Genomic DNA, 55,633 nt, shown 5'->3' with positions numbered 1-55,633 from the left:
GAAGGAATTGGTGAAGATCGGCATGCGGCGGCCGGTCAGGAAATGCACCATCTGGAAGGTGGTGGTGCCGCCATTGATGATGATCGGCTCGCCGTCCTTGCACAGATCCACGGCTTCCCGCGCGATTGCCCGCTTCTGCGAAGCGTTGATGGTCTCGTTGACGGAAAAGGGCCGGCCGGCAAGGCCGATGAACTGCGGCGGCGAAAGCGCCTCGGCGCCGCCGCGCACCCGGCGCAGCCGTTTTTGCACATGCAATGCCGCGATGTCGCGCCGGATCGTCGCCTCCGACGACTCCGTCAGGTCGACCATCTCCTGCACCGTCACCACAGGCTTTTCCTGGACGGCGGACAGAATGATCCTGTGGCGCTCTTTCTCGTGCATGGTTCCTCCCTGCCGGAGCATCTAGGCACCCAAAGCGCGCAGTGTCAATCATTTCCGATCAGATAATTTCATTGTGCAATGCAATATGATTGATGTTGATCGTTTGTGATTGACAAGACCGCCGCTTGCGTAGAAATTCGCACAAAAGGGACCCGCGCCGTTTGCGTGTCCCAAAGGGAGGATACCTATGCTCGACAAGCGCTCCGGCACGCGCCTCGCCAATCTTTGGGATGACGCAAAAGCGCAAGCAATGAGCGAGCCCGAACGTCTGGTCTATCGCTCGAATGTTCTTGGCTCCGACAAGCGCGTCACCAACTATGGCGGCGGCAACACCTCCTCCAAGATCTGGCAAAACGATCCGCTCACCGGCGAGAGCGTGGAAGTGCTGTGGGTCAAGGGCTCGGGCGGCGACAGCGCCTCGATCAAGCTCGACGGCTTCGCCACGCTCTACATGGACAAATTGCGCGCGCTGAAAGGTCTCTATCGCGGCCTCGAACATGAAGACGAGATGGTCGGCTATCTGCCCCATTGCACCTTCAACCTCAACCCGCGCGCGGCTTCCATCGACACGCCGCTGCATGCCTTCGTGCCGAAGCCCTATGTCGACCATATGCATCCCGATGCCATCATCGCCATTGCCGCCGCCAAGGATTCGCAGGCGCTGACCAAGGAAATCTTCGGCGACACGATCGGCTGGCTGCCATGGAAACGTCCGGGCTTCGAGCTCGGCCTATGGCTGGAGAAATTCTGCCGCGAAAACCCCGAAGCCAAGGGTGTCGTACTGGCCAGTCATGGCCTGTTCAGCTGGGGCGACACGCCGAAGGAATGCTACGAGACGACGATCTCGGTGATCAACCAGGCGATCGACTGGTTCGAGCGCAAGAGCCATGGCAAGCCGATTTTCGGCGGCGAAGTCGTCAAATCCCTCGATGCGCCTGCGCGTCGCGCCGTGGCCGCAAAACTGATGCCGAGGATCCGTGGCCTGATCTCGGAGAACAGCCACAAGCTCGGCCATTTCGACGATTCCCCTGCCGTGCTCGAATTCGTCAATTCCAGGGATTTGCGGCCGCTGGCGGCACTCGGCACGTCCTGCCCGGACCACTTCCTGCGCACCAAGATCCGGCCGCTGGTCATCGAGTTCGACCCCCAAAATCCCGACGTCGATGCCGTCATTGCCCGTCTTGCCGATGATGTGGCGGAGTATCGCGTCGGCTATCAGGCCTATTATGACCGCTGCAAGCACGCTGACTCGCCTCCGGTGCGCGACCCTAACGCGGTGGTCTATCTGATGCCGGGCGTCGGCATGTTCACCTTCGCCGGCGACAAGGCGACGGCGCGCATTTCGGGCGAATTCTACGTCAACGCCATCAACGTCATGCGCGGCGCCTCGACGGTCTCGACCTATGTCGGCCTGCCCGACCAGGAAGCCTTCGACATCGAATACTGGCTGCTCGAAGAGGCAAAGCTGCAGCGCCTGCCGAAACCAAAGGCTCTTGCCGGCCAGATTGCGCTGGTCACCGGCGGCGCCGGCGGCATCGGCCGGGCCACCGCCAACCGGCTGCTGCGCGAGGGCGCGTGCGTCGTGCTGGCCGATATCGACGAAGCAGCCCTTGCCAGCGCCAATGACGAGCTTGCCAAGGCCTATGGCAAGGATTTCGTGCGGCCCGTAGTCATCAACGTCACGTCCGAGGATCAGGTGATCTCCGGCTTTGCCGAAACGGCGGTCGAATTCGGCGGCATCGATATTCTGGTCTCCAATGCCGGCCTGGCCTCCTCGGCGCCGATCGAGGACACCACGCTGACGCTGTGGAACAAGAACATGGACATCCTGTCGACCGGCTATTTCCTGGTTTCGCGGGAGGCGTTCCGGCTGTTTCGGGCGCAGAAGATCGGCGGCAACGTCGTCTTCGTCGCCTCCAAGAATGGGCTTGCCGCATCGCCAAACGCCGCCGCCTATTGCACTGCCAAGGCCGCCGAAATCCATCTGGCACGCTGCCTGGCGCTGGAAGGCGCGGAAGCGCAGATCAGGGTCAATGTCGTCAACCCCGACGCTGTGCTGCGCGGCTCGAAGATCTGGACCGGCGAATGGAAGGAACAGCGCGCCGCCGCCTACAAGATGTCGACCGACGATCTCGAGGAGCACTACCGCTCGCGTTCGATGCTGAAGCGGTCGGTGTTCCCCGAAGACATCGCCGAGGCGATCTATTTCTTCGCCTCCGATATGTCGGCCAAATCGACCGGCAACATCATCAACGTCGACGCCGGCAACGCACAGAGCTTTACGCGATAAGCAGTCGTTTGAGGGTTGGCGCCGACGCCGGAGCTTTACCCTTCTCCCCGTCACCATACGGGGAGAAGGTGCCGGCAGGCGGATGAGGGGCAGCGCCAACCGAACGCATTTGGGAGGAAACTTTAGTGTCCGAAACCATCATCTCCGCCGATGTTGTCGAGAAAGACAATGCCGCGCGCAACGCCAATCTCAAGCGCGACTACGAGTCTCTCGGCGAGCGCCTCGACCGCCGCGGCATCGCCATCGACGCCATCCGCGACAAGGTCGAGAAATTCGCCGTCGCCATCCCGTCCTGGGGCGTCGGCACCGGCGGCACCCGCTTTGCCCGCTTTCCCGGCGCCGGAGAGCCGCGTGACATTTTCGACAAGATCGAGGACTGCGCCGTCATCCGGCAATTGACGCAGGCGACGCCGACCGTCTCGCTGCATATTCCCTGGGACAAGGCCGATCCGAACCGGCTGAAGCAGGCGGCATCCCGCTTCGGCCTCGGCTTCGACGCCATCAACTCCAACACCTTCTCCGACGCCAGGGACCAAAAACTTTCCTATAAATTCGGCTCGCTGTCGCATGCCGATGCAGCAACACGCCGGCAGGCGGTCGAGCACAATCTCGAATGCATCGAGATCGGCAGGACGCTGGGCTCCAAAGCGCTGACGGTATGGATCGGTGACGGCTCGAACTTTCCCGGCCAGGTCAATTTCGCCAAGGCATTCGAGCGCTATCTCGACGCGATGAAGGAGATCTATGCCGGACTGCCGGACGGCTGGAAACTGTTCACCGAGCACAAGATGTACGAGCCGGCCTTCTATTCGACCGTCGTGCAGGATTGGGGCACCAACTACATCATCGCCAAAGAGCTTGGCGACAAGGCGTTCTGTCTGGTCGACCTTGGCCATCACGCCCCCAACGTCAACATCGAGATGATCGTGTCGCGACTGATCCAGTTCAAGAAACTTGGCGGCTTCCATTTCAACGATTCGAAATACGGCGACGACGATCTCGACGCCGGCTCGATCGATCCCTACCGGCTGTTCCTCGTCTTCAATGAACTGGTCGATGCCGAGCTTTCAGGTGCAGAAGGGTTCGATCCGGCTCACATGCTCGACCAGAGCCACAACGTCACCGACCCGATCGAAAGCCTGATGCTGTCGGCAATTGAGGTGCAGCGCGCCTATGCTCAGGCGCTGCTGGTCGACCGCAAGGCGCTCGAAGGTTTCCAGGACGCCAATGACGCGCTGATGGCGACGCAGACGCTGAAGATAGCCTATCGCACCGACGTCGAACCGATCCTTGCCATGGCGCGGCTGAAGACCGGCGGCGCCATCGATCCGGTCGCCGCCTACCGCGCCGCCGGCTACCGAGCGAAGGTCGCAGCCGAACGGCCGGCGGTGGCGAGCGTCGGCGGCGGGATTGTTTGATGTTGGGGGTGAAAATGAAAAACCCGCCACGAAGGGGAAGGGCGGGTCGTGGGAGCCAATTAGCACCACACTCAAATTAGTAGCATAGCTGCCGGCACAAAGCAAGAACAAAATTGCTGTAACGTGAAAATTCTGGGAGCCGCGATGAAGCGTGGCCTTGTTTCCAACGCTGCGGCGCTCAGAAGTAACGGCATGGATCCTAGGGTCTCCGCGACGTCGCTTCGCTCCTGCTCCGCCCTAGGATGACGAAGGCGTGAGGGCCTACAGCTAATCGCAGATGTTGGGGATTGGCGGCTGATGGCAATGGCAAACGTTGCAGGCTGGCGGCTGCTGGCAAATCGCAAACTTTCGGGATTAGCCGATCCCTCCCTCCCTTCGTCATCCTAGGGCGGAGCAGGAGCGAAGCGACGTAGCGGAGACCCTAGGATCCATGCCGTTGCAGTCGCCGAAGATTGCAACGGCGGTTGCGAGGCGAACCGGCACAGGCGTGCGAACCCTCCCGATTCTTTCGATCTTCGCAGTAGACTCAACCGCTCCAAGCGCGTTTCCTAGGCCTACCCCACGCCTCGGAGGACGGCCATGCACAACACCCGCCGAACCCTAATCGCCGTAAGCCTTTCCCTCACCCTGACCTTCGTACCCTTCCTCGCCTATGCCGCCTCGCCGCAGCCGGCGAAGGGCGAGCACGGCATGGTGGTGACCGCCCAGCACCTTGCGTCTGAGGTCGGCGTCGAGGTGCTGAAGCAGGGCGGCAACGCGGTCGATGCCGCCGTCGCCGTCGGCTATGCGCTGGCCGTGGTCTATCCGACCGCCGGCAATATCGGCGGTGGCGGCTTCATGACCATCCGCTTCAAGGACGGCCGCTCGACCTTCCTCGATTTTCGCGAGCGCGCGCCGCTGGCCGCGACCAAAACCATGTATCTCGACAAGGACGGCAAGCCGGTAAAAGGCGCCAGTCTCGACGGCTATCTGGCGGTCGGCGTGCCGGGCTCGGTCGCTGGTTTCGAAATGGCGCGGGAGAAATACGGCACGCTGTCGCGGCAGGACTTGCTGGCGCCGGCCATCCGCTTTGCCAAAGAAGGCTTCGTGCTGGAGCAGGGCGATGCGGCCTCGCTCCAGGGCGGCGCGGAGCGGTTGGCCAGGGACCCAGCGGCGGCGGCCATTTTCCTCAAGCCGGACGGCAAGCCTTATGCTGTCGGCGAGCGCCTTGTTCAGCCCGATCTCGCGGCTTCGCTTGCCGCCATTTCCGAACGCGGGGCGGATGCCTTCTACAAAGGCGCGACCGCCGACGCCATCGTCAAGGCGAGTGGCGAGAAGGGCGGCATTCTGGCCAGGGCTGATTTCGAAAACTATGCGGTGCGCGAGCTCAAGCCGGCGACCTGCAATTACCGCGGCTACGAGATCATTTCCTCGCCGCCGCCGAGCTCCGGCGGCGTCATCATCTGCGAGATCCTCAACGTGCTTGAGTTCTATCCGTTGTCCTATCTCGGCGCCGGTTCGGCCGAGACGGTTCACGTCATGGTCGAGGCGATGCGCCACGCCTATGTCGACCGCAATTCGGCGCTCGGCGATCCCGGCTTCATCGACAATCCGGTCGCAAAACTGCTCGACAAGAATTACGCCAGGGAAATTCGCGAAAAGATCGATCCGTTCCGGGCCGGCGTCTCGCAGGAATTGATGCCGAAGGGCTTTGGCGAGAGCAACGAGACGACGCATTTTTCGATCATCGACAATGACGGCAATGCCGTCGCGGTAACCTACACGCTGAACGGCTCTTTCGGCGCCGGCGTTGTCGCCGCCGGCACCGGCATCCTGCTCAACAACGAGATGGACGATTTCACCCAGAAACCCGGCGTGCCCAATCTCTATGGCCTCGTCCAGGGCGAGGCGAATGCGATTGCGCCGAAAAAGACGCCGCTGTCGTCGATGAGCCCCACCATCCTCGCCAAAGACGGCAAGCCGTTCATGGTCATCGGCAGCCCCGGCGGTTCACGCATCATCACCATCACGCTGGAGGCGATCGTCAACGTCGTCGATCACGGCATGAACATCCAGGAGGCCATCGACGCACCGCGCATCCATCACCAGTGGCTGCCTGACACGGTCTATATCGAACCCTTCGGCCTGTCGCCCGATACCGAAAAGCTGCTTACCGGCATGGGCTACCGCCTCGATCTTGCCGACACGACCTGGGGCCAGGCGGCCGGCATCCTGGTCGGCGGCAAGAGCCTGGCGGAAATCGAGAAGGGTGGCGGCGCCCGCTACAATGGCGCCATCGACAGCCGCGCCGCAGCCGGCAAGGCTATCGGGTATTAAACCCCAAAAAGTGGGAACCGGTTTTCGGATAAGATCATGGTCAACAAGAAGATTGCGCCTTGCTTCAGGTGACCAGCGCGATTGTCGACGCAATCAGCATCAGCGCCGCGATGCCGACGAACAGCGCGTAGATGCGCGGCCGGTCGAGCAGAAGCGCATTGCCGGATATCCATGCTGCAGTGGCGCCACCAAGCGCGAAAAAGAAGGTGCTGCGGCGCCCGAAGCTCAAGCCGGCAGCCATCAGGCCACCGATGATCAGGGCGCCGAACACGATGATCACGGCGACTGCGTATTTTTCGAAATCGTTGCTGCCGGCGCTCGGGCCGATTGCGTTCAACCTCGACAGATCGTCCGGATCGAACGGGCTGGTCGACCCATATTCGTCTTGACCGACAGGCTCATGCATTATTCGTTCTCCGCAAACCGACAGCAAATCATCAAGCCTCGCCGAGCGCAACCGCTCGCCGAATGTGATCGGCACGGTGTTCAACACTTTCTGGCGGCGGCTTGCCAGAGATTTTTGAATTCGCGCTTGGATCGCCGCCCCGCTGCGCGGCCTGGTCAAGCGCTTTGCCCGAGCTGAATCTTCATGCCGCCCTGGCCAAAGACCGCGTTGCCTGAACGGAAGCCCCAAGCACCGCCTGTGCGGAGTCGGCCTGCCTTTCATCGACATGCGCCAGCACCAGGATCACACCTTGTGCGGCATTCGTCTGGCCTGGCTGCTTGCCGGGACCGGACGATGTCCCGAAAAGCCTGCCGGCAACGCAGCCGAAGGCTGCACCGACGAGGGCCGATGCCAGCCATCCCGCGCCGAGGGGATCAATACCGGGGATATCGAAGGCGCCGAGGCCGGCCAACAAACCGGCCGCCGCGCCAAGGGCGGCACCGGTGCCTGGACCGCGCAAGACGGCGCCGATTTCGTCATCATAGGGTCCGATGACACTGATTTCGTGGTGGGCGATCCCTGCCGCCTGAAGTGCTTCGACGGCTCGCGCCGCCTGGTCATGGGAATCAAAAAGTCTGCTGATTGTTCGCATTGAAACTGCCTGTGAGGCCCCCCGGCCCTCGACGGTACGGCGGGTTCCTGCTGAGCGACGACGCCGAGGAACCGCCTAACGCATACGTCGCCCCCCGCTGATTTCCGAGCGGCGGGCGACGACAGCCCGAGCTTTCACGTCACTCGATGATCTTGACGATCTTGCGCGTGCCTGGGTCGACGACGACGGTGCGGTTGTCGACGATGACATAGCGGTATTTGACGCTGGGGACTTCATGAAGCTCGACGGTATCGGGAAGCGTTGAGCCGATATTGAGCTCCACCCCAGGGATTTTCACCGAGGCCAGCGGCTGCTTCTTCACATACTCCTTGATGACCGTTTCCTGCTGCGGTTCGATGACAACGTCTTGCGCCGCAGCGGCGCCGATGCCTGCCAGCAGCAAAAATCCCGCCACCGCGGTGGAAAGATGCATTCTCATGGTCGTCTCCTTTGCGAACTCGGTCCGCTCTTCGCGCCAAGGCTCACTCGAACGGAAGGCAGCTGAAAACGTTCCGTCGACGGGGCTTCGGTCCCGCCCGGCAGGGACCAACCGACGTGTTGCCGCAGGACCTAAGTCTGATCCTTGCGCGCAAAGGGTGGGTTTGCCGCGTGATCCGGAACCGCCGCGGCACCTAGCCGTTGCTGGCTGCACGTTCCGGGAGGATTCCATGGAAAAGGTCGACGGTTGCTCGCACCGATCCTGGCTGTTTCCATTCCGATCGAACCCGGCATCTGCGCAGCCCTGTCCCTTCCTGCGCCGATAAGGGTTCGCGCGTCACTTTGTGGCGGGCGAACCCTCAAATTGCTGCGTGCACCAAAGTTGACCCCCTGAAGCGAAGAGAAGGGGCGAGGAGAGCGGAAATGCCCGACGACAAGAGCAAGCGAGACTTCAGCGACCGCAATCGCGTTTCGGCGGATGAATATTATGAGGTCGAACATTTCGCGCGGCAAAATGGTGTTTCGCCCAGCCAGGTGAGCAAGCTGATCAAAAGGACCGGCGGCGACCGGATGATCCTCTCGCAGGCGGTGAAGGCATTGCGCGAGCGCAAGTGAGCTGGCGGCGAAGCCAACGGTGGAGAGGCACTGATCGCGATCGGCCGAGATCAGGCCAGCTATCGACAACGTGCCCGGATGCCGCCGCTTCGGCCAAGCGCAATGCCCCGCTACTTCTTCGATTCCGATGAAGACGGAATCGTCTATTCCGACGATCAGGGAACGTTATATGACGATCTCCCGCTGGTCAGGAAAGAAGCCCTTCGCACATTGGCCGAGATGGCCAGGGATGGCCTTCCTCATCGCAGGATTGCAGTCAAGGTCCGGGACGACCGTGGCGGTCTGGTCCTTGAAGTGGCTTTGACCTTTGCCGTTGAAACGCGGCACTTCGACGAGCGGATTTTCCAGATCGACTTGCGCACGAACTGACGGCTCGATCATCATCGCGCCGACCATCATCAGATTTCTGGTGCAGCGGCATCTTCCCCTGGCGCGGAACATTAGAAGTCTCTAATTGTTATCTTAAGCAGCGGGAACCTCCCAGGATTCTGCTGCAGATCGGGTGCAGCCCGATCGGCCCGCGCCCTCCGCCAGAGGCGCGGGCTTCGTTTGTTTAGCCGATGCCCAACGCCGTTCGGCAGCAGCATATTGGAGACCTGCGGGAGCAGTAGTAGCATCTGTCGCTACCGCGGCGCCCTGGCGCCCAGGCAACGGAGCCCGTCGTCCGACAGGGCGGCGGGCTTTTTTGACGCGGGTCGGTCATCACGCAATCGATGGAATTCTGGCCGGCGCCGCTTCGTGTGGCATGGGGTAAGGTGCCCTGACGCAGCGCCGGCCAAGCGGAAATCAGGTCCGCCGCAGCCAGATTGTAGCCGCGCTGGCGCAGCAGGTAATTGCGTGATCGCGGAAGCTACACCATGCAGAGCCCTCCCCAGCAGTTCGGCCTGCCAGCGGCTGACCCGAGGCATTCATTCATTCTGACGATGCACCGGACGCCCCGACGGCGGAAATTGGACGCAGCGCTCGCTCTCGATTCAGCGGCCGGTGTTCGCTGCAGATTTCGGACGAAAGGCCATTCTATCCTTGTTGCGCCTGGATTCTTATCAGATCGTGGCAAGGATTGCCTTTCCGGCGGCGTTTGCCGGCGTTCTGCTGTTCGCCCTTCTGCCGGAGCAACTCCTGCAGGGTCTTGGCCTGGCTTTCACGTTTGATCACGACAAGCTCAATCACGCCGCCGCCTTCGTCGTCCTGGCGGCTCTCGGAAGTCTCGGCTGGCCGGAACGCAAGGCGAAGCTGATCGTACTCCTCGTTCTCACGGGTGCGGCGATCGAGGGGCTTCAGGCCGTGCAACTGATAGGGCGCGACCCGGATTTATTCGACTGGGTGGCCGACTGCGCGGGAATCGCGTGCGGACTGATGGTTGCAGGCTGGACAAAGCGGCTCGCCGGCGGATTGCCATAGCTCGAAAGCGCATAACGGAATCGGCGCGCCCGTGCCCCAACAAGGGGAAAATGGCCGGCGCCACTTGGGGGGCGCGTTGGGGTAAGTTGCCTGATGGGGCGCCGGCCAGGCGGAAAAATTACGTCCGCCGCAAAGTAACATAGCAGGAACGGCAATGCGCGGCAGTAGCGTGATCGCGGAAGGTCCGCGTTGGCGCCTCCGGTGCGGTGACCCGTTTGGGTCAACAATTCTGGCACCTGAATTGCACTGCAGGTAATGCCGGGGAATCCCGGCAATCGTCCCCGAATATGGGGCCTCGCCGCTTCGCAAATGGAGCGGCGGGCCTTTTTGCCGGACGTTGAAAAGCAGGCCGATCAGCGGCTTAGCTGATGACGGTGCGCTTAGCCCGATTTCCCCTACCAAGTGCGTATTCTCACAAGAGAAATTCTAAAGCGCCCAAGCATCGGTGCTTGACACAGGTTTCGACAACTGGATAAGTGGATACACAGATACGCTCTGATCGGACCAGGGACATGGCAGCTGACGCAATCGAGCCGTTGGGCATCACGACCGCCGAGGAGGAAGCTTATCGCCACATTCAGCGGGCCCTGAGGATGGGGCGTTATCGGGCCGGGGACCGGCTGATCCCGGAAGAGATCGCGACGGAAATCGGCATGAGCCGCATGCCGGTTCGCGAAGCATTCCGCCAACTGGCCGCGGAAGGTCTTGTGGTCATTCGCCCGAACCGTGGCTGCATCGTCGCCGGGCTTACCCTCGATGAGATTTACGAAACATTTGAAATACGCTCGGTGCTCGAAGGGCTGGCGGTGAGGCTTGCCATGCCGCACATCGATGTCGAAGTGCTTGAAGAACTGGAACGCCAGCTTGACCGCATGGAGCGCGCCAGCCAGACCGGCAGCAGCGACTGGGTCGTGCGCCATCAGGCCTTCCATTTGCAGATTTGCCAATTGAGCAACAGACCCAAGCTGGTCCGGCAGATCGCCAGCCTGCACGTCGTGATCGAGCCCTACCTGCGCATCTGGTTCGACTATGTCGACAAGCCCGCCAGCGCGCGTGCCGAGCACGAGATCCTGATCGACGTGCTGCGGTCAGGTGATGCCGGCAAGGCTGAGATCGTCATGCGCGATCATATCGTCGAGACAGCGCCGCTGTTGGCCAACTTCGCAAGTCCCGGCCGCCGCTAGGGGAATACCGTCTAACTCGTTGAAGCTGGAAGATAATCCGGCACGACGAAAGGGAACTGCCATACCGGCAAAAAGAGGAGAATGATATGAAAATTAGCCGCATCGCAGCCATTGTTTCGGTCCTGTTCGGCCTGGTCCAGGCCGCCGTTGCACAAGAAACACCAAAGGCAATTACCATTGCCACCGAAGGAGCCTACGCGCCCTGGAATTTCACAACAGCCGACGGCAAGCTGGACGGCTTCGAAGTCGATCTCGCCAATGATCTGTGCGGGCGAATGAAGATCGAGTGCAAGATCGTCGCACAGGACTGGGACGGCATGATCCCCGCGCTGACCGTCGGCAAGTTCGACGTGATCATGGCGAGCATGTTCATCACTGAAAAACGTCTGAAGATCATTGACTTTACCCAGCCATATGCCGTGGATCCCTCAGGTTTCGCGGTCGCCAAGGATAGCGAACTGGGCAAGCTCGGCATTTCCAACGAGCGGTTCAAGCTGGAGAATGAAGCCTCTGCGCAGGCGGCAATCGACAAGCTCAAGCCATTGCTGAAGGGAAAGATCATTGGAGTTCAGGCTGCAACGGCGAACCTGGAATTTGTGAAAAAATACTTCTCGGACGTCGCCGAGATTCGCGAATACAAGACCACCGAGCAACACGATCTCGATCTTGCCGCGGGTCGCATCGACGCGCTCTTCGCGCAACAGACAGCGCTGGCCGCCACGCTGGGCAAGCCGGAGTTCAGCGACTATACGCTTGCAGGACCAGGATTTGTCGGGGGTCTCTTCGGTCTTGGCTCCGGGGCCGGTATCCGCAAAGAGGACACCAAGCTGAAAGACATGCTCAACGGCGCCATCGACGCCGCGACCGCCGACGGCACGATCAAAACCCTGTCGCTTAAATGGCTCAAGAGCGACGTCACTCCAGTCAAGTAAGCGCTTGCCGGCGAACGGCCATTCCTGACCACGTTCCGGAGCTGAGCCGTTCGTCCTGCCGGGGGTATCAATGCCGGGGGTATCAATGGTTGACGCATTCCGGCTGCTTGGTTTCCAGCACGGAGGTTGGGGGGCTGCTCTTCTCATGGCGGCCTCGGTCACAGTGCTCCTGTCCGTGCTGGGCTTTGCGCTTGGCGCTGTATTTGGCGGGCTGGCAGCGGCCGGGCGTCTCCGCAACTCCAAAATATTGAGGTTCTTGGCCCTTGGCTATTGCACGGTTTTCAGGGGCGTGCCCGACCTTCTGACCATTTATCTGCTTTACTATGGAGGAAGCGTCGCCCTGACCTCGCTTGGTCATAGCCTGGGTGGGTCCGGATTCGTCGGCGTTCCGGCCTTTGCCACTGGAACCTTGGCTATCGCGATCATCTCGGGCGCCTATCAAGCCGAGGTCTATCGAGGGGCTTACCTCGCCATCGACCAGGGACAGCACGATGCCGCTTGCGCGCTTGGTCTCAACCGGCTGCAGCGGCTGCGACAGGTTATTTTTCCCCAGCTCCTGAGATACGCGCTGCCAGGTCTCGGCAATGTGTGGCAGTTGGTTCTGAAGGACTCGTCGCTGATATCGGTAATCGGCCTCGTTGAACTGATGCGCCAGGCGCAGATCGCTGCAGGTTCGACCCGTGAACCGTTCATCTTCTACATTGCTGCAGCCTTGCTCTATCTGGCTATCGCTTCCGTCACGGGCCACGCCTTCTACCGTCTGGAACGGAAGGCGCCGTGGCGCGTCCGGTCGGCATGATAGATTTCAGTTTTTTCCTCGAAATCCTGCCGAAGCTACTCGTCGGCCTGCCGCTCACGATGGAACTGGCCCTGACTTCCATCGTTGCCGGCTTCGTTCTTGCCGTCACATTGGCGCTTGCCCAGCAATCGGAATCGCCCTTCGTCGTCTTGCCGATCCGTGGCTTCGTTGCCGTGTTCAGGGGCACGCCTCTGCTGGTGCAGATTTTTCTGACCTATTATGGCCTTGGTCAGTTCCGGCACCAACTGTCGGCAATTGGATTATGGGCCGTTTTCCGCGAACCCTACTGGTGCGCAATCATCGCGCTGACACTCAACACCACCGCCTATGGCAGCGAAATCCTCCGCGGCGCGATTCAATCGGTGCCACGCGGCCTTGTCGAGGCGGCCCGGTCTGTCGGCCTGTCCACCTATTTGACCTATCGGCACGTTATCCTGCCGCTGGCCTTTCGCCAGGCGCTGCCGAGTTACGGCAATGAAATCATCCTGATGATCAAGGGCACGTCTCTGGCTTCCATCGTGACCTTGATGGAGGTGACTGGAATTGCCCAGGGATTGATCTCCCAGACCTACCGCGCCTTTGAAGTCTTCATCTGCGCGGGCGCCATTTATCTCACTTTGAACTTCGCGATCATCCGTGCCTTGGCGGCACTCGAATACTGGATGTCGCGGCATCTGCGGCACCGCCCCTCGACGATGAGCGACGCCGCCTCTTGAGCACGATCAGAAGGGCATAGCATGCGAAATTTTGAGAAACCAACGCGCTCGGTTGTCGTTTCACGCGAGGCCATGGCCGCCACCTCTCATCCGTCGGCGACCCTGACGGCGGTGGAGATCATGGCGGCCGGCGGCAACGCCATGGATGCCGCCATCGCAGCCTGCGCGGTGCAATGTGTCGTCGAGCCAGCCTCGACCGGCATTGGAGGCGACTGCTTCGCTCTTCTGTCGCGAAACGGATACGGCGAGGTCATCGCCTACAACGGATCGGGCAGGACACCCGCCGCCCTCACAATTGACTGGTTCCTCGAACGTGGCATGGCGGAGGTGGCCCGCAATTCTCCTGGCTCCGTCACCATCCCGGGAGCAATCGATGCCTGGACCAGATTGCACGCTGATCATGGGCATATGCCCTTCGATCAAATCCTGGCCCCCGCTATACGTTTCGCCGAGGAAGGCTACGCCATTTCACCGCGGGTCCATCGTGACTGGGCGTTGGAAGAAGAACTTCTGGCCTCCGATGTAGCCGCGAAACGGATTTTCCTGCCAAACGGCCGTGCGCCAGGCGTTGGCGAAGTGCATCGCCAGCCTGAGTTGGCTGCAACGCTGCGGCTGATCGCCAAGAAGGGACGAGAGGCCTTCTACACTGGCCCTGTGGCCGGTGACATGGTCGCCTATCTTCGTGGGCTCGGCGGATTGCACACACTCGAAGATTTCGCCTCGGCAACAGGCGAATACGTGACCCCGATCAGCACGGCGTTTCGAGGCTGCGATGTGTTCGAATGTCCGCCGAATGGCCAGGGTGTGATCGCGCTGCTCATTCTAAACATCCTCTCGCGCTTCGAAGCGCACGGCGACCCGCAATCCGCGGACCGGCTTCACCTGGAAATCGAAGCAACACGCCTCGCTTACGCCGCGCGTGACCTGCTCGTCGCCGATCCTGATGCGTCCGAGGTCCCGGTGGCCGACATGTTGTCGAATGCCTGGGCCGATCGTCTGGCCGGCATGATTGACCTAAAGCGCGCCCGCGCGGACCTGCCGGCGTTCGATATGCCGCTGCACAGCGACACGGCCTATATTTCCGTTGTCGACAAGGATCGCAATGCGGTCAGTTTCATCAACTCGGTCTTCGACAGCTTTGGCTCGGGCCTGGTCTCGCCACGCTCCGGTGTCGTCTTGCACAATCGCGGGCAAAGCTTTTCGCTTGACCCCAAGCACCCCAATGCAGTGGCGCCGAACAAGCGACCTTTGCATACCATCATACCCGGGATGCTTGCGAGAGACGGCCGGGCAGAAATGCCTTTCGGCGTTATGGGTGGCTACTACCAGGCAATGGGCCATGCGCACCTGCTGACGAAGGTGCTCGACTTCGGGATGGATCTGCAGGAGGCGATTGATCTGCCGCGGGTCGCCCCCGTCAGCGGCACCATGAACGTCCAGGCCGAACACGGGCTCGCTGGCGAAACCGTAGCTGAACTTAGCCGACGCGGTTTCGAAATCATTCCCGCCACGGACCCGATCGGCGGTGCGCAGGCCATTCGCATCGATTGGGCAAACGGGACCCTGCTGGGCGGTTCTGAACCGCGCAAGGACGGCTGCGCCCTCGGTCTGTAGAGCGGTTATGGCCAGAGCGGGATCCAAGATGCCGAAGATGCTCTTCATCGACATTTGGCCGGCGAGCAGGAGCCGCTGGCGCCATGGTCCAGATAATTCTTGCACGCCATCGACAATCCGATCGGCGCGAGGTTGTCACCCGTGTCTTAGGTACAACTGTCAACCATGTCTCCGGGCCGTACAGGGAAAAATGGTGCCCAGAGGCGGTTCGAACCACCGACACGCGGATTTTCAGTCCGCTTTCGGTGATTGATATTGTTCAGATTTTAGGCCGAATGTCGCGTTTGTGTCGCGTCAGGCCCGCTCGGCCTGAACTCGTTGCCCTGTTCAGCGCCCAAACACGCGTGCCGTGGTGCCGACAGTCATTCAGATGGATGATGGTATGGTTCGGCACTCCTAGTAAGCTCCGATCACCAGGCAATTTAGAGACTTTCTGAGGTCCATGTTCCTATGGGCGCAAGCGGCGCGACGACGGAGGTGTTGGCGCAGGCGGCGGGGGTCGGCGTCGTCGAGGCTCGCACGCCTGGAAGCCACGACGACCGACGTCGACCAACGGGCAACCGTGGGGCGCTCGATCGATCAGAAGATGGCACGGGCGACGAGCCAGTTCGACAGCGACAGGCGTGTCAACCAGCCGCAAGCGCAGGCGATCGAGAAGCAATTGCAAGTTCTCAATTCAACCGGCAACGCTGTCGCGGCTCAACAGGCGGGACTGCACGCCATGGAAAGGCAGTTCCCGCCGCATCGCATCTCCTCCAAAGCTTTTTGCGGCGTCAGCAGGATGCCAGCGAGCGGGGTCAACTCGGCCAGGCGGATGCCAGGGTGTTTACGCTCGCCACACCGCCGGAGCGGGCGAGCTCGCTTCATCCGATCTTTCTGTTTCCTGTTCGGGAGGTCCCTACATGATTATCGAGTTGTTCGGTCCGCCTGGTGCAGGCAAGACGACCCTTCTCCGCGCCCTTTGCCGTGAGCTGGCGAAACGCGACATCCGTGTGAAGACGGTCAATGGCTATCGCCGGATTGATTTTGTGTCTTTCGGCAGCGAAGTCGATTCGGTCGAGGATGAAGGCCCGGAGACACGCCATGGCATCCAGCGTCTGGTGCACAAGCTCGCCACCGCGAGTCCGGTCTTGTTCTCGACCCCGCCGAGCGAGGGGGCCGCTGCGCGGCTTTTGGCATCGATCCCTCCAAAAAGTCGAATATGGGCGTTGCGTCTGAAGATCGACGTCGTTTTGCTCTTCGAAGCCTGGAATACGGCGCAGGCCTCAGAAGGGTACTTCATTTTCGAAGAGGGTATCGTTCAGGCGTTGTGTGCGCTCGTCCTGTTGGCACGAAATCCAAGTATCGACATGGTTCGTAATTGCCTGACGTTCCTGCCGCGACCGGATCTCCTCATTCAAGTCGACGCGCCCGGGGAAACGCTGCGCCACCGCCTCATTGAGCGGTATGCGCGGCAGCCGTATCTCGAGCGCCTTCTCGAAGTCGGAGTGGTCAGGGGCCTGAAGCAAGCGGATATCGCGAGGGAGATCGGCCAATGCCTGCAAGACAAATGGCCGCTGATGCGTGTCGACGGCCTCGACCCACGCAATTTCGAACAGGTCGTCGCGCGTATCGTGGGGCACGGATTGCCCGCGACGGCATGCGTCGGGCCAAACTAGAGGCGCGAGTTGCATGGTGCTCACGGTGAGATCGTTGGTTGGCATTCGCAGATTTCTGCGGGCGCAGTGGCGACCGTTAGGCAGCGTCCATGAGAACCGTGCACCCGCTCGTCGGGATTACCGAGCAAGCCACCAGACGGATGGGTACGGTGCCCATTACTCCGACACGTTCCGGTCCGGCTACTATGCAGCTCTGTGGTCGGGTATCGAAAAGCCTTTGGTCGAACGTATTCTCCTGCCTGTCGGCGGGCCGAACCGGAAATGCCTGGACTTCGCATGCGGCACAGGCCGCATAGCAAATATCGCAGCTCAATTTTTTGGTGAAGTCGTCGGCGTTGACATCTCCCAATCTATGCTGGCTAGCGCACGGGTTCCGAAGAACGTGAAATTGGTCCGCGCTGATATTACGCTCTCTCCGCTTGCCGAAAGGTTCGACGTGGTCACGGCATTCAGATTCTTCCTCAATGCTGAAGATGAGCTCAGGAAGGATGCACTGTCGGCCATCAGCGCGCATTTGAACGAAGGTGGATTGCTAATCTCGAATATCCACATGAATGCGACCTCGCCAATAGGGCTGGTCTGCCGCATTCTGAACCGTTATGCAGGAGGGACAGTCCGCCACACTTTGAGCATTAAAGGATACGAGCAGACGCTCATTGCAAATGGCTTTATTGTCGAGCGGATAGTTGGGTACGGTTTTTTGCCGCGACCCGGGAAATTGCTGCCAAGACTCTGCGAAATATTGATCGTGCCGTTTGAAAGGATCTGCGCAAGTGCCAGGATTCCGGCGGAGCTTGCGCAGAATTTCCTGGTGGTTGCCAGAAAGCGGTAAAGCCGGCGGGCACATGAAATTTGAAACCGAGCATTTGCCATGAGGCTGGTCTTTGTTGAAGCTATGGCAGGAAAGTATCGAGTGTCGGTTTTGGCTGCGCTTCGCTTGGCTCAATCGGACAAAGCGCTGCTCGCCTCTGCTCATCAGTGCCTTTGGCGACGGCGCTCGCCGGTGACCAACGATGCACTTGCCCTTTTGAGGCAGGACGATCGCAAGCATCCAGACGTCGCGAGGTACTTTCGTAGATTGGGGGATTCCGGCAACGCAACGCGGGTTCGCGCTGTAATTTCCAGACGTCTTGAGGTTCAAGTATCTCCCTGCCGATTGCGGGACGCGAATTCCTCGTAATGCCTGCGTATGAACTCCGGTTTGGCCCGATGCCGCACCTGCCGGCCTGTAAGCCTCTCGTAACCAGTGCCCACGCATCTCGAACCATAGAAACGCATGAGAGAACGTCTGAAAGCGGCTTGCTCGGGCCTTAGCTCAGCGCTGGCGAACCGCCTCTCGAAGCCATCGGCAATATCCTGCTGATCCGCCTCAAGCGCCTCTTCCTCAGCGGATTTCGGCATGGATTGCGTGTATGCAGCGATGAGGATCTGCCTTTTGCGGTCGGCGACACCTATCGCATCCCAGAATTGAGAGACGTCTTCGTCGCTGACCTCTATCGTTCGCCCTGTTGAGGCGGCCTGACCGAATCCTCTGGTATGGCCTTTGCCCCGCGTACAAAAGTCATACCAGACCTCATTCGCTTCGCTTCCTACAGTCCGTGCTCGCTCATCGAGCAGCCGATTGATCGGACGGCAACATCGGCGCGCTTTACGCGTGCTCATGTCGCGTTCATGTCGCGTGGAGTTGCCGACAGTCGCAGGAAACCCTTGAAAATCAACGGTAACAGTTCGCAACACGGCGCGACATGAAATGCCGTAAGTCGCCAAGTTGGCGACACCGCAAGCCGTTGATTTTATATGAGGAAGTAGTGGTGCCCAGAGGCGGATTCGAACCACCGACACGCGGATTTTCAGTCCGCTGCTCTACCAACTGAGCTATCTGGGCCTGCTCCGGCGGGCGGCAATCTGCACACCGGGTTCATGAAAGCGCCGTCGGCACCCCTTGAAAGCGCGTGGGTTATAGCACGGGAATTCGGCCTGTCCAGCGCTTAGAGCATGATCCCGAAAAGTGGAATCCGGTTTTCGGAAAAGATTATGCTCAGACAAAAAGCATGATCCCGAAAAGTGGAATCCGGTTTTCGGAAAAGATCATGCTCAAACAAAAAGCATGATCCCGAAAAGTGGAATCCGGTTTTCGGAAAAGATTATGCTCAAACAAAACGCCAGAACCTGTTCCGTCCGACAGTGCCCGGATGGAACAAGTTCTGGACATTGATTTCAGGCGCGAAACGACAGGCAGTCCGCAAGGCCGATCATCGGTCACGATCGCGGCTGCGAAACCGTCCCAAGCCTGTGGAAAACCGCAGGTGGACGGCGCTATTTCTGGTCGTCGTTCTCGTCCTCGTCGTCGCGTCCCGGGATGACGTAGACCCCCTTCAGCCAGCGGTTGAGGTCGATGTCCTTGCAGCGCGTCGAGCAGAACGGGTAGGTTTCGCGCGCCGATGGCTTGCCGCATTCGGGGCAGGGCCGCTTGGGCCGCAATGGCGTGACCTTGTCGTCCGGGCTCATATCCGCGCACCCGACAGCCAGTTGGCGTGCACCTTAAACCCTTCGCCGCTCAAAAGCGCTACCGTCTCGTAGAGCGGCAGGCCGACGACGTTGGTGTAGGAGCCGACAAGCTTGACGACGAAGGCGCCGGCAAGCCCCTGGACGCCATAGCCGCCGGCCTTGCCGCGCCATTCTCCGGATGCGATGTAGGCCTCGATCTCCTCGCGCGGCAGCCGCTTGAAACGCACCCTGGTCTCGACCAGCCGCAAGCGCTGCTTGCCGCCCGGCGTGATCAGGCAGATGCCGGAATAGACCCGGTGCGAACGGCCGGACAAAAGCCCGAGGCAGTTGGCGGCGTCGTCGAGCGTCTCGGCCTTGGGCAGGATGCGCCGCCCGACGGCAACCACCGTGTCGGCGGCCAGCACGAAGCTCGGCAGGTAGTCGGCTTCGGTCTTCAGCGAAGCCAGCGCCTTCTCGGCCTTTTGTGTTGCCAGGCGCTTGGCCAGCGAGCGCGGGTGCTCGGCGCGCAGCGGCGTCTCGTCGACATCGGCCGGCAGCACACGGTCCGGCTCGATGCCGGCCTGCTGCAGCAGCTCGATCCGGCGCGGCGAACCCGAGGCAAGCACGAGCTTCTGCAAAATGCCCATCGCGATCCCGGCCGGGTCCTTGAACTTACTTGAAGCGGTAGGTGATGCGGCCCTTGGTCAGGTCGTAGGGCGTCATCTCGACCAGGACCTTGTCGCCGGTCAAAACGCGGATGCGGTTCTTGCGCATGCGGCCGGCCGTATGGGCGATGATTTCATGTTCGTTTTCGAGCTTGACCCTGAACATCGCGTTGGGCAGCAGTTCCGTCACGACACCCGGAAACTCGAGGACTTCTTCCTTCGGCATTCGATACCTTTGCTTGGATGGGTACTTCCAGCGCCCCGGCCGGAAAGTTGCGCGGAACCTATATGATAAACGTCCGCTTGTGAACATGCTTAATCCGCGGCGTTTTTAGCCCCGTTGCCGAGAAAACGGCGGCCGATCCGCGCCTTCAGCCGCTCGCGCACGTCGCGGTAGGCGGCCATGATCTGCTCGCGCGTGCCGCTGACGCCGGTCGGGTCGGGCATCGGCCAATACTCGACCTCGACGGCCAGCGAGCGGGTGAGCTCGAGCGCGGTGTGGTGGGCTTCCGGCGCCAGCGTGACGATCAGGTCGAAATAGTCGTCCTCGAGGTCGTCCATCGTTCTCGGGTGCCGTTCGCCCAGCGACAGCCCTTCTTCGGCCAGCACGGCATCGACGAACGGATCGCGTTCGCCGCCGCGCACTCCCGCCGAGGCGACGAAGGTGGTGGGCGGAAGCACCTTGCGCGCCAGCAATTCGGCCATCGGCGAGCGCACGGCGTTCATACCGCAGACAAACAGGATCGAGCGGGGCAGGATCGCGCGGGGCAGCGGGGCGGCCAGTTCAGCCTCGCCAGTGCAGCACGCAAACCAGCGTGAACAGCCGGCGCGCCGTGTCGAAGTCAATCTCGATCTTGCCGGCAAGGCGGTCCATCAGCGTCTGCGAGCCTTCATTGTGCAGGCCGCGCCGGCCCATGTCGATCGCCTCGATGTGGCTGGGTGTCGCGGTGCGGATGGCATCGTAATAGCTTTCGCAGATCATGTAATAATCCTTGACGATGCGCCGAAGCGGCGTCAGCGACAGGATGTGGGTGACCACGGCTGCGCCGTCCTCGCGCGCCACCGCAAACACCAGCCGGGACTCGGCCAGCGACAGTTTTAGTCGGTACGGTCCGGCGCCGTCGTCATTGACCGGCTGGAAGCGGTTCTCCTCTATCAGGTCGAAGATCGCCACCGCCCGCTCATGCTCGACATCGGGCGTCGAGCGGCCGATCGTCTCGTCGAGCTCGACATCGATCAGCCTGGCGCGGGTTTGGTCGTAGTCGGACATTCTACATGTTCAGCCGGATGCCGACGGAGCGTCCATGTGCATCGAGCCCTTCCGCCTTGGCGAGCGTGATCGCCGCCGGCGCCAGTGCCCGCAACTGCTCCGGCCCGAGCTTCAGGACCGAGGTGCGCTTGACGAAATCGAGCACCGAAAGCCCGGACGAAAAGCGCGCCGAGCGCGCCGTCGGCAGCACGTGGTTGGAGCCGGCGACATAGTCACCGATGGCTTCCGGCGTATGACGGCCGAGAAACACCGCACCGGCATTGCGCATCCGCGCCAGGAAGGCCTCTGGGTCATCGATGGCAAGCTCGACATGTTCGGCCGCGATGCGGTCGACCAGCGGCAGTGCTGCCTCGATCGTTGGCACCAGGATCACGGCGCCGAAATCGCGCCAGCTCGCCGCCGCCGTTTCTCCGCGCGGCAGGTTCTGCAACTGCCGCTCCACCGCCTGTTCGACCGCTGCGCCAAAGGCACGGTCGTCGGTGATCAGGATCGACTGCGCCGACACATCGTGTTCGGCCTGGGCGAGGAGGTCGGCGGCGATCCAGTCCGGATCGTTGCTGCCGTCGGCGACGACCAGCACTTCCGACGGCCCGGCGATCATGTCGATGCCGACCGTGCCGAACACCTGGCGCTTGGCCGCCGCGACATAGGCATTGCCGGGGCCGACGATCTTGGCGACGGGCTTTATCGTTTCGGTACCATAGGCAAGGGCCGCGATCGCCTGGGCGCCACCAACGCGGTAGATTTCGGAGACACCGGCAAGGTCGGCTGCCACCAGCACCAGCGGCGGCACCTCGCCGCCGGAGGCCGGCACCACCATGGCGATGCGCTCGACGCCGGCGACCTTGGCCGGTATCGCGTTCATCAGCACCGAGCTCGGATAGCTCGCCGTGCCGCCCGGCACGTAGAGCCCGACGGCCTCGATCGCCGTCCAGCGCGAGCCGAGCTCGACGCCGGCGGCATCGGTGTAGCGGTCGTCCTGCGGCAGCTGCCGCTGGTGGTGGGAGCGGATGCGCTCGCGCGCGAATTTCAGCGCCTCGACCGTCTGCGGATCGGCGGCCTCGTAAGCCTTGGCAATGTCGTCCCTGGAGACGGCGATGCCGAGCCTGGCCAGGTCACCGCCGCCGAATTTCTGCGTGTACCCGACCAGCGCCGCGTCGCCCTCGGCACGCACCTTGGCGATGATCTCGCGCACCACGGCGTCGACATCGGCCGAGACTTCCCGCTTGGTCAGCAGGAACGCGGCAAAGCGCTGCTCGAAATCGGCGTCGGACTGGCGAAGCGTGATGGCCATCGGCTCAGACCCTGTGGACCGGGCGCGACGTCGCTTCCCAGGCGCCGCCGACATCGGCAAGCCGTGCCTCGATGCATTCGACATCGAGCATGATCGCGCCGCCGCCCGAAAAGATCAGCTCGACGATGCCGGCCGGCTTGTCGAGCGCGAGAAAGCTGATCGCCAGCAGCGACAGCACTTCGTCCGGCTTGTCGCGGGCAATGCCGCTGGTCTTGGCGCCGAGCACCCGGTCGAAATGCAGCACGGCCTGCCGCCGCTCATTGTGCTGGCGCAAGAAGCCGGATTTCGCCTCCCAGACGAAGCGGTTCATGGTCAGCACGAAGCGCTTTACCGAAGGCAGGTATTCGAGATCGCTGACCTTCATGACAGCATCCTGGACATGCGCCGAGATGATGCCCAGATCCTGATCGTCGAGCGCGACAAGCTTGAGGCCATTCATGCGGAATTCGCACCTGCGAAGGTTTACAATTGGCCTTCTGTTAGGCGGTCTTGGCGATCGGTGCAACCGCGCCACAAGCCTGCGGAAAGGCTCTAGCCCGAAATGCGCTCGATCTCCGCGCCGCAGCCGGACAGCTTTTCCTCCAGCCGCTCGAAGCCGCGGTCGAGATGGTAGACGCGGTTGACCGTGGTTTCGCCTTCGGCGGCCAGGCCGGCGATGACCAGCGACACCGAGGCGCGAAGATCGGTCGCCATGACCGGCGCGCCCTTCAGCTTCGCCACGCCGTCAACGATCGCCGTCTGGCCGGACAGCGTGATGTGGGCGCCGAGCCGGGCGAGTTCCTGGACGTGCATGAAGCGGTTTTCGAAGATCGTCTCGGTGATGCGCGACTTGCCCTTGGCCATCGTCATCAGGCCCATGAACTGCGCCTGCAGATCGGTCGGGAAAGCCGGGAAGGGCGCCGTCGTCACGTCGACCGGCGAAATGCCGGCGCCGTTGCGCCTGACGCGGATGCCGGAATTGGTCTGCGTGATCTCGGCGCCGGTCTGCGAAATGATGTCGAGCGCCGTCTGCAACAGGTCGGGCCGCGCGCCTTCCAGCACGACGTCGCCGCCGGTCATCGCCACCGCCATCGCATAGGTGCCGGTCTCGATACGGTCGGGGATCACCCTGACGCGGGCGCCCGACAGCGCCTCGACGCCGTCGATGGTGATGGTCGCCGTGCCGGCGCCGGAGATCTTCGCGCCCATGGCGTTGAGGCATTCGGCGAGGTTGACGATCTCCGGCTCCCGGGCGGCATTTTCGAGCACCGTCTCGCCCTTGGCCAGCGAGGCCGCCATCATCAGCACATGGGTGGCGCCGACCGAAACTTTCGGGAACATGTAGCGGTTGCCGACAAGCCGGCCGTTCCTGGTCTTGGCGATGACATAGCCGGTGTCGACATCGATATCGGCGCCCAGCGCCTGCAGGCCTTCCAGGAACAGGTCGACAGGCCGTGTGCCGATGGCGCAGCCGCCGGGCAGCGACACCTTGGCTTCGCCCATGCGGGCCAGCAGCGGGCCGATCACCCAGAACGAGGCCCGCATCTTCGACACCAACTCGTAAGGCGCCGTCGTGTCGACGATGTTGCGGGCGGAGAAAGTGATGGTGCGCGAATAGCCTTCCTGCTGCTTTTCGCGGCGGCCATTGACCGAGTAGTCGACGCCGTGATTGCCGAGGATGCGGATGAGCTGCTCGACATCGGCCAGATGCGGCACGTTTTCCAGCGTCAGCGTGTCGTCGGTCAAAAGCGCGGCGATCATCAGCGGCAGCGCAGCGTTTTTCGCGCCCGAGATCGGAATGCTTCCGGCAAGCTTGTTGCCGCCGACAATTCTGATGCGATCCATGAAGAGCGTCCCCTCGGCGCCAAGGCCGGTTTAAATCGGTTGAGTCTGTTGCGGCCATCTAGACCATTGGCCGGCTTGGTTCAAGAAACAGGCTACTCCCCACTTTGGCCCACGCCGACTTGGCCAAAGTACCGGCGACCAACATAGCCGATTCGCGTTAATCTTTTTTCATCGCCGCCTGCAGCCCCTCCGGCCGCTCGTCGGCCTCGCCAGCGCGCCGCTTGTCGGCGTCGCCGGTCCTTCGTGAGCGCGATTGCGCCTTGCGCTTCTGCAGGTTGGCGCGCAACTGCTCGGCCAGCCGGTCCTTGCGGCCCGTTCCGGCCTTTTTCGCTGAATCATCCTTCTTCGGTGATCCATCCTTGTTCGGAGAAACTGTCTTGCCGTTCATCGTTCGGTCCCCGGCCGGCGACCCGCCGGTGCGTATCAAGGGATAGCCAACATTGTGGCACGGCCATGTCCGCAACGATCGCCCGGTGCGGCCTTTCAACCCGTCTTTGTCTTGGCCTTGCGCTTGCCGGTTCGATATGGCAGAAGCCCCGCCATCGGCGGCTGCGGTAGCTCAGTGGTAGAGCACTCCCTTGGTAAGGGAGAGGTCGAGAGTTCAATCCTCTCTCGCAGCACCAGATTGTTTTCGCTGGCGCATCTTCCACGGCTCCCTTACCTGCTCGATGATGATTGTGCGCGGTTGGCGAGGTTGCCGAAAAATATGGCGCCCCGCGATCTGTCGAGTGCCACGCGCACAAGCTCGTCGAAACAGTGGTCTTGCACGCGCACCTCCCGGCGCTCGCACGCGCCATGATGCGCGCGGGGAAAGCGTTCTAGTCTGCCCTGCTGCAAGCGGCTTAACAAAGCTTGCAGCCGGGAACAATCGCTCAATGACTCGCGTTTCTCGCGAAGACCCGCTTCTTTTGCACGGGCAGCGGCCTCGAAGGCTCGCAAATGTCGCGCCGGCGTTTCAATCGCACTCGCCTCAGCCCTCACGATTTGGCTATTTGTGAACGCGTGTTTGATCAGGTTTGCGCAGATGAGCACATTGACCCTCTAAGCCTGGATGCCGAAGCCTTGGCGGTGATGATTGTCGCAATCTTCCGAAACGTGACTACCAATGAGCGCGAACTGCTGGAGGAAGTTAGGTCTCTTCGTCGCTCAAAAGGTGCAGAGAAGGCGCACTAGCTAGGCGGCGTTCCGAGGCGAATTGTTCTAGTCCCGCATTGGCACAATCGGATTGGCATCTGAATTGCCCATTGATGATCGCCAGAGTGTAGCCACCGAGCTTGCGAAGGGGATAGAAATGGGTTTGGCCGAAGACTTATCTGATGTCGCGCTCACATTCGAATGTCCGGATTGCTCACACCCGGCGGTAAGAAAGGGCTCCGCACTAAGAACAATCGCGCACTTCAGATGCGACGGGTGCAACGCCAAGGTGCGGATGACCTATCCGCAGAAGCTCGCGATCTTCGAAAAGCACAAGCTATTGGCCGCAAGCAGCCGGCAAAGCCGCGGGAAGCGATTGTACGCCCCCTACCGGGGCTGATTGCCGCCGACAACACGACACAGAAGGAAAATGCCCAAGGTCAGGGGCACAGATGCGGCCGAAGTGGCTTCGCGACCTCTGCCGCGTGCAGCGACGCCTGCTAAGCCTTCCTCATCCGCGCGACCTTCGCCCCTTTTGACGCATGTTGACCATGACAATGCGCCCAATCGGAATAATTCGGGCGAACGGCTCGTTAGTTCGTTAGGCGGTGCTAAAATACGGCAAAGTGTCCGAATGTCATTTCATGAAGCCCGCCAGACAGGCTGCGGCTCGCTCTGGCCTAACCGCGAAGGGAACCAGGAATGAAAACGGCTGTTTCGACCTCTTTGACAAGACGAAGTGTTGTCGCCGCGCTGGCGCTGACCGCGGCATCGACGGCGGTATTGCCTGCCGACAACGCGCTCGCCCAGGCCAAGAAGACCACAGCTGAGAAAAGTCTGTATGAGCGGCTGGGCGGCGTGTTTGCCATCGCAGCGGTGATCGATCACTTCAGCGACGCCGTCGTGAAGAACCCGATCGTTGGCAAGAAATCCAAGAATCCGCAGCTGCGCAAATGGCACACCAAGAACCTGGAAAGGTTGCCCGGCCTCAAGTTCATGCGCACGCTGTGGGTCTGCGACGTTTCTGGCGGGCCCTTCAAGTTCGTCGCCACCAAGCCCGGTACGACGCCGCTCGGTCTCGAGGAGGCGCATCGCGACCTGCGGATTTCCCCCGCGGAATTCGATGAGGTCGCAGCCGAACTCGGGCGGACCTTGGATCATTTCAAAATTCCGAAGCCTGAGAAAACTGAAGTCCTGGAAGCTTTCGCCGCCCACAAAGACGAGGTCACCGCCGGCTACGTCAAGCCGGGCTGAAGCGCTTATATCGCGCGGGCATTCGTTCTGAGCATGGCGCGCATCGCCGTGACGATGCGGCGCGGCCGTAGCTCAGCGCGCGCAGTCTTCCGATGGATCCTACTCGGAACCTGCGCGAACTGTTTCCGCGCTGAGCGACCCTTCCGGCAGTGGCAGCATGAGTTCAGCCTCGGACTTCGTCAGATGGATCCATGCCGCCCAGTCCGATGGCCGCAGCACAACCACTTGCCGATTGTGATATGGCGCGACATCCGGCCCCGGATCGGTCGTCAGCATCGTGAACGTCGGCGGCTTGTTGCCGACACCCTCGCGCCACAGCCCGGCAATCGCCATGAACGAATGGCCATTCAGCGTGAACCTGTGCTTGGTCTTTGGATATTTCGTTCCCGTGAATTCGAAGAATGCCGACGCCGGAACGAGACAGCGCTTGCTGTTGCTGAACTGCCGGCCCTCCGAGCGAAAGTTGAATACAGGTCCGCCTTTTGGCCCGGCCGGGGGAAAGCCGAACGTCATCGACGCCAGTTCGATTGCGTCGCCGGCGGCGCGCATTACAGGCGCGGGGTCGTTGATGTGGATGTCATCCGCCTGCGGCAGATCCAATTCGGTTTGATGGCTGGGGATTTTGAGCGCCAGCGATTCCATCATCCGGCAGTATTCGGCCCAGGCGATGTGCTGCTGGTAGTCATTGCACATGGAAAGGCTCCGTACGCTCGACCGAGATCAGTTCAACATAGCGTTTATCGGTTGGCGCCGATTGCTGGCGGATTTGATATAAGCCTATTTGGGCCGGCGTGCGGCAGCGATGGCCTGCAACAGATTGATGCTGTTCACGTCGGGTTCGCTGGATGCGGCAACGGCAAGTGCGGCGGCTTCGGCTATTTTCGCGACGTCGTCGCTGCTGATCGTTCCACGCTTTTCCAGCAGATTTACGAGTTCGACAACGAGAAGAAAGGCGTTCACACCATATCGTTCGGCTCTGAGCTCGAACTCGCCTCGAGCCAATTTCTCCGCGTCTCCTTCAGCCCGTTTGTCCACGTTGGCGTCCTCTCCTATGGCTACAAGCTATTAACGCTTAGCACGAATGGTTTAATCCTTCGAACTGGCCACAACCTTCGCCAATTGCCGGGCATAGTGTCGCCGGTGGCAAGGGGCATGGGTTCAGCCAAGGATGAGACCAACCAATAGAACGGTAAGAACAAAGGACAACACGACGGCAAGTAGCCCGCATGCTTCCAAAGTGTTGGTTTGCCAAGCTTTCGTCGGGCGCCTCCGGTTTGAATTCCCGTTTCGCGAAACAAACTTCATCGGGCACCAGATCGGACGCGGAGCCGGCTTGAATTTGGCAAAGCGCTCCTCTTCATCGGCCCGGAAGGCATCTCCGCGAAACTCCGGAGCACCGTATGCGCGGCGCCGGCCTGCCTTTCATCGACGCGGGCCATCACCAGTACGACACCTTCTGCGATCTTCGGCTTGCGCGGCTTCTGGGCGAAATTGGCGAAAGTTCCGAGAAGCACGCCGGCAAAGCCGCCCCAAGCCGCACCGACCAGGGCCATGCCGGTCATCCCCGCAGGATCAACGTCTTGAGCTCCAAAAGCGCTGAAGCCGGCCAACAGACCAGCCGTCGCGCCAAGTGCGGCACCAGCGACGGCACCCCGCCAGAGAGCACTCATCTCATCGTCGTAATATCCAGCAACGCTGATCGGTTCATCATTGTCATTGTAAGATCCGACGACGCTGATTTGCCGGCGACGAATCCCGGCAGCCTGAAGCCTGGCCACGGCACGTGCTGCCTGGGCATGGGAATTGAACAGCCTGCTGATCGTTTGCATTTACGCCCAGACCCGCCGCCCGTTCGGAGCGTCGGGCCTCTCCTCCCTGGCTTGAACTCTTCCGCCCGGACGCATCTTCGTCGCGCCAAAGCTCACCACAACGTGAGCCAGCCGGCTACGTTCCCAGCCGGGGCTTCGGTCCAATCCTGGAGTATCTTGCTTGGGACCTAAGTCTGACCTGCTTGAATGCAACGGGCAGTGAGGCCACGCCGAGAGGGAGCCGTTGCTGAATCGAAGAGGTCGAGGAGAGGGCTAAGGCCTATCGCAGACCCAAAAAGCTCAAAATGGCGATTACGATCACGATGGCGCCGACCAGCCAGATAATGTTGTTCATGATTACGCTCCTTCGCCTACGGGCTGGGCACGCCGAGGCGAAGCCCGCCACGCAAGTGGAACATTAGATGCGGCTAAAGGTTCCTCGCGGGCCTCGCTGTCGAAAGAGCCCACCGCACCAGTCGGCACGGCGGGCGACGCAGAGCTTCACCCCGGTGGTGGGCAGCAAACGGCATTGCATCCAAAGGCTCAGCTGATGCTTCTGGACCAGTTATCAACCTGGCGCTCCGCCTCTTCCTTGGCGATGCCATATCGCTCCTGGATGCGTCCCAAGAGCTGGTCCCTATTGCCCTCGATACGATCAAGATCGTCGTCGGTGAGGTCACCCCACTGCTCCTTCGCCTTGCCTTTGAACTGCGTCCATTTTCCCTTGATTTGATCCCAGTTCATATGTTCCTCCTTGCTTCCTGGGCCCGCACTGAAGCGGAGCGCGGACCGATCGGCATTTCAATGTTGGTGACGAATGAAGATTAGCAGCCGCTAAAAGTTCCGGTGCCGACGCAAAAAGCCCGTCGTGCCGTGCCGGACTGCGAGCTGATGTTGATGATGCCCGGAGCTTGATGCTCTTTCGCGGCACTATCTTATGCCGTTGAAGGCGCTGAGCTTCTTGCTGGTTGGCCTTGGCTGGCAAGCCTCGAAAGGCTGCCCGGCAGCATTGTTCTGTCCTTGCCGATCATGAGCACGCCGCTGTCGGGCGCCAACAGTGCCGAGAACGGCAGCATCGCCGCGCCGATCGGCGAGGCCTCGGGGCCGAATTGTCCCGAGACGATTTCCGGCGCCACGATGCCGATGGCGCTGATCCTGTTGAACTGGGTCTGCACCTTTGCCAGCAGCTCGAGATGGATCGGCCGCGGCAGGATGCTGTCGAGAACGATCGCTTCGATGTCGATGACGGAGGTGATGGCGATGATCGCCTCGACCAGCGCATTGGCGCAATCGTCGATCCATTCGGATAGCGGTTCGCGCGCCCCTGGCGGCAAGGGGTCGAGTTCGCGCACGCGGTTGATCTCGATGCCGCGCGATTTGAGATGATTGACCAGCACATAGATCGAAGCGCGATGCAGCAGGCTCTGGTAGCGCGCCGGCTTGGCCGCCACCGAATCGAGGCTTGAAGGCGAGACCGGCAAAGGACCGAGCGCGGCGCTGTTGCCGTGCGGCCCGGTATGGACCTTGCCGCCTTGCACCAGTCCACCGCCGACAAAGGTGTCGATCGAGATATGCATGAAGTCGCGGAACCGCGCGCCGGTCCCCTGGATGAGTTCGGCGAGTGCGGCCGATGATGCGTCGTTTTCCACGAAGACCGGGGTCTTCGGCTTTGTGGCGAAGAACGTCGTCAGATCGATTGCTTCCCAGCGGCTGCCGAGATCGTCGGGAAAGCCGAGCTCTTCGCTCCAGCCGCCGAGAAAATATGGCGAGGCGATGCCGATGCCGACGATGCTGGCATCGCCAAGCCCCTCGACCAGCTTGTCGAAATTGGCCAGCGACATGTTGCCGGCCTTGAGCACCATGTCGGGATCCGGAAAGCGATATTCGTGCGACTCGCGCGAGCGGACCTCGCCGGCAAAGTCGACGAGCACGGCTTCCAGCGCGCGCCGGCCGATCTTGATGCCGACGCTGTAGATACGCTCAGGTGCAAGTCGGTAGAGAGTGGATGGGGATCCGCGTTGCCCGAACCTTTTCCCCACTTGCTTTACGAATCCGGACGATTCCAGCCCGTCGACAATGGTGGCGACCGCGGCCGGCGTCAGATTTGCGGCGCGCGCCAGATCGGACTTGGATGCCTCCTTCAGGCGGCGAATGGCATCAAGCACGAAGCGCTCGTTATAATGCCGAACCTTGACCGAATTGCTGCCTTTTCCGGACAAAACCGGCGCCTCCCCATTCATTCCCGCAGAGCCACTCCAGCCGCTTGCGGCTTTGAGGCTGCCGCGGGGTCGAGCACTCCAATCGCACCCGTGCGCGACGCGACAGTGCCCTTCGCGGCCATGGAAGTCAATTTTCCAGTTGCGGCATTCGACCATTTAATATAGCAAATTGAAAAAACAGGGACCAGGGAGGAAAGGTGCTGCACTTGGGCGCATTAGGCGAAGCCGACGCCATGGTGAAGAGCGACGCGGCTGTCCCCGTTGCCCTGGTTCAGGCGACAAAAGCCTTCGGCGGCACGATTGCCCTCAAGGACGCGTCCTTCGAATTGCGCTCAGGCGAGGTGCTGGCTCTGCTTGGCGAAAACGGCGCCGGCAAGAGCACCTGCGTAAAGCTGCTGGCCGGCGTGTATCTCCCGACCGGCGGCCATGTCGAAGTCGATGGCAAGCCTGTGGTCTTCCATTCGCCGCACGACGCCCAGGCTGCCGGCATCTCGGTCATGCACCAGCACCCCGGTCTTTTCCCTGATCTTTCGGTGGCGGAGAACATCTATCTCGGCCATATGCCGCGCGACCGCTTCGGCGGCATCGACAACGCCGCCATGCTTGCCGGCGCGCGCAGGGTGCTGGCGACAGTCGGCCTCGACGTGCCGGCCGAAACCCGGCTCGGAACGTTGCGCACCTCCGAACAGCAACTGGTCGAGATCGCCCGCGCCCTGTCGCTCGACGCGCGGGTGCTGATCATGGACGAGCCGACGGCCGCCCTGTCGCAGCGCGAGGTCGAGCGGCTGTTCACTGTCGTCGCCGACCTGCGGCTGCACGGCGTGGCGATGATGTTCGTCGGCCACCGCATGGACGAGATCTTCCGCATCGCCGACCGCATCGCGGTGCTGCGCGACGGGCGCCTCATTGGCGTCAAGCCGAAGGCCGAGCTTGGCCGCGCCGCTGCCATCGGCATGATGGTCGGCCGCGAGGTCACCGACCTCTATCCGCAACGAAGCCATGCCACCGGCGCACTGGTGCTGGAGGCGAGGGGGCTTTCGCACGCCGGTGGCTTTTCCAATATCGACCTCAAGCTCCATGCCGGCGAGGTGCTCGGGCTCGGCGGCCTGGTCGGCAGCGGGCGGACCGAGATCGCGCGCGTGCTGTTCGGAATCGACCAGCCCGATGCCGGCGAAATCCTGATCGACGGCGAAGCTGTGCGCTTCGCGTCGGCACGCGACGCCATGGATGCGCGTATCGCCTATGTCTCTGAAGACCGCATGGGCCAGAGCCTAGTGATGGATTTTTCCATCCTCGACAACGCGGTGCTGCCAGTCCTCGACAAGGCAGCCCGCTCCGGCTTCTACGGCACGAACCGCGCGATCAATCTGGTTTCGGACTGGCTGAAGCGCATGAAGCTTCGCTTTTCCGGCTACGCGCAGCCGGTAAAGGAACTGTCCGGCGGCAACCAGCAGAAGGTGGTGTTGGCCAAATGGCTGCGCACCGAACCGCGCGTCCTCATCCTCGACGAGCCGACGCAAGGCATCGACGTCGGCACCAAGGCGGAAGTGCATGCGATGATCGCCGACCTTGCCGCCCAGGGCATGGCAATCATCCTGATCTCCTCCGAAATGCCCGAGCTCATCGGCATGTGCGACCGCATCATCGTCCTGCGCGAAGGCCATCGGACGGCCGAATTTGCCAGGGGCGAAGCGACTCAGGAAAAGGTGCTGGAAGCAGCGACCAAGGTCGGCGAAAGCGCCGATGCGGCGGCACAGGCCGCCGGCGAGGAGAAGAGAAAAGGACCGCTCGACATACTGAAGCGGCGGGAGTTCGGTCTGCTCGCCGCGATGCTGGCGGTCGCCATCCCGGTCACCATCATCAACCCGCGCATGGTGAGCGCTGCAAACCTGACCGCCGTGTCGATGGATGCCGCCTTGCTCGTCGTTGCAGCACTCGCGCAGATGCTGGTGCTGATCACCCGCAACATCGACCTTTCGATCGCCGCGGTGATCGGCCTGTCGGCTTACATGGCGGCCAGCATGGTCCAGGCCTATCCAGGGCTCGACATCGGCATTGGCCTGATAACCGCATGCGCCGTCGGTGGCGTCGCCGGCCTGATCAACGGCCTCGTCGTCACCAGGGGAAAGATCCCGGCGATCGTCGTCACGCTGGCCTCGATGTCGATCTTCCGCGGCTTCAACTCGATCTGGGCAGCCGGCGACCAGATCAGCGCCGACGAAGTCACGCAAGCCTGGCTCGACATGACCGGCCTGAAGATCGCCGGCGTGCCGCTGATCGTCGTCATCGCGATCGTCATCCTGTGCCTGGGTTATGTGCTGCTCTATCGCACGGCCATCGGGCGCGAACTGTTCGCCGCCGGCTCCAATCCCGACGGCGCGCGTCTTATCGGCATCCCCGTCGACCGGCGCATCCTGCTGGCCTTTGGCATGGCCGGCCTGCTCGGCGGCCTGTGCGGTGCGCTGTGGGCATCGCGCTATGCGACCATCGATGCCCGCGTCGCGCTCGGCTTCGAACTCACCGTGATCGCGTCGGCGGTGGTCGGCGGCGTCGCCATCCGCGGTGGTTCGGGCACGCTGCTCGGTATCATCCTCGGCGCGCTCACGCTGCTCGTCATCAAGAACGGGCTGACGCTGGTGCGCGTCGACCCGCTGTGGCTGCAGGGCGTCTACGGCCTCGTGATCCTGGTCGCCATCGGCATCGACACCTTCATCGTGCGGCGGGCCGAGCAGGCAAGACAGGCGAGGGCGCGGTGAAAAAGTTCCTCCGTTCGATCGACTTCTGGGATCTGCTGCTGGCGACCTCTTGCGTGGCCATCTTCCTCTATGCCGCGATCTTCGTGCCGAATTTCGTTTCCGGCTTCAATCTCTCGCAACTGGCCGCCAGCGCCTCGGAAAAGGCATTGCTGATCCTGCCGATGACGCTGCTCATCATCACCCGCGAGATCGACCTGTCGATCGCCTCGGTGCTGGCGCTGACGTCCGTCGTCTTTGGCTTGCTGGTCCAGGCCGGTGTGCCGACACTTGCCGCAATCCCGCTGACGCTCGTCATCGGCGGCCTGCTCGGCGCCTTCAACGGCTATCTGGTCTCGGGCCTTGGACTGCAGTCGTTGGTTGTGACGCTCGGCACCATGGCGCTCTATCGAGGCATTGGCTACATCCTGCTCGGCACTGGCTCGGTCAACATCCTGCCGCCCGCGGTCGTCGATTTCGGCATCAACAACCTGCCTGGCACCGAGATACCGTGGACCATCGTGCCCTTCCTGGTGCTGGCGCCGGTGTTTGCGGTCGTGCTGCAGAAGACGCCGACCGGCAAGCGCATCTACGCGCTCGGCGGCAGCCCCGAAGTGGCGCGCTATTCCGGCATAAACACGCGCCGGATGGTGCTGAACCTGTTCGTCGTCTCGGGCGTCGTCGCGGCGATAGCCGGCATCGTCTATACCGCACGCCTTTCCAACGCCCGCGCCAACAATGCGCTCGGCATGGAGCTTGACGTCATCACCATCGTGCTGCTCGGCGGCGTCAGCGTCTTTGGCGGCAAGGGCCGCCTGACCGGCGTCATGCTGGCACTGGTCCTGATCGCCATCATCCGCAACGTGCTGGCGCTGAACCAGATCGGTGGCGACGCGCAGGGCATGATCATCGGCCTGCTTCTAATCGGCTCGCTGCTGATCGGCAATTACTGGCGCTCCACACAGGAGATGCTCAGCAGATCCCGCGCAATGCGCGAGACAAAGGGGTGATCTCGGGCCCCTTCCTTCAAGCCCGAATTTTGACGGAGGAGTCACAATGAAAGCGTTTAGATTAGCCCTGCTCGCATCCGCGGTTCTGCTTGCGCCAAGCTCGCTGGCCTTCAGCCAGGAGTGCGCCAAGGAACCCGTAACGGTCGGTTTCCTGCCCAAGCTCGACACGGATCCCTACTTCAAAGTGGCCTTTGGCGGCGCACAAGAGGCAGCCAAGGAAATTGGCGGCACCGCTACCCAGGTCGCCCCATCGCAGGCGACCGCCGAGGCGCAGATCGATTTCATCAACAGCCTCGTGTCGCAGAAGGTCGGAGTCATCGCAATTGCCGGCAACGACGCCAATGCCGTCGCGCCTGCGCTGAAGCGCGCCGTTCAGCAGGGCGTCAGGGTGATTTCGTATGACTCCGATGTGGCCGCCGATGCGCGTGCGGTATTCGTCAATCAGGTGAAGGGCGACAGCCTCGCCGAGATGATGCTGGAAAGTGCATTCGCCCTCAGCGGCGGTGAAGGCGAATTCGCGATCCTGTCGTCGACGCCGACGGCAACCAACCAGAACGCCTGGATCGACTTCATGAAGGCGAAGATGGCGGCCGAGCCGAAGTTCTCCAAAATGAAGCTGGTGCAGGTGGCCTATGGCGAAGAAAGCGAACAAATCAACCAGCAACAGGCGTTGGCGCTGGTCCAGGCGTTTCCCGATCTCAAGGTGATCATCGTCCCGGCTGGCATCGGCCTTCCGGCGGCCGCGCGTGCACTCGAGGAGGCGGGCATGATCGGCAAGGTCAAGCTGACCGGTCTCGCGCCGGCCACTCTGATCTCGAAATACATCAAGGACGAAGCGGCTCAGGATATCTGGTGGAACGTCACCGATCTTGGCTATCTTACTTATCAGACGGCCCAGGCGTTTGCGCAATGCAAGATCACCGGCAAGGAGGGTGAGAAGTTCACGGCAGGCAGGCTCGGCGAATACACGATTGGCGCCGGCGGCGAACTGATCCTTGGCCCGGCTAAGATCGTGACTCCCAAAAATCTGGCCGAGTTCAAATTCTGATCCTATAGAGCTTGAGTTCTAGGGGGCGCCGGTCCATCCGGCGCCCTTCCCAAAAACCTCTCGAAATGAAAACAGTGCGGGGCGGCAATGAAGATATTGCTTGCAGGCGAAACCTTTGCGGCGACGACGTCGGTCGCCATCGGCAGCGACGTGCTTACAAGTGCGGCCTCGACAAATGGCGCGACGGCCTTCAATGCCGCACTGGCTACTGAAGGCATCGCGGTCACGCAGATCGGCGGCGAGCATTGCAGCGCGGAGTTTCCCTATGACCTCGATGGGCTCGCCCAATATCAGGCGGTGGTGATCTCCGACGTCGGCGCCCTGACATTGCTGGTGACGCCGGATGCCCGCGCCGGGCGTGTCGGCGTCAACCGCCTCGATGTGCTCAAGGCCTATGTCGAAGGTGGCGGCGGGCTGATGCTGGCCGGCGGTTACATGGGCTTTCAGGGCATGTTCGGGACGGCGCGTTTCCACGACACCCCGGTCGAGGACGTTCTGCCGGTCCGTTGCCTACCCTACTGCGACGGCATGGAGGTGCCGCAAGGCTTGCAGGCCTCCATCCTGCAGTCGTCACATCCGATTTTTTCCGGGGTGGAGGGGCCTTTGCCGCCGATTCTCGGCATGAACAAGCTGGAATTCAGGCGCGACGGTTCGTCCCGGCTTCTGGCGACCTGCCACCATCGCGGCACCGACTGGCCGCTCCTTGCCGTCGGTAGCCATGGCCGCGGCCGCACGATTGCCTGGGCAACCGATATCGGCCCGCATTGGCTCTCGCAGGATTTCCTCGGATGGCCGTTCTACGGAAGACTGATGGCGAACATGGTCCGTTGGCTCGCCGGCGATGAATGAGAAAGCTGGTTTGACCAGTGCGGCTGCCCAATCCTCCAACGAAAGACCAGGCTATCAAGCACGCGTTGAATCAGGACGGCAGTGGCTCATAAACCGAAACCCCGATGTATCGATCGTATGAGCCACGATTTTTCTCAGGAAGCTTGTCTCGGGTTACACGCAATGTGAATCCCCCCTGCAAGTGCCCCGCGTCGAGAACCATCCAATCGAAAATATCATCGCCTTCAAACGAAAGTCGCTGTCCGACTTGATGCCATTTCTGAAGCTCGGGTGGCACCTCGAAAAACGTACCTGAAAATAGCCGCTCCTCAGCATGATAATGCACAGCGGCAAGCCAAAGGAAAACAAAGTGGTCCTCCCGAAGACGTACGGACTCGTCGGGATCGCGAAACCGAAGCTTCGCAGAACAGAAGGCATCTGCATTTCCCTCGATATGTTCGACAAATGTCGGCACACTCGCAAGCGCGCGATCGTAAGCTGCTAGGAAGGCGGGGTCTGTCTGCGAGATAGCCGTGAAGAGTGGCTCATTCCGCGGTTCGTCGAATTCACCGTTCGATTGAGATTTTTCGCTCATAAAAGACCTCTTGGACTAACCTTGCGAAGTCCGCGCGCTTCTTCCTGGTGTGGGGAGACGGCGCTCGCGAAGCGGTGTCGCACTACCAGCCAAAGAGTCCTATCACGCTACCGACCAACCGCCATCCACCAATTATTTTCGCGCCAGTGATCAGTGACGCCGCCGGCGAGGCGAGGAACACCACGGTGCCCGCGACGTCGATCGGGTCGCCGATGCGGCCGAGCGGAATGTGGCCAGCACATGCAGGCGAGTGCGCAGGCGCGGCCGCTGCCGCGCGAGGCCCCGGTGACCAGCACCACCTTGCCGGCGAGGTCGAATTTCGGCGTGAACTCATTTGTCATGCGATTCCACCTTGTTCTTCAAATCGGACCGGCTGCCGTGTCGAACCGAATAGGCTCGCGTGAATTCGGCGCCCAGCAGAAATATCTCGGCCGAATAATAGACCCATAACAGCACGACGAGCAGGGCGCCGGCCGCGCCGTATGACGATGAGATGGCGCTGGTTCCGATATACCAGCCAATCAGCGACTTGCCGATGGTGAACAGAAACCCGGTGACCACGGCGCCAATGCCGACATCGCGCCATTGCAGGCTGCGGTCCGGCAGCACCTTGTAGATTGCGGCAAACAGCAGCGTGATCAGGGCAAACGAGACGGTCCCGTTGATGGCGCTCAGGATGATGGTGCCGAACGGCAGGTAGGCGTTGATGACTTCTCCGAGCGCCGAAATTGCAGCGCTTACGACCAGCGACACCAGGAGCAGAAAACCGAGGGCGGCGACCAGGCCCAGGCTTGCAATGCGTGCCCGAACCATTCGTGAAATCGTTGCCCCGCTCGGTTTGACTTTCCAGATTTCGTTCAACCCCAGCTGCATCTCGCCGAACACGCCGGATGCGGCGACGAACAGCGTGACCAGCCCCAGAATGCTGGCGAGGGTTCCGGCTTCCTTCTGCGAGGCGTTTTCGATCGTAGCTCGCAGCAGCTCGGCACTTTGCGGCCCCATCAGGCCAGCGATCTGTGCCGAAAGGGCGAGTTGCGCCGCCTCGTGCCCGAAGGCCATGCCGGCGATAGCGACAACGATGAGCAGGATCGGCGCAAGCGAGGTCGTGGCATAAAACGCTATCGCCGCCCCATGGCTCAGCGCATTGTCATCGATGAAGCCGATGACGCTCTGCTTGAGGAGCCTCCAGCCCTCTGCTGCCAAATTCCACATGTAGGCCTCGCATGCCTGTCAACAAACAAGTAGCGGCGCCGCAGCGCTGGGCGAGGGGTGGGCGGCTCGGCCGGAACAAAGCCGGCAACGGCGCGCTGTACAAGGCGATCGCCTATAAAGGCGGCGTGCAGCGAACATCCTGCGAAAGGTGCCGCTCGACTGGCCGGGGACGTGCTCACGATGCAATCAGGGGAACTGTGACAGTTGTCTGATAATTTATCGGATATCGGTTGAAATACGGGAACTCGATCACGAACGCATATTGGGCGGTCAGATGTGCCATGCGAAAGCCGCCGCTGGGGGCGTCGATTGCTATTGTTACATCGACGTCTTTCAATCCCAAATCCAGTAATTTTTCCGTGGCAATGGCTTGGATCTGGGCCTGCGTCAGCGAGTTCTTCATTTGCAGCGCACGTGACGACGTTTCCAGCGTGTACCGAACACTCGACATAGCATTCAGAGCCCAGCCGAATGCAAAGATGCCGATCAAAAGCATTATCAGAAAAGGCGCGATCAGCGCGAACTCTAATGCAGCTCCGCCTGATGCATCCCCCGTGAAAGCTCTCGACTTAGCGGACACGAATCACCTGTTGATGACTGAGTTCGCGCGAGAGGGAAAACGCACCAAAACTGAAGGGCGGTGACCAGGTGGCTGTCGCCTGTATTACGAGGAAGACCGAGGGGGCTTTCAAAGTGTCGCACAGGACCGATGGATCGGCCACGATGTTCCCGCACATGTATTTCCGGCTCACTGCCACCTGCGCGCCATCAGGATGGTTTTCCCAGCTCGAAAGAGCGACAGCTTGGATGGTCGTATCCTCGACTGCTCCTTGCATCACGAGGTTCGCCGCGGTTTTGACGCCTGCACGCATCGACAATGCGCTCGAGACAAAAGACCAGCCGTCGATGATGCCAAGAAGTACCAGGCAAAGGGCGGGCAGAACCAGCGCAAACTCTACCGCGGCAACACCCGAATCACTCCGGAACATCCGGACTTGTAGCCGATCCACGAAAACTACTCGACAAGCTGAACGGTTTGCGTGGCCGGAATGTCTCGCATTCCAAGGCTCGTGCAATCCTGAATGATGTTTGCGTTGCCGGACCATTGCACGGTACTTGCGACGACCTGCGTGCAACCACCTTTGCCCGAGAAATTGCCGAGATAATTGACGCCCTGTGTTGGAAAATACAGAGCGCCGGTCAATAGCGAATCCGCCGTGCCATTAAACGTGTTGGATCCCGCCAGGTTGGCTCTGTCGCCATAGAACAGCACACCTGAATAGGTGCCCGACGTCGGTGCGCTGAGCTTGACGGTCGCCGTGCCGTTCATGCTAACGCCGGAGGTATCGGCCAGATAAATGACGACACCCTCGCCGGAAATATTTGCATTCGAGCTCGCTTTGAAATCGCCTCCCTCAATGACGTATATCCCGGGCGAGAGGGTTACATTGCCGCTCAAGCTGAGCCCCTTGCAGTATGTTCCAGGTTGCAAGGTTGACTGATTGCCGTTTTGACAAGGGTTCGTGGCCGGCGGCGCCGGCAGGTCGGCAAAAGGATCAGCAGCGGGCAGCGCCTGAGTTATCAGGCTGGCGCAAACGGTCTTCACGACGTTGCTCAACGAAACACCGCCTGCCGATATCAGGCAATCGACATCAAGGCTTGCCGATCCCTGAAGTTTGATGGCGTCCGGAGCTATCGAATTCGACATGACGGAGCAGCCTGTCAGTTTTGTGGTCGAACTGCCGGAAAAGAGCGCCGCTTTCGAAGCGGAAGGATCGACCGTCAAAATGCAGGCTTTTGAAGCATCCGTAATAAGAGCCACCGCCCTTGCTTGTGCGCCAACTGCGTTTTGCGTGAATATCGACGTAAAGAACCGATCGAGGTTCTGATGAACGACTACCTCAACCGCCTTTTTTCCGACATTTGGACCGGCTGACGGAGGCGAGAAGACCTCTATTGTACCTGCTGACGGTCCCCAGCCGTTCGTGGTCGCTGACGCTGTCGCTGCGGAGACAATCTTTGGCGTGTCGGATCCCGAAACCTTTTCCAAAGCGCCAGCATAGGCCGCCGCATCCGCCACCGCTTGTAGCTTCAGGCTGCTGTAATACCAATAGGAAGTCTCGATACCGAGGCCCGCACCGCCGACGACAATCGGCAAAGACAGAGCAAAAATAGTAGCAACGTTGCCGCTCTCGCCGATCGGTCGCATAGCGCGGAAAAAACACCTAAAAATGCGGGCACGCCAGTCCATTTCCCTATTAAAGCAGGATTGCATAAAAGAATGACTAAGAATTTCCGTACATTTCTTGGCTGCGATCCATCCAGGCTTAACGGCCCGTTCCGCCGCTTCAACGCGGGCCTTTGGCGCCACAGGACCCTCGTTAGTCCTTCGGCCGGGTGCATGTCTTCATAGGAACAATTCTGGTTTCCGGGGTCATGCGCAAGAAAAGACCGCCGCGGCCGGTTTCGATTGGCAATGGGTTGCCGTTCCCTGCTATTCCCGCTTCAAATCAAAAAGCAGTGGACGTTCCAGTATGACCAATGTCGCCTTGACCGGGCTTGCCCGCGATCTTGCCAAGCGCGCCGCGGAAGGCCGCCCGGTGCGCATCGGCGTTATCGGTTCGGGCGAGATGGGCACCGACCTGGTGACGCAAGGCATGCTGATGCCGGGCATTTCGGTTTGCGCGATCTCGACGCGCCGCCCGCATACGGCGCGTGAGGCCATCCGCATTGCTTATGGCGACCAGGCGATGGCAGCCGAAGCGGACAGCGCTTCGAAGGTCAGCCAGGCGATCGAAAGCGGCAAGATCGCCATCACCTCGAACGAAATGCTGGTCACCAATCCGCTTATCGATGTCGTCATCGATGCCACCGGCAAGCCCGGGGTCGCCGCCGATTTCGACCTGATGGCGATGCAGCACGGCAAGCACCTGGTGATGATGAATGTCGAGGCCGACGTTACCATCGGCTGCTATCTAAAGCAGCAGGCCGACCGGCTCGGCGTCGTCTATTCGGTCGGCGCCGGCGACGAGCCGTCGAGCTGCATGGAGCTGATCGAGTTCGCCTCGGCGCTCGGCTACACCATCGTCTCCGCCGGCAAGGGCAAGAACAACCCTCTCAACCACGACGCCGTTCCCGACGACTACCGCGAGGAGGCGCTGCGCCGCAACATGAATCCGCGCATGCTGGTCGAGTTCGTCGACGGCTCGAAAACCATGGTCGAGATGTGCGCCATTGCCAACGCCACCGGGCTGGTGCCCGACGTTCCCGGCATGCACGGCCCCAAGGCCGATCGCGACGAGCTGGTCAAGGTGCTGATCCCGCGCGAGCAGGGCGGCATTCTGTCGAAGAAGGGTGTCGTCGACTACACCGTCGGCAAGGGCGTGGCGCCCGGTGTCTTCGTCATCGTCGAGGCGACGCATCCGCGCATCATCGAGCGCATGGACGATCTGCATATCGGCCACGGTCCCTATTACAGCTTCTTCAGGCCCTACCATCTGACCTCGCTGGAAGTGCCGCTGACGGCCGCTCGCATCGCGCTTTACGGCAAGCCCGACATGGTGCCGCTGCCGCGGCCGGTGGCCGAGGTCTGCGCCGTGGCCAAGCGCGATCTGGCGGCAGGCGAGGTTTTCGATGCGATCGGCGAGACCTGCTACCGCTCCTGGACCATGACCGTCGAACAAGCCCGCGCCCATCGCGCCGTGCCGGTCGGTCTGCTCGAAGGCGGCAAGGTGCTGAAACCGGTGAGGAAAGGCGAATTGCTCACCGCCGACAATGCCGCGCCCGACCCGACGACCGGGCTGTTCGCCTTGCGCCGGCTGCAGGACGAGATGCTGTATGGGAATCTTGGTGATGGCTGAGGTCCGTGAATCCGAGTTGAAGCGGGAAAATGGACGCCCTTCTCTGGCAGAGCGGCTCGCGGCCATTGCCGATGATCTCAAAGCCAAAGCCGGCAAAGACGGGCGGCCCGTGAACAAGGACGAGATCGACGACTTGTGGGGACATCGCTGATATCTGTCGACATTCTAGGCTATCGCGATTTTGATGTCGGCAGGACAGTGGAGGGCGCGAAGGAACGCCGCGTAACGGCTTTTCTACCGGTTGCTATTGCCGAAAGGAACGGTCGGCCATCACCGCCGACCGGCTCCCCCAGAAGCCCTACTTCCCCAGCTCGATAGACCGCAGCCGCGCCGCTTCCACCGCCTCGGTGAGCAGGCGCGTCAGCCGGTCCTCGCCCATCAGTACTGCAAGGGCCGCAGCCGTGGTGCCGTTGGGGCTGGTCACCTGCTGCCTGAGCACGCCCGGCTCCTCGCCGCTTTCGGCGGCCAGCGATGCGGCGCCGTAGACCGTCTGCATGGCCAAGAGCTTGGCAGTCCCGGTCGGCAGGCCGGCTTTCTCGGCGGCCACGGTCAGCGCTTCGATGAAATGGAAGATATACGCCGGCCCCGACCCGGAAACCGCCGTCACCGCATCCATCAGGGCTTCGTCGTCGATATCGGCCACTTGCCCGCCCGCCGAAAGCAGGTCGGCGACGAAGCGTTTAGTCTCGTCGGAAACCAGCCTGTTGGAAAACACCACCATCATGCCCTTGCCGATCGCCGCCGGCGTGTTGGGCATGCAGCGCACGATCGGCGCGCGGTCGCCGAGAATACCTTCAAACGTGGCCACCGGCGCTCCGGCGGCGATGCTAAGGAAGGTGGTCCGGCCATCGTTGAAGCGGATGTAACCAGCCGTCACGTCGCGGATCACCTGCGGCTTCACCGCAATGACGACGACGGTCGGCACGGCGTCCGCCGGGATGGCGCCGGCATCCGCGGCAGCAGCGCAGCCCAGTGCTTCGGCACGCTTGCGCAACTCGGCATTGGGCTCGACCACGAACACCGCAGCCGGAGCGAGCTTGCCGGCTTTCAGCCAGCCCGAGAGCATGGCATAGCCCATATTGCCGCAACCGGCGAGAACAAGCCTGATCGTCATCGAAAGCCTCCCATAGAGATGGCTTCCCCATAGACGTTCGCGGCAGGGCGGGGAAGCCCTGTTGGGACCGTGATCAGGCGGAAACCCCGACCTTGCGGTTGGATGCGCATGTAGTCGCGCAGCCGCGCGGCGACCAAATTAACCTTTTATTTCCTATGCCTGTTTAGCATCGCCTAACCAGTGGCGGTCGCTAGGTCCCAGCCCGAGGGGAAGGCTCCAGAAACCATGGCTTATAGGAAAAATCGTGAACACTGGAGGAACGAGCAGTCCTTGCTGTCGCTCGTCGAGGCGGTGCGCGGCGAGGACGAAGCATCGCTGGTTTCGCTAGAGGACCGCGCAGGCCCGCCATGGCGCGAGGATGCCGCCACACGCCATCGTCTTGCCCGCTCGCGCCGCGAAGCGCGTGCCAGTCCGATCCTGTTGGCGGCCGCCGGCATAAGCCAGCCCGATCCTGATGAGCCAGAGGGCGGCACCATACTGACGGAAGAGGCTGCAGCTGCCGATGTTTTTTTCGACCCCGCTGGCTCCCATGGCGGCCCCGTTGCCGGTTCCGCCGATCGCGCCGCGTACCGGGCAGCACCGCCTGCCGCTTCGTCGGTCGAGGTCGCGCGCACCAAACGTCCAGGCGCGATCGGTGCCGTGTTGTCGGCGCTGCGCCGGCTCGTGCCTGGCAGAGCGCCGGAGGAGATGGCGTCCGGTGAGACTTCCGCCGCGACAAATTCCACCGCAGCGATGCCGCCTGCGTTCCACCCGCAGCCGTTCTATGCCGGTCGGGCACCTTATCCGCAGCAACCCCCGCCGCCGCATTCGGCCCGTACTCAGGCCTGGTCGAGGAAGGCAAATCAGGCCTCGGAAGCCGCCGATCAGCAAAGCCAGATCGAGGAAATCCGCGCCAGCCTGCGCGAATTCCGCGAGGTCGTTCGCGAGCTCACCGAAAACCGCGCGCGCCGCCGCTATTTCTGAGCGTCGTATAAAACATGCCGGTTTCGAGTTAACGGCATGGGACGGCGCATTGACGGGATTGCCCGGCTCGATTTTCGTGAAAATGCCGCGCTGCATGTCCGCCCGCAGCGCATGGTTCTGGGCAACGGCCTGCATAAAAGATATCTGGAGCGCGCCGCATGGATGTTTTAACGCGGCAGGCTTACGCGATAGGCGTCGAGGGTGGTTCATGGCTGAGTTGATTGACGGAAAAAGCGTCGCCGAAGACGTGGTGCGGCGGGTCAAGGCCCTGACCGCCGAACTGACGGAAAAGGGCGGACGGCAGCCCGGTCTCGCCGTGGTCATCGTCGGCGAGGATCCGGCGAGCCAGGTCTATGTCGCCTCCAAATCCCGCACCGCCAAGGAATGCGGCTTCCATTCGGTTCAGCACACGCTGCCGGCCGAAACCTCCGAGCCGGACCTGTTGAAGATCATCGGCCAGCTCAACGCCGATCCGGCCATCAACGGCATCCTCGTGCAGCTTCCGCTTCCCGGCCATATCGATTCCGGCAAGATCATCCAGACCATCGCGCCGGAGAAGGATGTCGACGGCTTCCACTTCATCAATGTCGGCAAGCTCGGCACCGGCGAACTCGAGACCGCCTTCGTGCCTTGCACGCCGGCCGGCTCGATGCTGCTGATCGAACGCGTGCGCGGCAAGGACCTGTCCGGTCTCAATGCGGTCGTCGTCGGGCGTTCGAACATCGTCGGCAAACCGATGGCCAATCTTCTGCTTGCCGCCAACTGCACCGTCACCATCGCACACAGCCGGACCAGGGACCTGCCGGCGCTTGCCCGCACCGCCGATATTCTGGTCGCCGCCGTCGGCCGGTCTGAAATGGTCCGCGGCGACTGGGTCAAGCCTGGCGCCACCGTCATCGATGTCGGCATCAACCGCGTCGCCGCACCTGAAAAGGGCGAAGGCAAGACGCGCCTCGTCGGCGACGTCGCCTTTGCCGAAGCAGCGAAGGCGGCCGGCGCCATCACGCCGGTGCCGGGCGGCGTCGGACCGATGACCATTGCCATGCTGATGGCCAACACGCTAGCTTCCGCCTATCTCGCAGCCGGATTGAAACGGCCTTCCTTCTGACCAGAAAGCAGCGTCCTTGCCGAACCTCACTGTTCCCTTAGAACGGCCGGTCACCAATGATCCCGTTCAGGGCGGGAGGCAGTTCGGGTTTCTGTTGGTCGACAAGTTCTCCATGTTCTCGCTGGCCGCGGCAATCGACACGTTCCGGTCGGCGAACCGGCTGCTCGGCCGCGATTTCTATGGCTGGACTACGGTGTCGGCCGACGGCGACGCCGTCATGGCGTCCAACGGCCTGCCGCTCAAGATCGACTACGCGGTTGCCGATCTGCCGCCGGTCGATATCCTGTTCGTCTCGGTCGGGCTGACGACGGAATTTCCCGGCAAGAGCAAGGTGCTGGCAGCGCTGCGCAGTTGGGGCCGGCGCGGCAATGCGCTCGGCGCGCTTTCGGTCGGCTCCTATTTGCTTGCCGAAGCAGGCCAGCTCGATGGCTATCGCTGCACCATCCATTGGGAAAACCGCGCCGGCTTCCTCGAACGCTTTCCGGACATCAACTGCACCGGCAACGTCTTCGAGATCGACCGCAAGCGCTACACCTGCGCCGGCGGCACCACATCGATCGACCTGATGCTGGAGATCGTGCGCGGTGATTTCGGCTCGAGCCTCGCCAATGGCGTCGCCAACCAGTTCCAGCATGAGCGCATCCGCTCGGCCGGGGACCGCCAGCGCGTCGGCCCGGAACGCGACCTGACCGGCAAGTCGGAGAAGCTGCGCCGCATCGTCGAGCTGATGGCCGACCATCTCGACGAGCCGCTGTCGGCGGTGCAACTCGCCAAGTCGGCGGGCCTGTCGGTGCGCCAGGTCGAGCGCCTGTTCCTGCGCCATCTCAGTGTGACGCCCGGGCGCTATTATATGCGGCTCAGGCTCGAGCGGGCGCGCGAATTGCTGCGCCAGACAAACATGCCGATCCTCGACGTGGCAATCGCCACCGGCTTCACCTCGCATTCCTATTTTGCCCAGAGCTACCGGCTGCAATTCGGCCGGCCGCCTTCCGAGGAACGCCGCACGGCGTATTGAGGGTTTGGCAGAGAGGCGACGCAGCTTCGTACTCCGTCCGGGCTTGTGTCGCGACCCGGCGTCAAATAGCTTTCCGGCGCCGAGCGGCGGCGACTGACGGGGGAGATTTTTGATGGCGGGATTTGTGCAGAGCGTCGCTGCGGCCGCCCTGTTGCTGTGGACGACGGGGTTCGGCTTCGCCGCCGATCGCGTCATCGTCATTCTCGATGCCTCCGGCTCTATGTGGGCGCAGATCGACGGCAAGCCCAAGCTCGAAATCGCCCGTCAATCGCTGCGGAACGTGCTGCAATCGGTCCCGGCCGAGGAGGAAATAGGCTTCATGGCCTATGGCCATCGCGAGAAGGCCAGTTGCGACGACATCGAACTCATCGTGCCACCGCAGGCAGGCTCGGCAAGTGCGATCTCAGCCGCGGCCGACAGCTTGAAATTTCAGGGCAAGACGCCGCTGACCGCTGCGGTCAAGCAAGCGGCGGAAGCATTGAAATACACCGAGGACAAGGCGACGGTCGTTCTCATCACCGATGGCATCGAGACATGTAGCGGCGATCCCTGTGCGCTCGGCAAGGAACTGGAGGCTGCTGGCGTCGACTTCACCATCAATGTCGTCGGCTTCGGCCTGACGGCGGCCGAGGGCAAGCAGGTCGGTTGCCTCGCCGACAATACCGGCGGCAAATATATCGAAGCGTCGGATGAAAAGGCATTGCAGGACGCCCTCGTCGAGACCGTTGCGCCTCCGCCACCCGCCCCTGAACCGACTCCCGCCCCGCAGCCTGCTCCCCAGCCGGCGCCCGCCCAGCCGGCGGAGTCCAATTTCGTGCCCACCGTCGCGCTTGCCGAGGGTGGCGATCCCGTCACCGACGGCAATGCCTGGGAGATCTACAAGGCGAATTCCGACGGCACGCGCGGCGATCCCGTCACCACCGAATATGGCACCTACAAGGGCAATCTGGAGCCGGGCGACTATATCGTCGTCGCGCGTGCCGGCGAGGCCAGGGCCGAACAGAAGATCAAGATAGAGCCTGGCCAGGTCGCCAAACCGCACTTCAACCTGAATGCCGGCACGCTGGTCATCCACCCGCGGCCAAGCGAAGGAGCGGACGTTGATGACGGCGCGGCTGTCGTAATCGGCTATCCCGGCGTCGACACCCCGCCGACCTATTACGGTGACACGAAAGTCGTGCTGCCGGCCGGTGACCAGAAGGTGACGGTCACGATCGGCCAGGGCATGGTTATCGAGACGATCCCGCTTGCCGCCGGCAGGGTCATCGACAAGGACATCATCGTCGGCGTCGGGCGTATCGTCGCCAACGCCTATTATGCTGCCGGCGGCGACAAGGCCGAGGGTTCGGGCGTCGGCTTCAAAGTGCTCCAGGCGAAAAAGAACGTCGACGGAACCAGGCAGGAGGTGACTTATGCCTACGGTCCGGACAGCAAGTTCTATCTGCCGCCCGACGATTATGTAATGGTCGCGACGGTCGACCTTGCGGTGGCCGAGCAGCCGTTCAGCGTCAAGGTTGGCGACCATCAGGATCTGAAGATCGCGATGAACGCCGGCGTGCTGACGATAACCGCGCCAGGGGCCTCGAAGATCGAGATATTCGAGGCCAGGAAGGCCATCGACGGAACCCGCAAGTCGGTCGGCTACGCCTACGACCAGAAGTATCAAGCCACCCTGTCGGCCGGCGACTACGCGGTGGTTTCGGAGAAATCGGACAACAGCTCGAGGCAAGGCACGGTAACGGTCAGGGCCGGCGCGCGAGCCGAGCTGACCGTTCAGTAGATCTAAGGGAGAGCGGCCACCAGCCGCTCTTCCATGGTCGAAAAGTCACGCCGTACCGAAGGCGCTGGCGCCATGGTCGGCGCGTCCCACCAACTGCCGGAACCCGGCGAAAAGCTCGCGGCCGAAGCCGAATTCATTGCCTATGAGGTCGCTGTCCGCGGGGCGGCGCAGTGCGAAATCGCCGGCTGGCACCAGTACCTCCAGCGTCCCGGCCTCGGCGTCGAGCCTGATGATATCGCCGTCATGGATCCTGGCGATAGGCCCGTCCTCCGCCGCTTCCGGCGTCACGTGAATCGCCGCTGGCACCTTGCCTGAAGCGCCCGACATGCGGCCGTCGGTGACCAACGCCACATGCTGGCCGCGGTCCTGCAGGATGCCGAGCACGGTGGTCAGCCTGTGCAATTCCGGCATGCCGTTGGCCTTCGGTCCCTGGAACCGAATGACGGCGATGAAGTCGCCGGTCAGCGACCCCGCCTTGAACGCCTCGTTCAGGCCTTGCTGGCTGTCGAACACCTTGGCCGGCGCCTCGATGACGCGCCGCTCCGGCTTGACCGCCGATGTCTTGATGACGGCGTGGCCGAGATTGCCCGAAAGCACTTTCAGACCGCCGCTCGGCTGGAACGCCTTCTTGAACGGCGCCAGCACCTTCTCGTCCCCGCTCTCGCGCGGCGAAGCCTCGCGCACGACGCCGCCGTCGGCGCCGAGCCTGGCCTCGACCGCGTAGGGGCGCAGCCCTTCGCCCCACACCGTCTGCACATCCTCGTGCAGGATGCCTGCGTCGAGCAGTTCGCGGATCAGGAAGCCGAGCCCGCCGGCGGCGTGGAAATGGTTCACATCGGCAAGGCCGTTCGGATAGACCCGCGCCAGCAGCGGCACCGCTTCCGAGATGTCGGAGATGTCCTGCCAGGTAATGGCGATGCCGGCCGCCGCTGCCATAGCGATCAGGTGGATGGTGTGGTTGGTCGAACCGCCGGTGGCGTGCAGGCCGACGATGCCGTTGACGATCGAGCGCTCGTCGATCATCCGCCCGACCGGCGTGTAGGCGTTGCCGAGCGCGGTGATCGCCAGCGCCCGCTTCGTCGCTTCCCTTGTCAGCGCGTCGCGCAGCGGCGTGCCGGGATTGACGAAGGAAGCGCCAGGCGTGTGCAGGCCCATGATCTCCATCAGCATCTGGTTGGAATTGGCGGTACCGTAGAAAGTGCAGGTTCCCGGCCCGTGATAGGATTTTGATTCGGCTTCGAGCAGTTCGGCCCGCCCGGCCTTGCCCTCGGCATAGAGCTGGCGGATCTTGGCCTTTTCGTCGTTCGGAATGCCGGTCGTCATCGGCCCGGCCGGGATGAAGACCGCCGGCAGATGACCGAAGGTCAGCGCCGCGATCACCAGCCCGGGCACGATCTTGTCGCAGACGCCGAGATAGACGGCGGCATCGAACATGTTGTGCGACAGGCCGATTGCCGCGGCCATGGCGATCACGTCGCGCGAGAACAGCGACAGCTCCATTCCGGGCTGGCCCTGGGTGACGCCGTCGCACATCGCCGGCACGCCGCCGGCCACCTGGGCGATGCCGCCGGCCTCGCGCGCCGCATCCTTGATCAGCGCCGGAAACGTCTCGAAAGGCTGATGTGCCGACAGCATATCGTTATAGGAGGTGATAATGCCGAGATTCGGTACCCGGTCCCCGCCAAGCGCTACCTTTTCGGAAGGGCTGCAGACGGCAAAGCCGTGGGCCAGGTTGCCGCAGGACAGCACGGCCCGGTTGGCGGTGCGGTTCGAGGCTTCGGCGATGCGGCCGAGATAGGCCTCGCGACCGGGCTTGGAGCGCTCACGGATGCGCTGGGTGATGGCTTCGATATCGCGTCTTGCGGTCATGGCGGTCGGTCCTTTCAGGCGAGGTCCCGCAAACACCTTCCGGCTGTTGCCGGGACCTGCAGCCAAGTTGAGATCAGGGTGCCCAGAAAACCTCTACGGGCTTTTGAGTGGCATCGAGCACGGCGCGAATGGGCTTTCGTGCTCCAACTCCAAGCGCGGCCTCGAATGCGGTGCGTTTTTCCGCGCCCTCGATATGCAGCGCGATGAAGGCGGCATTGATGATCCGCGCCAGTGACAGCGTCAGCCGTGGCTCGCCGGCACTTGCCGCGTGAACCGGAAGCACGATCCTTTGCGACGACGGATCGAGCAATCTTGCCAGGTTGTCGGCATCCGGAAAGAACGAGGCGGTGTGGCCATCAGTTCCCATGCCTAGCACAACAACGTCGAGTGGCCAGGGCAGCACTTGCAGCGCCTCACTGTCGGAGACCGCTGCACCCTCGATCGTTGCCGCGGCGTGGTAGAGCGGCACGAAATTCGCGGCGGCGGCCGCGTTCTGCAGCAGGTTGGCGGCAACCAGGCCGGCATTGGAGCGCGGCGATGAGGGCGGCACGAAGCGCTCGTCGACCAATGTTATCGTCACCTTTTCCCAGGCGATCGGAACGGTCGAAAGCGCCGCGAAGAATTTCGCCGGCGTCGTGCCGCCCGAGACCGCAAGCAGCGCCATGCCGCGCTCGGCGATCGCCTTTGAGAGACGGCCGGCGACGTGGCCGGCAAGCGCTGTCGCCAACTCCTGGCGTCCGGCAAATTCGTGCCAGTTGTAGGCGCCGCCTAATTGCTCTCGTGCCATGTCCGCCCGTCGCGTTCGATCAGCGCAATCGAGGCCGAGGGGCCCCATGTGCCGGCGGTGTAGCCTTGCGCCTCTTGCCTGCCGCTTTCCCAGGCGTTCTGGATCGGGTCGATCCATTTCCACGCCGCCTCGACCTCGTCGCGGCGCATGAACAGCGTCTGGTTGCCACGGATGACGTCCATGATCAGCCGCTCATAGGCATCGGGGGCGCGGCCGTCGAAGGATTGCGCAAAACTCATGTCGAGCGGAATCTGGCGCAGCCGCATGCCGCCCGGCCCCGGATCCTTGATCATGATGAACTGCTTGACGCCCTCGTCGGGCTGCAGCCTGATGACCAGCTGGTTGGCGGAGATCGGCCCGGCGCTCTCGCCGAAGATCGAATGCGGGATCGGCTTGAATTCGATGACGATCTCCGAAACGCGCGTCGCCAGCCGCTTGCCGGTCCGGAGATAGAACGGCACGCCCGCCCAGCGCCAGTTGCCGATCTCGGCTTTGAGCGCAACGAAAGTCTCGGTGTTGCTGTACTTGCCGAGCTCCTCGACATAGCCTTTCACCGGCCCGCCGGCCGAGGCGCCGGCACGGTATTGTCCGCGCACCGTGTGCTTCGGCGCTTCGTTGCCGTTGATGCGCTTCAGCGCCCGCAGCACCTTCAGCTTTTCGTCACGGACGGCATCGGCGTCCATCGACGACGGCGCCTCCATGGCGACGAGGCAGAGCAGTTGCAGCATGTGGTTCTGCACCATGTCGCGCAATGCGCCGGCCTTGTCGTAATAAGTGACGCGGTCTTCCAGGCCGACTGTCTCGGCCACGGTGATCTGCACATGATCGACATTGGCGGAATTCCAAAGCGGCTCGTAGAGCGCGTTGGCAAAGCGCAGCGCCATCAAATTCTGGACCGTCTCCTTGCCGAGATAGTGATCGATGCGGAAAATCTGGCTTTCATGGAAGTCGTCGCCGACCAGGTCGTTGAGCGCGCGCGCCGAAGCTAGATCGCGGCCGATCGGCTTTTCCAGCACGATGCGCGAATTCGGCGTGATCAGCCCGTGCTCCTTCAGCTTGTGCGAGATGTCGCCGAACAGTGCCGGCGCCACCGCCAGATAGAAAGCGCGGATGTGTTCGCTGTCGCCGATCGCCTTCTTCAGCCTGTCGAAGCCGGCACCTGTGGTTGCATCTGCCGGGACATAGGAAAGCCGTGCGAGGAACGTCTTCAGTTCCGTGGCGTCGATATCCTCCGGTTTCACATGATCGGCAATCGCCTGCCTGGCGAACGACTGGAATTCCTCGTCGGTCATCTTCGAACGTGATGTGCCGATGATGCGCGTCGGCTCGGAAAACTGGTGGTCGCGCTGCCGGTGGTACAGCGACGGCAGAAGCTTACGTTCCGACAGGTCGCCGGTGCCGCCGAAAATGATGAAGTCGAAAGGGTCGACGGGAATGATCTGGCTGGTCATGGTCTGTCCGCTGTGACGCCGGTCGCGATAACGCGGCTGATATAATCTAATCGATTTAAACTTGCCAGTGCCATTGCGTCACATCCGCGTGTGCTCTTGACACCGGCGCTGGCCGGAGGCTTGTCGGCAAGCGATGCTTCCGGAGCCTTCGCAGTTGCAGCATAGAGCCGGATGGCAGCGAAAGCCAAAGGAGAAATCGTCGATGGACGCACATCTTTCGATGGCCTGGCCAAACGCGTCGTCGATCGTCTTCAACGATGAGTGAGAAAAGCATGCGCCTCAAGAACAAGGTCGCCATCATCACCGGCGCTGCCTCGGGTTTTGGCGAGGGCATGGCCAGACGCTTTGCCGAGGAGGGCGCGCGCGTAGTCGTCGCCGATCTGAACGCCAAGGGCGCAGAGCGCGTTGCCGGCGAGATCGGCGAAAAGGCGATCTGGACCCAGGCCGACGTCTCGCTGCGGTCCGAATTCGACGACATGGTCCATGCTGCAATGCGCGCCTTCGGCCGCATCGACATCATGGTCAACAACGCCGGTTATACCCATCGCAACGGTGACATGCTGGAAGTCGACGAGGCGACCTTCGACCTGATCACGTCAGTCAACATGAAGGCGATCTACCACGCAGCGCTTGCCGTGGTACCGGTGATGGAGCGGCAAGGCGGTGGCGTCATCCTGACGACGGCCTCCACGGCCGGTATCAGACCGCGGCCCGGCCTCACCTGGTACAATGCATCGAAGGGCTGGGCGATCACCGCGACCAAATCGATGGCGGTGGAACTCGCGCCGAAGAACATCCGCGTCAACTGCCTCTGCCCAGTTGCCGGCGAGACCGGCATGCTCGCGAAATTCATGGGCGCCGACACACCCGAGATCCGCGAGAAGTTCCGCGCGTCGATCCCGCTCGGCCGGCTTTCGACGCCGCTCGACATAGCCAATGCCGCGCTTTGGCTCGCTTCGGACGAGGCGGCTTTCATCACCGGCGTGGCGCTGGAAGTCGACGGCGGGCGTTGTATTTGAACGGTCCGGTTATCCGGCGGAGGACCGGCTGATGGCGAGCGACCCGCAATCGCTCTGCCGGCCCTACGCCCCGGTTTTGACGTAGCTCTTGTAGATCCAGCCGCGCTTGCCGTTGTAGACGATCTGGCACCATTGCTTGCAGCTCATCACTTGCACCGATGTCTTGGCCGGCACGGTGAGAATGGCGGCCGCATTCTTTTTTGGGCCGGTGCGCATGGTGACGGATCTCAGGATGCGTCCGGTACCGGCAGTATTGGCTCTTCCGGATTTTGCCTTGGTGCTGTTGTCGTCTTCGCTCGCGGTCTGCGTCGGCAGTTGCGGCTTGGGCGTGGGGATGGCGGCGGTCTGCGCGCCATCGGGCCCGCTGTTTTTCGTTGAGCTGCCGGGAGCCGCGACCTTGGCAAACAATGCCGCAGCGTCGGGTTTTGCTGCCGGGTCGGCGAATGCCACCGAAGCAGACGATTTATCGGTCGCCTGCTCGGTCTGGCTTGCCATCTGGTCGGATGCTGCCGTGGCGGCGGCCGATGCCGTTTTTGGCCCCGTCCAGCGCGGATCGTTGGGAGCCAGCGCTGGTATCTCGGCTTCCGCTGCGGCCACCGCTGGGGAAACCGCATCTGCCTTGCCCGTCGTCCGCGGCGCCGCAGCAAGCTTGGCAGGCATGATCTTCGTCGTCTTGACCGGGATGGTCGGAACGATCTGCTCAGGACTTGCGGCCGCTTGTCGCTCATTTGCCGGCAATGCCAGCCACAGTGCCACCGCGGCAACGCCGAGCAGTGCGGCCGTGCCAAGCGCGGCTATCACCAGATGCGCGTTCGACCGGACCCCGTGCCAGAACGTCGGCCGCATATCGTAACCGAATTGCATCGCAAGGCGCCGTCGTTCCGGCGCGCCGAAACTGAAGGGCTCTCTCACACTTGCCACCTCCATTTGCGGGCCGATGTTCTTACGACCCATGCCGGAGAGCCGGCATTTCGATCGGCATCGGTCCCAAACCAAAAGCGGGCAGGCCCGCAAAAATTCCCCGTTCAGCTGCCCACGAGCATCATCTTTCGCCCGCGATTGTGGCATCACTGCGCCCTTGGCCGGAATTCTGCGCCCTGGTTAAGGATTCTGCAACGTCTGGTTAAATCCTGTCCCGCAACGCGTACCAGTTGAGCGCAAGAAAGAGCAGTGGCGCGCGCAAACGCCGGCCGCCGGGGAAGGGTGGAATTTTCAGGTCCTCGATCAGCTTCAGCCGGTCGCGGTTGCCGGCGACCGTCTCGGCATAAAGCTTGCCGAAAAAGTTCGACAGCATGACGCCGTGGCCGGAATAACCGCCGATCGAGGTCACATTGGGCATCACTTCGCGCACGAACGGCTTTCTCGGCACGGTGATGCCGACATAGCCGCCCCAGCCATGCGTGATCTCGACGTCCTTCAGTGCCGGATAGATTTCGGCGATCTGCCGGCGGATGTGGATGTGGATGTCCTTGGGATCGTTGACCGCATAGATCTCGCGCCCGCCAAACAGCAGCCGCCCGTCCTTCGATTTGCGGAAATAGCGCACGACGAAGCGCGAATCGTCGACCGCCTCGCCACCCGGCAACACTTTGGAATCGGCTCCCAGCGGCACCGTTGCGCCGATGAAGGAGCCGATCGGCATGATATGCGCGGCACTCACCGGTTCGAGCGTGCCGCCATAGGCATTGACCCCGATCAGGCATTTAGCGGCGGCGATCGTGCCCTTCGGCGTCACAACCCTCACCTTGCCGCCGCTGGAGGTGATGCCGGTCGACGGCGTCTGCTCGAATAGCTTTGCGCCGGCCTCTGCCGCCACCTTTGCGGTGCCGATGACCAGTTTCAGCGGATGGATGTGGCCGGTGCCGGTGTCGCGGGTGCCGCCGAAATAATGCGTCGAGCCGAGCCGCTCGGCTGTCTCCGCGGCATCCATGAATGAGATGTGCGGATAGCCGAATCGGCTCGCCATGATCTCGGCATGCGCCTTGTAGTCGTCGACATAGCGCTTCTTGTGCGCCACCGACATCTGGCCGGGCATATAGTCGATCTCGATCTGGTGCATCGCGGCAAAGTCGAGCAGATGCGCCTTGGCCTCTTCGGCCAGGTCGAACAGCGCCTTGGCGCGGGAAAAGCCGTATTCCGCTTCCAGTTCCTCTGCCCAGGCCCGTTGTCCGGTGCCGAGCTGGCCACCATTGCGGCCCGATGCGCCGTCACCGAAACGATGCGTTTCGATAAGCACGACATCCGCGCCTGTCTTGGCGAGATGAGCCGCCGCCGACAGACCGGTAAAGCCGCCGCCGACAATCACGACATCGCATGTCCGGTCGCCGTCGAGCGTCGGATATTCGGGCCTTGGCCCGGCCGTGTCTTCGTACCAGGAGCGGCCGGGGGAGATTGGGGATTGGTAAGTCATGATGCTCGGCTAGGGGAGTAGGGGAGTAGGGGTGTAGGGGAGTAGGGGAGTAGGGACGAATGGCTGAGATAACGGGTT

56 protein-coding genes, 2 tRNA genes and 1 pseudogene (1 of these 59 cut by a window edge) are annotated in these 55,633 nt (G+C 62.0%); 28 read left to right on the top strand and 31 right to left on the bottom strand.

All coding sequences use genetic code 11. The features are described from left to right. Positions 1–381 carry the 5' portion of a DeoR/GlpR family DNA-binding transcription regulator gene (locus NKI52_RS12285; protein ID WP_352572215.1) on the bottom strand. The gene continues 429 nt to the left of window position 1, outside the view, so the window shows 381 of its 810 coding nt (coding positions 1–381); it begins with the start codon at positions 379–381; its stop codon lies beyond the left edge, outside the window. Positions 382–568: 187 nt separating this feature from the next. Here NKI52_RS12285 and NKI52_RS12280 point away from each other — a divergent pair, with 187 nt between their 5' ends. From NKI52_RS12280 to ggt (NKI52_RS12270), 3 genes are all read left to right on the top strand, one after another. Continuing rightward, positions 569–2,671, top strand: a complete 2,103-nt coding sequence (locus tag NKI52_RS12280) for a bifunctional rhamnulose-1-phosphate aldolase/short-chain dehydrogenase (RefSeq protein WP_023677381.1) — start codon at positions 569–571, stop codon at positions 2,669–2,671. Positions 2,672–2,796: 125 nt separating this feature from the next. Then, on the top strand, positions 2,797–4,089 hold the full coding sequence (rhaI, locus tag NKI52_RS12275; protein WP_023677382.1) for an L-rhamnose catabolism isomerase: 1,293 nt from the start codon (positions 2,797–2,799) through the stop codon (positions 4,087–4,089). Positions 4,090–4,668: 579 nt separating this feature from the next. Continuing rightward, complete coding sequence (gene ggt, locus NKI52_RS12270) at positions 4,669–6,405, top strand: gamma-glutamyltransferase (RefSeq protein ID WP_023677383.1); 1,737 nt, start codon at positions 4,669–4,671, stop codon at positions 6,403–6,405. A 64-nt stretch (positions 6,406–6,469) separates the two neighbouring features. Here ggt (NKI52_RS12270) and NKI52_RS12265 read toward each other — a convergent pair whose 3' ends face one another. The 3 genes from NKI52_RS12265 to NKI52_RS12255 form a co-directional block, all read right to left on the bottom strand. Next, complete coding sequence (locus tag NKI52_RS12265) at positions 6,470–6,811, bottom strand: hypothetical protein (RefSeq protein WP_292663955.1); 342 nt, start codon at positions 6,809–6,811, stop codon at positions 6,470–6,472. Positions 6,812–6,992: 181 nt separating this feature from the next. Beyond that, positions 6,993–7,442 carry a hypothetical protein gene (locus NKI52_RS12260; protein ID WP_352698122.1) on the bottom strand — a complete coding sequence of 150 codons (450 nt, stop codon included), beginning with the start codon at positions 7,440–7,442 and terminating at the stop codon, positions 6,993–6,995. Between the two features lie 139 nt (positions 7,443–7,581). Then, positions 7,582–7,881 (bottom strand): DUF1236 domain-containing protein, encoded by a 300-nt coding sequence (locus NKI52_RS12255; protein ID WP_352457747.1) that lies wholly within the window; start codon positions 7,879–7,881, stop codon positions 7,582–7,584. 422 nt (positions 7,882–8,303) lie between these two features. On the opposite strand from NKI52_RS12255, the gene NKI52_RS12250 reads away from it, so the two are divergent. The 10 genes from NKI52_RS12250 (at position 8,304) to NKI52_RS12205 (ending at position 17,631) form a co-directional block, all read left to right on the top strand. Then, a complete protein-coding gene (locus NKI52_RS12250; protein WP_352589194.1) occupies positions 8,304–8,495 on the top strand; it encodes a DUF3606 domain-containing protein in 192 nt (63 codons plus the stop codon). A 102-nt stretch (positions 8,496–8,597) separates the two neighbouring features. Continuing rightward, positions 8,598–8,864, top strand: coding sequence for a DUF6894 family protein (locus NKI52_RS12245; protein ID WP_352448669.1), 267 nt, complete (start codon positions 8,598–8,600; stop codon positions 8,862–8,864). A gap of 654 nt (positions 8,865–9,518) precedes the next feature. Next, complete coding sequence (locus NKI52_RS12240; RefSeq protein ID WP_023677392.1) at positions 9,519–9,896, top strand: VanZ family protein; 378 nt, start codon at positions 9,519–9,521, stop codon at positions 9,894–9,896. A gap of 512 nt (positions 9,897–10,408) precedes the next feature. Continuing rightward, on the top strand, positions 10,409–11,080 hold the full coding sequence (locus NKI52_RS12235) for a GntR family transcriptional regulator (protein ID WP_352589198.1): 672 nt from the start codon (positions 10,409–10,411) through the stop codon (positions 11,078–11,080). Positions 11,081–11,166: 86 nt separating this feature from the next. Further along, on the top strand, positions 11,167–12,012 hold the full coding sequence (locus NKI52_RS12230; protein ID WP_352698120.1) for a transporter substrate-binding domain-containing protein: 846 nt from the start codon (positions 11,167–11,169) through the stop codon (positions 12,010–12,012). Positions 12,013–12,097: 85 nt separating this feature from the next. Continuing rightward, positions 12,098–12,811: an ABC transporter permease gene (locus tag NKI52_RS12225; RefSeq protein WP_352698118.1), complete on the top strand. Its 714-nt coding sequence runs from the start codon at positions 12,098–12,100 to the stop codon at positions 12,809–12,811. Next, entirely contained in the window at positions 12,808–13,527 is a 720-nt protein-coding gene (locus NKI52_RS12220) for an ABC transporter permease (RefSeq protein WP_352698254.1), read from the top strand. The genes NKI52_RS12225 and NKI52_RS12220 overlap by 4 nt, the downstream gene beginning before the upstream one ends. 21 nt (positions 13,528–13,548) lie before the next feature. Then, positions 13,549–15,141: a gamma-glutamyltransferase gene (gene ggt, locus NKI52_RS12215; protein ID WP_352698116.1), complete on the top strand. Its 1,593-nt coding sequence runs from the start codon at positions 13,549–13,551 to the stop codon at positions 15,139–15,141. A 902-nt stretch (positions 15,142–16,043) separates the two neighbouring features. Further along, positions 16,044–16,799 (top strand): AAA family ATPase, encoded by a 756-nt coding sequence (locus tag NKI52_RS12210; RefSeq protein WP_352698114.1) that lies wholly within the window; start codon positions 16,044–16,046, stop codon positions 16,797–16,799. Between the two features lie 13 nt (positions 16,800–16,812). After that, entirely contained in the window at positions 16,813–17,631 is an 819-nt protein-coding gene (locus NKI52_RS12205) for a class I SAM-dependent DNA methyltransferase (RefSeq protein WP_352698112.1), read from the top strand. Positions 17,632–17,936: 305 nt separating this feature from the next. Here NKI52_RS12205 and NKI52_RS12200 read toward each other — a convergent pair whose 3' ends face one another. The 11 genes from NKI52_RS12200 to NKI52_RS12150 form a co-directional block, all read right to left on the bottom strand. Beyond that, positions 17,937–18,461, bottom strand: coding sequence for a hypothetical protein (locus tag NKI52_RS12200; protein ID WP_352698111.1), 525 nt, complete (start codon positions 18,459–18,461; stop codon positions 17,937–17,939). A 147-nt stretch (positions 18,462–18,608) separates the two neighbouring features. Beyond that, positions 18,609–18,684 (bottom strand) — tRNA-Phe (locus NKI52_RS12195). A 431-nt stretch (positions 18,685–19,115) separates the two neighbouring features. Further along, a complete protein-coding gene (gene yacG, locus NKI52_RS12190) occupies positions 19,116–19,307 on the bottom strand; it encodes a DNA gyrase inhibitor YacG (protein ID WP_023677402.1) in 192 nt (63 codons plus the stop codon). Continuing rightward, positions 19,304–19,933 carry a Maf-like protein gene (locus tag NKI52_RS12185; RefSeq protein WP_352457706.1) on the bottom strand — a complete coding sequence of 210 codons (630 nt, stop codon included), beginning with the start codon at positions 19,931–19,933 and terminating at the stop codon, positions 19,304–19,306. The genes yacG and NKI52_RS12185 overlap by 4 nt, the downstream gene beginning before the upstream one ends. A gap of 25 nt (positions 19,934–19,958) precedes the next feature. Then, a complete protein-coding gene (infA, locus tag NKI52_RS12180) occupies positions 19,959–20,177 on the bottom strand; it encodes a translation initiation factor IF-1 (protein ID WP_006200926.1) in 219 nt (72 codons plus the stop codon). An 89-nt stretch (positions 20,178–20,266) separates the two neighbouring features. Continuing rightward, entirely contained in the window at positions 20,267–20,677 is a 411-nt protein-coding gene (locus NKI52_RS12175) for an arsenate-mycothiol transferase ArsC (RefSeq protein WP_023677404.1), read from the bottom strand. Positions 20,678–20,735: 58 nt separating this feature from the next. Continuing rightward, positions 20,736–21,221: a UPF0262 family protein gene (locus NKI52_RS12170; protein WP_292663977.1), complete on the bottom strand. Its 486-nt coding sequence runs from the start codon at positions 21,219–21,221 to the stop codon at positions 20,736–20,738. A gap of 1 nt (position 21,222) precedes the next feature. Beyond that, positions 21,223–22,515, bottom strand: coding sequence for a histidinol dehydrogenase (hisD, locus tag NKI52_RS12165; protein ID WP_352698110.1), 1,293 nt, complete (start codon positions 22,513–22,515; stop codon positions 21,223–21,225). Positions 22,516–22,519: 4 nt separating this feature from the next. Beyond that, positions 22,520–22,954 (bottom strand): DUF2948 family protein, encoded by a 435-nt coding sequence (locus NKI52_RS12160; RefSeq protein ID WP_352698108.1) that lies wholly within the window; start codon positions 22,952–22,954, stop codon positions 22,520–22,522. 92 nt (positions 22,955–23,046) lie between these two features. Beyond that, positions 23,047–24,339 carry a UDP-N-acetylglucosamine 1-carboxyvinyltransferase gene (gene murA / locus NKI52_RS12155; RefSeq protein WP_352614714.1) on the bottom strand — a complete coding sequence of 431 codons (1,293 nt, stop codon included), beginning with the start codon at positions 24,337–24,339 and terminating at the stop codon, positions 23,047–23,049. A 157-nt stretch (positions 24,340–24,496) separates the two neighbouring features. Further along, positions 24,497–24,727, bottom strand: a complete 231-nt coding sequence (locus NKI52_RS12150) for a hypothetical protein (RefSeq protein WP_352683168.1) — start codon at positions 24,725–24,727, stop codon at positions 24,497–24,499. A 160-nt stretch (positions 24,728–24,887) separates the two neighbouring features. On the opposite strand from NKI52_RS12150, the gene NKI52_RS12145 reads away from it, so the two are divergent. Both NKI52_RS12145 and NKI52_RS12140 read left to right on the top strand, forming a co-directional pair. After that, positions 24,888–24,962: transfer RNA gene (locus NKI52_RS12145), tRNA-Thr, on the top strand. 1,213 nt (positions 24,963–26,175) lie between these two features. Further along, positions 26,176–26,727 (top strand): group I truncated hemoglobin, encoded by a 552-nt coding sequence (locus NKI52_RS12140; RefSeq protein ID WP_352698105.1) that lies wholly within the window; start codon positions 26,176–26,178, stop codon positions 26,725–26,727. A 99-nt stretch (positions 26,728–26,826) separates the two neighbouring features. On the opposite strand, the gene NKI52_RS12135 is transcribed toward NKI52_RS12140, so the two are convergent. After that, positions 26,827–27,420, bottom strand: a complete 594-nt coding sequence (locus NKI52_RS12135) for an SOS response-associated peptidase (RefSeq protein WP_352683163.1) — start codon at positions 27,418–27,420, stop codon at positions 26,827–26,829. A gap of 51 nt (positions 27,421–27,471) precedes the next feature. Here NKI52_RS12135 and NKI52_RS12130 point away from each other — a divergent pair, with 51 nt between their 5' ends. After that, a complete protein-coding gene (locus NKI52_RS12130) occupies positions 27,472–27,912 on the top strand; it encodes a hypothetical protein (RefSeq protein WP_352698103.1) in 441 nt (146 codons plus the stop codon). A 116-nt stretch (positions 27,913–28,028) separates the two neighbouring features. On the opposite strand, the gene NKI52_RS12125 is transcribed toward NKI52_RS12130, so the two are convergent. From NKI52_RS12125 to NKI52_RS12115, 3 genes are all read right to left on the bottom strand, one after another. Further along, complete coding sequence (locus NKI52_RS12125; protein WP_352614733.1) at positions 28,029–28,556, bottom strand: hypothetical protein; 528 nt, start codon at positions 28,554–28,556, stop codon at positions 28,029–28,031. 522 nt (positions 28,557–29,078) lie between these two features. Next, positions 29,079–29,279, bottom strand: a complete 201-nt coding sequence (locus NKI52_RS12120) for a CsbD family protein (protein ID WP_023719429.1) — start codon at positions 29,277–29,279, stop codon at positions 29,079–29,081. Positions 29,280–29,470: 191 nt separating this feature from the next. Further along, on the bottom strand, positions 29,471–30,754 hold the full coding sequence (locus NKI52_RS12115; RefSeq protein ID WP_352698101.1) for an ROK family transcriptional regulator: 1,284 nt from the start codon (positions 30,752–30,754) through the stop codon (positions 29,471–29,473). 197 nt (positions 30,755–30,951) lie between these two features. Here NKI52_RS12115 and NKI52_RS12110 point away from each other — a divergent pair, with 197 nt between their 5' ends. The 4 genes from NKI52_RS12110 to NKI52_RS12095 all read left to right on the top strand — a co-directional run bounded on the left by NKI52_RS12110 (position 30,952) and on the right by NKI52_RS12095 (position 36,393). Beyond that, a complete protein-coding gene (locus NKI52_RS12110) occupies positions 30,952–33,510 on the top strand; it encodes an ATP-binding cassette domain-containing protein (protein WP_352698099.1) in 2,559 nt (852 codons plus the stop codon). Next, positions 33,507–34,496, top strand: coding sequence for an ABC transporter permease (locus NKI52_RS12105; protein WP_352698097.1), 990 nt, complete (start codon positions 33,507–33,509; stop codon positions 34,494–34,496). The genes NKI52_RS12110 and NKI52_RS12105 overlap by 4 nt, the downstream gene beginning before the upstream one ends. 46 nt (positions 34,497–34,542) lie before the next feature. Then, positions 34,543–35,544 carry a rhamnose ABC transporter substrate-binding protein gene (locus NKI52_RS12100; protein ID WP_352698095.1) on the top strand — a complete coding sequence of 334 codons (1,002 nt, stop codon included), beginning with the start codon at positions 34,543–34,545 and terminating at the stop codon, positions 35,542–35,544. An 87-nt stretch (positions 35,545–35,631) separates the two neighbouring features. After that, positions 35,632–36,393 (top strand): glutamine amidotransferase, encoded by a 762-nt coding sequence (locus tag NKI52_RS12095; protein WP_352624342.1) that lies wholly within the window; start codon positions 35,632–35,634, stop codon positions 36,391–36,393. Positions 36,394–36,463: 70 nt separating this feature from the next. On the opposite strand, the gene NKI52_RS12090 is transcribed toward NKI52_RS12095, so the two are convergent. The 6 genes and pseudogenes from NKI52_RS12090 to NKI52_RS12065 form a co-directional block, all read right to left on the bottom strand. Continuing rightward, positions 36,464–36,967, bottom strand: coding sequence for a DUF2314 domain-containing protein (locus tag NKI52_RS12090; protein ID WP_352624344.1), 504 nt, complete (start codon positions 36,965–36,967; stop codon positions 36,464–36,466). 102 nt (positions 36,968–37,069) lie between these two features. Further along, a pseudogene (locus NKI52_RS12085) lies at positions 37,070–37,211 on the bottom strand (SDR family oxidoreductase); the annotation flags it as partial. 86 nt (positions 37,212–37,297) lie between these two features. Next, the gene (locus tag NKI52_RS12080) at positions 37,298–38,179 is read right to left on the bottom strand and encodes a YihY/virulence factor BrkB family protein (protein WP_352624345.1); all 882 of its coding nucleotides are present in this window, start codon (positions 38,177–38,179) and stop codon (positions 37,298–37,300) included. A 175-nt stretch (positions 38,180–38,354) separates the two neighbouring features. Beyond that, positions 38,355–38,759, bottom strand: coding sequence for a TadE/TadG family type IV pilus assembly protein (locus NKI52_RS12075; protein WP_023677423.1), 405 nt, complete (start codon positions 38,757–38,759; stop codon positions 38,355–38,357). Next, on the bottom strand, positions 38,749–39,168 hold the full coding sequence (locus NKI52_RS12070) for a TadE/TadG family type IV pilus assembly protein (protein WP_023677424.1): 420 nt from the start codon (positions 39,166–39,168) through the stop codon (positions 38,749–38,751). Before NKI52_RS12070 ends, NKI52_RS12075 begins: the two co-directional genes overlap by 11 nt. Positions 39,169–39,194: 26 nt before the next feature. Continuing rightward, positions 39,195–40,550 (bottom strand): pilus assembly protein TadG-related protein, encoded by a 1,356-nt coding sequence (locus NKI52_RS12065; RefSeq protein ID WP_348625932.1) that lies wholly within the window; start codon positions 40,548–40,550, stop codon positions 39,195–39,197. Between the two features lie 163 nt (positions 40,551–40,713). On the opposite strand from NKI52_RS12065, the gene NKI52_RS12060 reads away from it, so the two are divergent. Further along, positions 40,714–42,039, top strand: a complete 1,326-nt coding sequence (locus tag NKI52_RS12060) for an NAD(P)H-dependent oxidoreductase (RefSeq protein WP_352634686.1) — start codon at positions 40,714–40,716, stop codon at positions 42,037–42,039. Then, complete coding sequence (locus NKI52_RS12055) at positions 42,032–42,190, top strand: hypothetical protein (RefSeq protein WP_352589246.1); 159 nt, start codon at positions 42,032–42,034, stop codon at positions 42,188–42,190. The genes NKI52_RS12060 and NKI52_RS12055 overlap by 8 nt, the downstream gene beginning before the upstream one ends. 147 nt (positions 42,191–42,337) lie before the next feature. On the opposite strand, the gene proC is transcribed toward NKI52_RS12055, so the two are convergent. Then, positions 42,338–43,153, bottom strand: a complete 816-nt coding sequence (gene proC, locus NKI52_RS12050) for a pyrroline-5-carboxylate reductase (RefSeq protein ID WP_352589249.1) — start codon at positions 43,151–43,153, stop codon at positions 42,338–42,340. A gap of 225 nt (positions 43,154–43,378) precedes the next feature. Between proC and NKI52_RS12045 the strand changes: the two genes are divergently transcribed. The 5 genes from NKI52_RS12045 to NKI52_RS12025 all read left to right on the top strand — a co-directional run bounded on the left by NKI52_RS12045 (position 43,379) and on the right by NKI52_RS12025 (position 48,019). Continuing rightward, a complete protein-coding gene (locus tag NKI52_RS12045; protein ID WP_352698093.1) occupies positions 43,379–44,116 on the top strand; it encodes a hypothetical protein in 738 nt (245 codons plus the stop codon). A gap of 36 nt (positions 44,117–44,152) precedes the next feature. Continuing rightward, on the top strand, positions 44,153–44,287 hold the full coding sequence (locus NKI52_RS12040; protein WP_023677431.1) for a hypothetical protein: 135 nt from the start codon (positions 44,153–44,155) through the stop codon (positions 44,285–44,287). Between the two features lie 37 nt (positions 44,288–44,324). After that, complete coding sequence (gene folD / locus NKI52_RS12035; RefSeq protein ID WP_352698091.1) at positions 44,325–45,224, top strand: bifunctional methylenetetrahydrofolate dehydrogenase/methenyltetrahydrofolate cyclohydrolase FolD; 900 nt, start codon at positions 44,325–44,327, stop codon at positions 45,222–45,224. A gap of 16 nt (positions 45,225–45,240) precedes the next feature. Then, positions 45,241–46,239, top strand: coding sequence for a GlxA family transcriptional regulator (locus tag NKI52_RS12030; RefSeq protein ID WP_023677433.1), 999 nt, complete (start codon positions 45,241–45,243; stop codon positions 46,237–46,239). A 112-nt stretch (positions 46,240–46,351) separates the two neighbouring features. After that, complete coding sequence (locus NKI52_RS12025) at positions 46,352–48,019, top strand: vWA domain-containing protein (protein ID WP_352698089.1); 1,668 nt, start codon at positions 46,352–46,354, stop codon at positions 48,017–48,019. A gap of 45 nt (positions 48,020–48,064) precedes the next feature. Here NKI52_RS12025 and edd read toward each other — a convergent pair whose 3' ends face one another. The 3 genes from edd to zwf form a co-directional block, all read right to left on the bottom strand. Next, complete coding sequence (edd, locus tag NKI52_RS12020) at positions 48,065–49,888, bottom strand: phosphogluconate dehydratase (protein ID WP_352571635.1); 1,824 nt, start codon at positions 49,886–49,888, stop codon at positions 48,065–48,067. Between the two features lie 73 nt (positions 49,889–49,961). Then, entirely contained in the window at positions 49,962–50,675 is a 714-nt protein-coding gene (gene pgl, locus NKI52_RS12015; RefSeq protein WP_352571634.1) for a 6-phosphogluconolactonase, read from the bottom strand. Then, a complete protein-coding gene (zwf, locus tag NKI52_RS12010) occupies positions 50,657–52,126 on the bottom strand; it encodes a glucose-6-phosphate dehydrogenase (protein WP_352698086.1) in 1,470 nt (489 codons plus the stop codon). The genes pgl and zwf overlap by 19 nt, the downstream gene beginning before the upstream one ends. A 272-nt stretch (positions 52,127–52,398) precedes the next feature. On the opposite strand from zwf, the gene NKI52_RS12005 reads away from it, so the two are divergent. Continuing rightward, a complete protein-coding gene (locus NKI52_RS12005; protein WP_352698084.1) occupies positions 52,399–53,145 on the top strand; it encodes an SDR family oxidoreductase in 747 nt (248 codons plus the stop codon). A gap of 63 nt (positions 53,146–53,208) precedes the next feature. On the opposite strand, the gene NKI52_RS12000 is transcribed toward NKI52_RS12005, so the two are convergent. Beyond that, the gene (locus NKI52_RS12000; protein ID WP_352698083.1) at positions 53,209–54,009 is read right to left on the bottom strand and encodes an SH3 domain-containing protein; all 801 of its coding nucleotides are present in this window, start codon (positions 54,007–54,009) and stop codon (positions 53,209–53,211) included. A 259-nt stretch (positions 54,010–54,268) separates the two neighbouring features. Then, on the bottom strand, positions 54,269–55,555 hold the full coding sequence (locus NKI52_RS11995) for an NAD(P)/FAD-dependent oxidoreductase (RefSeq protein WP_352698081.1): 1,287 nt from the start codon (positions 55,553–55,555) through the stop codon (positions 54,269–54,271). Between the last annotated feature and the right edge of the window lie 78 nt (positions 55,556–55,633).

The sequence above is a fragment of the Mesorhizobium sp. M0590 genome (assembly GCF_040320905.1).
Classification (GTDB): domain Bacteria; phylum Pseudomonadota; class Alphaproteobacteria; order Rhizobiales; family Rhizobiaceae; genus Mesorhizobium.
The sequence above is the reverse complement of the archived record's forward strand: the minus strand, read 5'-3'. Positions and strand labels throughout refer to the sequence as shown.

What these genes read in the sequence shown, in the direction of transcription:
- NKI52_RS12280 (WP_023677381.1), top strand. Translation starts at nt 569, where the DNA reads ATGCTCGACAAGCGCTCCGGCACGCGCCTCGCCAATCTTTGGGATGAC.
- ggt (WP_023677383.1), top strand. Translation starts at nt 4,669, where the DNA reads ATGCACAACACCCGCCGAACCCTAATCGCCGTAAGCCTTTCCCTCACC.
- NKI52_RS12265 (WP_292663955.1), bottom strand. Translation starts at nt 6,811, where the DNA reads ATGCATGAGCCTGTCGGTCAAGACGAATATGGGTCGACCAGCCCGTTC.
- NKI52_RS12260 (WP_352698122.1), bottom strand. Translation starts at nt 7,442, where the DNA reads ATGCGAACAATCAGCAGACTTTTTGATTCCCATGACCAGGCGGCGCGA.
- NKI52_RS12255 (WP_352457747.1), bottom strand. Translation starts at nt 7,881, where the DNA reads ATGAGAATGCATCTTTCCACCGCGGTGGCGGGATTTTTGCTGCTGGCA.
- NKI52_RS12250 (WP_352589194.1), top strand. Translation starts at nt 8,304, where the DNA reads ATGCCCGACGACAAGAGCAAGCGAGACTTCAGCGACCGCAATCGCGTT.
- NKI52_RS12245 (WP_352448669.1), top strand. Translation starts at nt 8,598, where the DNA reads ATGCCCCGCTACTTCTTCGATTCCGATGAAGACGGAATCGTCTATTCC.
- NKI52_RS12235 (WP_352589198.1), top strand. Translation starts at nt 10,409, where the DNA reads ATGGCAGCTGACGCAATCGAGCCGTTGGGCATCACGACCGCCGAGGAG.
- NKI52_RS12230 (WP_352698120.1), top strand. Translation starts at nt 11,167, where the DNA reads ATGAAAATTAGCCGCATCGCAGCCATTGTTTCGGTCCTGTTCGGCCTG.
- NKI52_RS12225 (WP_352698118.1), top strand. Translation starts at nt 12,098, where the DNA reads ATGGTTGACGCATTCCGGCTGCTTGGTTTCCAGCACGGAGGTTGGGGG.
- NKI52_RS12220 (WP_352698254.1), top strand. Translation starts at nt 12,808, where the DNA reads ATGATAGATTTCAGTTTTTTCCTCGAAATCCTGCCGAAGCTACTCGTC.
- ggt (WP_352698116.1), top strand. Translation starts at nt 13,549, where the DNA reads ATGCGAAATTTTGAGAAACCAACGCGCTCGGTTGTCGTTTCACGCGAG.
- NKI52_RS12210 (WP_352698114.1), top strand. Translation starts at nt 16,044, where the DNA reads ATGATTATCGAGTTGTTCGGTCCGCCTGGTGCAGGCAAGACGACCCTT.
- NKI52_RS12205 (WP_352698112.1), top strand. Translation starts at nt 16,813, where the DNA reads ATGGTGCTCACGGTGAGATCGTTGGTTGGCATTCGCAGATTTCTGCGG.
- NKI52_RS12200 (WP_352698111.1), bottom strand. Translation starts at nt 18,461, where the DNA reads ATGAGCACGCGTAAAGCGCGCCGATGTTGCCGTCCGATCAATCGGCTG.
- yacG (WP_023677402.1), bottom strand. Translation starts at nt 19,307, where the DNA reads ATGAGCCCGGACGACAAGGTCACGCCATTGCGGCCCAAGCGGCCCTGC.
- NKI52_RS12185 (WP_352457706.1), bottom strand. Translation starts at nt 19,933, where the DNA reads ATGGGCATTTTGCAGAAGCTCGTGCTTGCCTCGGGTTCGCCGCGCCGG.
- infA (WP_006200926.1), bottom strand. Translation starts at nt 20,177, where the DNA reads ATGCCGAAGGAAGAAGTCCTCGAGTTTCCGGGTGTCGTGACGGAACTG.
- NKI52_RS12175 (WP_023677404.1), bottom strand. Translation starts at nt 20,677, where the DNA reads ATGAACGCCGTGCGCTCGCCGATGGCCGAATTGCTGGCGCGCAAGGTG.
- NKI52_RS12170 (WP_292663977.1), bottom strand. Translation starts at nt 21,221, where the DNA reads ATGTCCGACTACGACCAAACCCGCGCCAGGCTGATCGATGTCGAGCTC.
- hisD (WP_352698110.1), bottom strand. Translation starts at nt 22,515, where the DNA reads ATGGCCATCACGCTTCGCCAGTCCGACGCCGATTTCGAGCAGCGCTTT.
- NKI52_RS12160 (WP_352698108.1), bottom strand. Translation starts at nt 22,954, where the DNA reads ATGAATGGCCTCAAGCTTGTCGCGCTCGACGATCAGGATCTGGGCATC.
- murA (WP_352614714.1), bottom strand. Translation starts at nt 24,339, where the DNA reads ATGGATCGCATCAGAATTGTCGGCGGCAACAAGCTTGCCGGAAGCATT.
- NKI52_RS12150 (WP_352683168.1), bottom strand. Translation starts at nt 24,727, where the DNA reads ATGAACGGCAAGACAGTTTCTCCGAACAAGGATGGATCACCGAAGAAG.
- NKI52_RS12140 (WP_352698105.1), top strand. Translation starts at nt 26,176, where the DNA reads ATGAAAACGGCTGTTTCGACCTCTTTGACAAGACGAAGTGTTGTCGCC.
- NKI52_RS12135 (WP_352683163.1), bottom strand. Translation starts at nt 27,420, where the DNA reads ATGTGCAATGACTACCAGCAGCACATCGCCTGGGCCGAATACTGCCGG.
- NKI52_RS12125 (WP_352614733.1), bottom strand. Translation starts at nt 28,556, where the DNA reads ATGCAAACGATCAGCAGGCTGTTCAATTCCCATGCCCAGGCAGCACGT.
- NKI52_RS12120 (WP_023719429.1), bottom strand. Translation starts at nt 29,279, where the DNA reads ATGAACTGGGATCAAATCAAGGGAAAATGGACGCAGTTCAAAGGCAAG.
- NKI52_RS12100 (WP_352698095.1), top strand. Translation starts at nt 34,543, where the DNA reads ATGAAAGCGTTTAGATTAGCCCTGCTCGCATCCGCGGTTCTGCTTGCG.
- NKI52_RS12095 (WP_352624342.1), top strand. Translation starts at nt 35,632, where the DNA reads ATGAAGATATTGCTTGCAGGCGAAACCTTTGCGGCGACGACGTCGGTC.
- NKI52_RS12090 (WP_352624344.1), bottom strand. Translation starts at nt 36,967, where the DNA reads ATGAGCGAAAAATCTCAATCGAACGGTGAATTCGACGAACCGCGGAAT.
- NKI52_RS12080 (WP_352624345.1), bottom strand. Translation starts at nt 38,179, where the DNA reads ATGTGGAATTTGGCAGCAGAGGGCTGGAGGCTCCTCAAGCAGAGCGTC.
- NKI52_RS12070 (WP_023677424.1), bottom strand. Translation starts at nt 39,168, where the DNA reads ATGTTCCGGAGTGATTCGGGTGTTGCCGCGGTAGAGTTTGCGCTGGTT.
- NKI52_RS12060 (WP_352634686.1), top strand. Translation starts at nt 40,714, where the DNA reads ATGACCAATGTCGCCTTGACCGGGCTTGCCCGCGATCTTGCCAAGCGC.
- NKI52_RS12055 (WP_352589246.1), top strand. Translation starts at nt 42,032, where the DNA reads ATGGCTGAGGTCCGTGAATCCGAGTTGAAGCGGGAAAATGGACGCCCT.
- proC (WP_352589249.1), bottom strand. Translation starts at nt 43,153, where the DNA reads ATGACGATCAGGCTTGTTCTCGCCGGTTGCGGCAATATGGGCTATGCC.
- NKI52_RS12045 (WP_352698093.1), top strand. Translation starts at nt 43,379, where the DNA reads ATGGCTTATAGGAAAAATCGTGAACACTGGAGGAACGAGCAGTCCTTG.
- NKI52_RS12040 (WP_023677431.1), top strand. Translation starts at nt 44,153, where the DNA reads ATGGGACGGCGCATTGACGGGATTGCCCGGCTCGATTTTCGTGAAAAT.
- folD (WP_352698091.1), top strand. Translation starts at nt 44,325, where the DNA reads ATGGCTGAGTTGATTGACGGAAAAAGCGTCGCCGAAGACGTGGTGCGG.
- NKI52_RS12025 (WP_352698089.1), top strand. Translation starts at nt 46,352, where the DNA reads ATGGCGGGATTTGTGCAGAGCGTCGCTGCGGCCGCCCTGTTGCTGTGG.
- edd (WP_352571635.1), bottom strand. Translation starts at nt 49,888, where the DNA reads ATGACCGCAAGACGCGATATCGAAGCCATCACCCAGCGCATCCGTGAG.
- pgl (WP_352571634.1), bottom strand. Translation starts at nt 50,675, where the DNA reads ATGGCACGAGAGCAATTAGGCGGCGCCTACAACTGGCACGAATTTGCC.
- zwf (WP_352698086.1), bottom strand. Translation starts at nt 52,126, where the DNA reads ATGACCAGCCAGATCATTCCCGTCGACCCTTTCGACTTCATCATTTTC.
- NKI52_RS12005 (WP_352698084.1), top strand. Translation starts at nt 52,399, where the DNA reads ATGCGCCTCAAGAACAAGGTCGCCATCATCACCGGCGCTGCCTCGGGT.
- NKI52_RS12000 (WP_352698083.1), bottom strand. Translation starts at nt 54,009, where the DNA reads ATGCAATTCGGTTACGATATGCGGCCGACGTTCTGGCACGGGGTCCGG.
- NKI52_RS11995 (WP_352698081.1), bottom strand. Translation starts at nt 55,555, where the DNA reads ATGACTTACCAATCCCCAATCTCCCCCGGCCGCTCCTGGTACGAAGAC.